Origin of the sequence: Breoghania sp. (assembly GCF_030066895.1) — a bacterium.
Taxonomy (GTDB): domain Bacteria; phylum Pseudomonadota; class Alphaproteobacteria; order Rhizobiales; family Stappiaceae; genus Breoghania.
The window spans coordinates 1-53,490 of sequence record NZ_JASJAV010000014.1 but is presented as its reverse complement, the minus strand read 5'-3'; the positions used below and the strand labels follow the sequence as shown (position 1 = coordinate 53,490).

Here is a 53,490-nt window from a genome sequence, read left to right as displayed (position 1 = left end):
CCCACTCCCCTCGCGATTTGTAACGCCTCGTCATTTAACCTAGAGAGTGATTCAATCATGGTCAAAAGATTATTAATTGTAACCGCTTACGTGGATTCCCTCAAATCTTACTCACGGCCGTTGAAGCGTTGATTCAACCGGGCGATTTCCTGGACGAAATCGTTGAACCGGCGGTTTGACAGCGCCAGCTCGCGCAAGGACCAGGCGAGCAGCGAACTCGCGCCCGAAGCCCACAGGAACAGGGCCGATGGGCGAGCTCCCCGCGCTCGATGACGGACCGGGTGATGTTTTCCACCTCACGCGCCTTGTCCCTAACCGTCCTGTCCGGGACCACCCTCGGGGGTGTAGCCGACCGCCTCGCGTTTCCTGACATGGGTCAGGAAGTCGGCCCGCTGGAGACGTCCCCACAGCGCTTCGCGTTCCACCGACAGGGCCTCCGCCGCATCCGTATCCCAACCGAGCCGCAAGCCCTCGCCGTAGTGGGGACCGAGCCAGCCGGCCAGCGCCCTCGCGGTGCGCGAGACGAGCAGCAGCACGGTCTGACGCTAGAAGGCGCGGTTGGCTTCCTGATAGTTGGAATAGGTGTTGTCGCCGGGAATGCCGAGCAGCATGGGCGGCACGCCGAAGGCGAGTGCGATCTCGCGCGCGGCCTGGTTCTTGGCGCCGATAAAATCCATTTCCTGCGGGGTCAGCCCCATCGGCTTCCAGTCGCGCCCACCTTCCAGGAGAAGCGGGTGGCCGGCATTCTTCGCACCCTGATAACCGTCCTCCAGCTCGTCCTTCAACCGCTCGAACTGCTCGTCGGTGAGATTACCGCCGTCGCGCGCGGCATAGACGAGCGCACTCGACGACCGGGCCACATTGTCGAGCAACGCCTTGTTCCAGGCCCCCGCCGCATTGTGCACGTCGAGCGAGACCTGCGTCGCCTCGATGGGAGCGAAGCCATAGTGATCGTTGAGCGGATGGAAGAGCTTCAGATGGAGCACCGGTGGCACCCCGCCCGTCCCTTCCGCCGCCAGCCGGATCGAACGCCCCGCGACCGTATATTCGAACGCCTCGGGCTAGCCGTCGGACCCGGCGATCACCTTCATCCGGTCTGGCCTCAGCGCATGGAGTTCGTGCACCGTCCCGTCGAGGGCAACCGCCTCCACATAGGCATTGCCCGCCACCAGAAGGGGCCTGTAGAGCGTTTCAAGGAAATCGCCGCCTTGCCTGACGCGGGTTCGACCGGGCCAGCAGATCGAGGAGCGGATGGGCGTCGCGCTCGGCGTCATCTTCGTAGAGCAGCCAGGGCACGGAGGCGGCGGCCTCTGAAATCATCCGCACGGCACGGTGGACGACCGGATTGTGCGCAAAGCCTTCGCGTGCCAGCGCCGCATAGTCGCGCGGCGTCCACATCGACCGCCCGGCCGTATGCATGGCGACGAGCGGCGCGGCCTGCGAGGCTTTGAAGCCCAAGACGTTTAACACGTCAGACGCGGCCTGCGTCCGACGAAAGAGATCGAGCAAGCTAATGGGATGATCCTGATTTTGAAGAAATGCAGGGTTTACGCGTGACCGACATTTGCGTGATTGGGGTCACAGCCCGCATGACGCAACGTCGCTAGTCTTCAATCATCGGCAGACGGGAAATCCCCGCTTCCCCAAGCCACAGAAAACAGGCCGAGAACCGACCGCCTTCAAGAGAACAGATGCCATGTTTCGCAAGACCGCCATCGCAGCCCTGACCGTCGCCGTCGTGGCGACTTCGGGCATTGCCACCACCACCTCCACGGCCGAAGCCAAGAACGGCAAAAAGGGAGCATTCGCCGCCGGAACCGTCATCGGACTGGCCACGGGCGCCATCGTCGCCGGGGCCGCTCGCGACCGCACCTACGACAGGGGCTACTACGAGCCGCGCCCGCGCCACTGCTGGGACAAGCCGGTCCACCGCTGGGATCCCTACTATCGCGAATATGTGATCGTCGGTTACAGGACGGTCTGCCGCTAAGGCGCACATCCTGACCTGCAAAAAGAAGCCCCGGTTCCCCGCCTGGGGTTTCTTTGCGTTTTGGGGGCCGCTCCAAAGGCCTGAACACACCGTTCAGCCGGCGTTCAGGGACCGGGACCGAAAGTATTTTCACTGATGACGGTCCGGGTGTGTGATTCCGGTCACGGCAATCGGGGCTCTGGCGCCCTATCTGATCGCCATCGCCAATTCGAACGTTACAGGCGGACAACTCCCCCGCCGCCCGCTCATCAGGCCGAGATCCGGCCACCAGCAGGAAGACCCGTCGTGTTTTACAAGATCACTCTTTCCGTCGTGACCTTTTTCATCGCCGCTATTTCAGGCGTCGCCGCCAGCCTTGCCTCCCTCCAATTGCGAGGCCATCGACAAGAGCCATACGAGCGCACGCGAATGGTACGAAATGCCCGCCTACAAGTGGGATCCGGAAACGCAATCGAACAAGTTCGTCGGATATCGCCGGATCTGCCGGTAAGAGACAACGGGCCCTACCCCAAGCTTTTCCCTCGGCCCCTGCTTCATTCCGCCCAAAAGCCGGAAGCTAAGGGACACTCTCCTTCATCATCCCCCGGGCTTCGTCCAGGGGATCCAGCGCTCTCCCCACACGCCGCTGCCTGCTGGATTGCCCGGACGAAGTCGGGCAATGACGATCGAGAGAGAGGAGCCGACGGCGGTCTAGCATTCCGCTGCCACCCTCACAGCACGTCTAAAACGGCCGCCCCTTCAGTTCGCCGCTCTCGTTCAGCATCAGCGCGGTCAGCACCCAGACGAGCGCGTCGAGGCGGTCGGGCAAGTGACCGGACGACAGGCCGTCCAGCCCAAAATCGCACATCTCATCTTCAAGCTTGGCAAAAGCGCCGACGTGGTGGACGCGGCCCTGCTCGTAAAGAGCGGCCACCGGCTCGGCGCGCAGCCACTTGCCGCGCATGGCCCGGACCGGTTTGACCAGCACACTTCCATCGATGCCAAAGAGCACGGCAGACACCATCTCGCCGCCCTGGTTCACCTCCGCGATCAGACAATCGGCGTCATGGCGATGGTAGAGCGCAATCGCCGCCCGGCCCCAGCCCGCCGGGCGCACCTCCTCCATGGTGCCATCTTCCAACACATAGGCATGACCGTCGGCGCCGAGCCCCGCCACGACGAGACCGCAGACATCCGCGCCCTTGCCGGATGAGGCAGGCGGATCGATCGCCACCACGATACGCCCCATGCGCGGGGCGACGCTGGCGCGCGCCTCCTGGATTACCTCACGCCGCCACAGGGCGTCGGGGCGATCCTCGATCAGTTCGCCGTCCAGTTCCTGTCGGCCGAACCGCGTTCCGGCATAGCGGCCGACAATCGCCTCCAGAAAGCCCGGGGCGAGGTTGGTGGCATTGTCGCGGGTGGTCGCCCGGCTGACCACCGTGCGCGGATCGCCGAGCAGGCGTTTCATCAACGCGATGGGGCGCGGCGTGGTGGTCGCCACCTGACGGGGACGCTCTCCCAGCCTCAATCCGAATTGCAGCATGTCCCAGGTCTCCTCGGCGCTCTTCCATTTGGCGAGTTCGTCACACCAGGCGGCAGCGAATTGCGGATCGCGCAGGCTCTCCGGATCCTCGGCGGAAAAGGTCTGCGCCACCGCGCCGTTCGCCCATTCCAGGCGGCGACGCGAGGGCTGCCATTGGGGGCGCTCGGCGCGTCGATGAATGGCGAGCAGATCGGGAGACGCCCTCCACCATCACCTCGCGTACATCGCCCTGATTTTCGCCGACAAGCGCGATGCGACCGACCGGCTCACGCGTATAGGGCGCAAGCCCCAGCGCCATGCCGCGCACCCATTCCGCGCCCGTGCACGTCTTGCCCGCTCCGTGTCCGCCCATCACGAGCCATGTGGTCCAGTCCCCGGCGGGCGGGGTCTGGTCGGGACGGGCGAACAGCGCGAAATCATGGGCGAGACGTTCGATCTCGGTGCCGTCAAGGCTCGCCAGCATCGCTTCGATCCGGGCCCTCGATGAGCGCCTCAAGGCGGTGCGCAAGGCTTCGGCGGAATTCGTCAAGGTTCTCATCTCCTTCGCCCTCGTCCCCGTGCGCCCCTCGCCCGGCTTCTCGCCGCCGCTCCACGCCGTATCAAGCGTGACGAGGCGGGCCAGCGTCTGGGCGAGCGTGGACAGGAGCTTGGCGTCGCAATCATCGAAGGCCGGATCGCCGGTCTCGCCGTCTTCCCCGGCGCGCGCCTTCAGCTGGGCTCTGAGAGATCCTCCAGCTCACCGACCTGACGCTCAAACGCGCGATAAAGCTGGGCGACCAGTTTCTCGCGCTTGTCGCGCGCCACGCCCTGCCGATAGACTAGCACTCCTTCCGCCCGGACCCAGCCTTCGCAGCGAGCGTGATAGGCAAGCGTGCCCGTCGACATGCCGAGTCGACGGCAGATCTCCGCCTGGCTGATTTCGGCCTGCGTCTCGAAAAGAACCCGCGCCTCGGCAAGCGTCTTCTCATCGACACGCGGACGTCCAGACAAGGCGACAGGGCGCTGTTGCGGCATGAAGGCCTCGTTCATGGTGATGAGTTGGTGCGGAGGGCACACAAAAAAGCGGACGGAGACAGGCAAGAACCCGGCTTGACCACCTCTCCCATGGGGGAGAGGTCGGCGCGAATGCGCCGGGTGAGGGGTGTCGAGCTTTCCGTATCCACGGGAGATCTCCTCCACTCACCCCAGCCCTCTCCCCATGGGAGAGGGAGTACGTTTAGGGCGTGCGGCAAGGATCGGAAAAACGACTGAAATCCGCTTACCAAATCGGGTTCGAATAGCCCCCCTCGTTAGCCCGTTACTCTCTATCGTCATCCCCGACGCAGTCCGGGGGATCCAGCACTCTCAACACATGCCGATGGTACTGGATTGCCCGGACGAAGCCAGGCAACGACGACGGATGGAATGGAAGGAGGAAACAGGGACGGCAGAAACAATACTTTGTAAGGGAAGCAACCCCGCCCCCTTCATCTCCACCCCCAACACAAAACGGAGACCGGATGGTCGAGGCGAACCGTTTGACCACGATAAGTCTTTACTCTTTATGGGAAAATCGGTCGGATCGACGCAGAAGCGACTGCCGTCAGACCACGTTGCGCAGCACCAGCACGCCGTCATCGTCCGCCGTGTTCTCGGCGGATTCCGCGGCTGCACACCCGATCGTTGCCCGGCGCGAGCGCATGGCGACGTCGAGAACTGGCGCGTGGCGCGTCGGCTTGGGGGCAAGGCCCGTCCATTCGGAGACGAGATAGCGCGCGACACGGATGTCGAAATGTCCGCGCATGGCGGCAAGCTCACGCACGCGATCGAGCGAGAAGGCGGCGGGGCTGACCTGCAGCATGAGCGAAACCGTGCGCGAGGTGGCCATGCCCGCAGCCATCGCCAGCGCGATCAGCGGTTCGCCGTGCGGATCCGCGATCATCCGCTCGATGACGTGAGCCGGCAGCTCGAACGTCAGCGACAGGAGGCGGCGCAGGGTTTCCATGTCCTTGGCCGCCGACGTGCGTTCCAGGCACTGGACGAGTTCGGTATCGATCTTGGAGCGCATGCGCACCCGCGAGGCGGCCGCCTGAGCAAGAACCTGCACCTGAGCGGAAACGATGACCTCGGCGCGACCTTCCGGCCCGGCGGACAGGAACCGCTCCAATGCGGGCCGACATTTCGGCAGCACGACGGGAGCGGAAGCCTCCGCAGCGGAATCAGGCCGGGAGAAACCGGGGGTCGGTGCGGTGCGCGTGTCACGCGGGGCGAGTGTTGCGCCCGGCTGGACGGCCCGCTCGCCGGGAGCGGTCACGAAATCGGGGCGCGGCTGCGCATCGATCCGGACCCGCGCGCCCGTGATCTCGAGCGTCGCGTTCCGGGGAGCGGCATTTTCAACGCGTTGTGACGGCGCGCGCTTTGCGCTCAGCGCCAGCAGAACCGCGGCGAGAGACCCGGGACGGGCCGGAGGCGACGTGCGGCGCAGATCGAATTCGGCGCGCGTCGGCAGCTCGTCCTCATCCTCTTGCCGGTCCTCGATTTCGACAACGCGGGGTTCGGAGGGCTTGCGGAGCGCGGCTTCAAGCGCCGAGATATGAATGGCCGATGAGATTTCGTCCGCGATCTTGTCCGAGACCGAGAGATCCTCGTGCGTCTCTTCCGGCTCAGCTTCGGGCTCGGGGACGGTTCGCGCCATGTCCTTGAGCGCCTGCAACACGGCATCGGCCTGACTTGCACGGTTCTGGATGTCATCGGGAACCGTTTCGGCGACCTGCACGGTCACATGTTCGGGCTCAGGCTCCGGCTCGGCTTCAGGCTCGATTTCCGGTTCTGCCTGGACGGTGCTCGTCAGTTCGGGCTGCGCGGAGGCTTCCGGGTTCGACCCATTCACGGCTTCTTCCAGAAGGGCGAGTTATTCGGCTCCGTCGGCCTGCTGGCGCAGTGCGGTGCGCACGGCGTCGGAAATTTCGTGGCGCAGGGAAATCGCGCGGCGGATGGCGCGCAGACCGCGGCCGATGTCGGCGATCAGGTCGCAGTCAGTCAGAACCTCGGAATAGGCCAGCACGCGATGGGCGACGGAGGCATCCTCGTCCTGCGACAACTCCAGCACGCAATCATGCGGAGCGTAGGGACAGTGGGAGAGGAGCGTCGCGATCTGACGGCGTTCGGCGACGGGCGTGACGTCAACATACTGGCGGAAAAGCTCCGCGTAGACGTGTCGCTCGATCTTGGTCGGAGCTTCTCCGGCGACGAACAACTCCGTCGCGGCGAGCAGCAGTTGGGTTTTGCGAGTCCGACCGTTCGCCTGCACGAGTGACCCGACGCCTTTCGGTGTGGTGTAGCCTGTCATGGAGTCGAATACGCAAAACTTTGAGAACGACCACGGGAATAATCCTTAGAATTGCGCCGAAAGCGTTAGCAATAGATTAACCACGCGTGCCCGCGCGCCATTATTTGTCTGTTTTTACGGGGCCCCCGGCCCGTGCGGCGTTTTGCGCGCGGCCGCGAATGCCGCATCGCCGAATGTTCGAAAAGCGCAGAATCTCGCTGCTTAGTAACGCGTTACGCGGCGCGGGTTAAGGATCCGTTAACCAAGCGCCTCGCCTAATATTAATACGACGTTACGGATGGAGCCGGAACGGGACGAACGCCGCGGTTCAGCCCCATGAAAACCTCACGCATGCGCAACGACGGGTGCGGCTCGCCTTCCAGCCTGTCGCAAGGTCCCGTTGCCGCAGTGATTGGTAACGGAGGATATGATGGGCACCTTGCTGGACTTTTCCGCTACCGCCCGGCCTCGTTGGACGGACCGGCCGCAACTGCCCGAGGAGGGCGCGACGATACTTGTCTTCCCGGGCGTACGCGTGGACCGGCAGACGGTTGATCTTGCCGCGCAAATCCGGAAAGTGACAAAGGAAACTGGCAGCAGCGCGCAGCCGGAGGTCTGAACCCGCATAGTCGCCCGCGGAAAAAGCGGTCCTGATGCGGGAGACGGCCCGGAGCGGTGCACGCGTCGCCGTTGAGGACTAGATGCAAGACATGCTGCGGCGTGGAATACGGCTCGCGCCGATCCCGTCCCTGGCGGTGGGACTGCTGGCGATCGCGATCACCGGCCTCGTCGCCGGCAGTGCGCGTCCCACGGGCGATTTCGCCGAGCGTCGTTCATGACGAGGTCCTGCCCGATGCCGGGCGCGTGCTGGCCGCCAAACGCGGAGAGCCCACCTCCACCTTCAATCTCACCGACACGGAAGAGGATCTGCGCAACCGCGCCTGGGCGCTGATCCGGCCCCCCTTCCATGAGCGACTGGGTCGGCGGCGCGGCGACAGAGGCCCAGCGCACGCGCCTCATCAAGTCGATCGACGACAAGCTCAACCCGCAGGTCTATTACCCTCTATCTGCGCTCCGACAAATTCCGCTCCTCCGAGACGCGCTACGAGCGGGTCATCTTCGACATCACTGGCGATGCGGAACTGGTGCGCCCCTTCTGCCGTCTTGCAACGGAGGTGGAGGACGCGGACACCGAGCATCTGAATGCCACCAACCGCCGCCCCGATCTGAAGCCGGAGGAATATGCCGCGGCCGTCGGGCGGGTGAACGAGAACCGGGAGATCGTCTCCTGGGTCAAGCGGGCGCTCGCCTTCCGGCTCGCCGCCTATCGCTATGCCATCGACCGACTGGAGATCGAGACGCCATCACGCGAGCGGGTGTGGGACGCCAACACCGCCTGGCGCCGTCTGGCGGGCGAAGTTGCCTTCGCCGACGGAGGATGCCGGGAGAAGAAGACATTCGATGCGGAACTTGAAGAAAAGGCCCGCAAGTCGCGCATCTACACCCATTGGGGCAATGAACGTCCGGCGCCGGTGAAATAGCGCGCGGGGATGACAATCGGGGCAAGGTCACGCCATCGAGGCAAATGCCGCCATCGCACGGTCAGGTATCCTTCCCCTCGTCCAGCGGCCAGTCCATCACGTGGTTCTCGTATTCCTCCAACTCCATGCCGTCTTCCGGCACGGTGCGGCCGCGGACGGATATGCCTGTCTCATGCACCGTCTCGGCGGAACCGGAGACGAGCGGATGCCACCAGTAGAGGTAGCACCCCTCCGCAACCAGGCGATAGCCGCAGGTGGGCGGCAGCCAGGTCAGCGTGCACACCTCGTCCGGGGTCAGCTGCACGCAATCGGGCACGGTCACGGCGCGGTTCTCGTAGTCGCGGCAGCGGCAGGTTTCGCCGTCGAGCAGCGTGCAGGCGACGTTGGTCCAGGCGATCTCGCCCGTTTCCCAATCTTCCAGCTTGTTGAGACAGCAACGCCCGCAGCCATCGCACAAGGCTTCCCATTCGCTAGCCGACAGCTCATCCAGGCTCTTTTCGTGCCAGAAGGGACGGCTTGCGGGTTCGCTCTGGTTCATGATCTTCATCTCTTTGACATCGCGCACAACGCCGCGTTCGCAACCCGGCATCTTCTTCCCATTGACGGGAGAGCCCAGTTGGGTTTCCCTCTCGCGGGACAATCGAGGGACGGGGCCGCTTCGATGCGTACTGGCGCAGTCGTCACGCCGTGTAAAACGGTCGGGACCATTCACGTTTTCGCGTGTTTCGCCGACCACCGGGCCCGTCCTATACTGTCTGACACCCGATTTGAAAACGCACCTTCAGCGAAAAAGGTCGCGAACAGCACGGCGGCGCATGGCGCCCGCATCGACGGAAACCGGAAACGTTGAGCGACCAGGAACTCGATAAACCGGCCGGACCAGACGAAACGTCCGGCGATATGCCTGAATCTTCCCAGGCATCCCAGTAGGTCGCCTCCCCGCAGGAGCCCAAGCGCAAGAAGCGCCGCCTGTCGGAACGGTTGCTGGCGGCCGACACCTGGATCGACAGTTCCGTCTGGCGCATCGGGCACGCTATGTTCCGCGCGGTCGAAGCTTATTCGATGTGGCTGCGGCGTTTCCGCGTCAATGGCTTTGCTCGCCTTGCCAACGAGTTGGCCTGCGATGGACTGATCTTCGGGCTCGCCGGCTTCATCCTGTTGCTGGCGCTGGCCATGCCCGCCTTTCAGGCCACCCGCAAGGCCGACTGGAAGACCACCAACGACTTCGCCGTCACCTTCCTCGATCGCTACGGCAACGAGATCAACCGACGCGGCATTCTGCTCAACAACTCCGTGCCGCTGGAGGAATTGCCGGATTACCTGATCAAGGCGACGCTGGCCACCGAAGATCGGCGCTTCTTCTCCCATTTCGGCATCGATGTACTGGGCACCTTCCGCGCGCTCGTTGCCAACCTGCGCGCCAACACGGTGGTGGAAGGCGGCTCGTCGATCACCCAACAGCTTGCCAAGACCCTGTTTTTGCTGAACGAACGGACGCTCGACCGCAAGATCAAGGAAGCCTTCCTGTCGCTGTGGCTTGAGGCGAACCTGACCAAGCGCGAGATCCTGAAGCTCTATCTCGACCGCGCCTATATGGGCGGCGGCACGTTCGGCGTGGGGGCTGCGGCGGAATTCTATTTCGGCAAGTCGGTGCGCGACGTGACATTGGCGGAAGCCGCCATGCCGTCCGACCTATACAAGGCGCCGACCAAATACGCGCCCCACATCGATCTCCCCGCCGCCCACCTTCGCGCCAACGAGGTGCTGACCAACATGGTTCAGGCGGGCTTCATGACCGAGGGCCAGGTGATCGGTGCGCGGCGCAATCCGGCGACCGCCGTCGACAAGTCCAAGGACGAGTCGCCCGACAACTTCCTCGACTGGGCGTTCGACGAGATCAAACGTCTAGCGCCGGGTAACGACCGCATCCTCACCGTGCGCACGACGCTCGACCCCGCGCTTCAGGCCCAGGCCGACCGGGCGATCACCTCGACGCTTCGCCAATACGGGCAGGAGCGCCACGTCGACCAGGGCGCGATGATCTCGGTGAGCACTGACGGCGCCGTGCGGGCGATGGTGGGTGGCCATGACTACGGCGCCAGCCAGTTCAACCGGGCCGTCGATACGCTGCGCCAGCCCGGTTCCTCCTTCAAGCCCTTCGTCTACATGACGGCCTTCCTGAACGGCTATTCGGAAAATTCCATCATTCCCGACGCGCCGATCACCATCGGTGGCTGGAGCCCGCGCAACTACGGGCGCCGCTATCACGGCTCTGTCACGCTGAAGCAGGCGCTGCCCCACTCCTACAACACCGTTCCGGTGCGCCTGACGCAGGCAGTGGGCAAGGACAAGGTCATCGCGACCGCTCACATGATGGGTATCCGCAGCGAACTGGAACGGTCGATTATCATCGCGCCGGGCGTGTCCGAAGTGACCGTGCTGGACATGGCGGGAGCCTATGCCTCCTTCGCCAACGGCGGCTACAAGGCGACGCCCTAAGGCATTCTGGAAATCAAAAATTCCGAAGGCAAGATCATCTGGCGGCACGACAAGGACGCGCCCAAGCCCAAACTCATCCTGCCGCGCGACAAGGTCGAGGAAATGAACGACGCGCTGCACAACGTGGTGGAGCACGGAACGGGCCGCCGCTCGCGCATCGACGGCGTCGTCTCCGCGGACAAGACCGGAACGACCCAGTCCTACCGCGATGCATGGTTTGCCGGATACACGGGCAACTATTGCACCGTCGTGTGGTTCGGCAATGACAACTACACGCCGACCGGCCGGGTGACCGGCGGCAGCCTGCCCGCGATGACCTGGCAGAACTACATGCGTTACGCACAGGCGGGCGTCGACCAAAAGCCGCTTCCCGGCATCAACGAAAACCCGGTCGACGCCAAGGTCGCCGATGCGAATGCCGACGGCGACAACCCAGACTTCAACGCAAGTTCCTGCCAACTGACCAAGGAAGGCACCGAAGTGCTGCGGCGCATCCGCGAGATGTTCAAGCAGGCAGCGCCCCTGCCACCGCCGGATCCGCAACGCCGCGCGTTTGCTCCGCCCTTGCGCAAGGTCGGCAAGGGCGAGATCACCGGATCGATCGGCATATCCCGGTCGCGTGAGGTGAACTAGGTCATGGCGCTCGTCGACACTTCCGTGAAACCGATCCGGCGGATCGCCGGAGTATTTGCGTCCGCACGCTGCCTGCGTCCCGGGGGGCGAAAGCGCGGCGATGCACGCGCGCCTTCGCCGCGCGACGACTGGCGTATCGATCAACTGCCGAAGAAATCGCCGTCGCAGTATTTCCTGCTGAACCTGTTCCTGGCCGTCGTCGTCGCGCTGGTCTTCGGCATCGGCTCGGCCTACCTCGCGGTCGATCGCGGACGCTTGTTCGGCGAAGTCCGGCTCGGTCAATGGACGACCTATCCGACTGCCGGTACGCCGGATGCAGATCCCTATTCCGCCGCCACGACCGCGCGCACGGGACAGATCCCGCTCGGCAAGGGTGAGGGCATGGCCTTTTTCGCCGACCGCGACAATGCGGGCAACCGTCTGGAGCCGAACTGCGACTATCGGCTTGTCGGGCAGACCCCGCCCGGCCATCTTTGGACGCTGACGGCGACCGATGCGCATGGACACCTGTTGCAAACGGATGCGGAACGCGACGTTCTCGACAGTCGCGACATCGTGCGCCGCGACAACGGTGACTTCGACATCACGGTGGCGAAAAACGCCCGGCCCGGCAACTGGCTTCCCATCGGCGGAAATCAGCCGCTGACGCTGGTACTCAAGCTTTACGACACGCCGCTGACCACCGGTTCCGGACTTGCGGAAATCGCCATGCCGGAGATCATCAAGGGGACGTGCCGATGATCCGCACCATCCTGTGGCTGATCGGCGGGTTGATGCTGGGCGGCATCATCCACATCATCGCCGTCATTCTGGTCCCCTATTTCACCACCGAGGATGCCTGGGCGCGGGTTGCGCGGTTTGGACCGGATGCGCAGTTCAACGTGTTGCCGGAGGTAAAGCCGGGCGCCGAACCGCTGCCGATGCTCGATCCGGCGATGGCGCATGCGGTGTGCCGTTTCTCGCTCGATGACGGGCCGATCCGGCTGAACGCGACGATTCCCTACACGTTCTGGTCGTTCTCGCTGTTCAACGAGCGCGGCGAGACGACCTATTCCTTCAACGACCGCACATCGGGTGAAGGCAAGCTCGCCATGCTCGCGCTGACGAGTTCCCAGCTTTCCATGCTGCGCGAAAATCCGCCGGACGACCTGGAAAGCCTGATCGTCATCGAGACGGAAGACAACCACGCCTTCGCCCTGCTGCGCGCCTTCATCCCTGACAAGCGTCGGGAGAAGGACATCGACGCGGCGCTCGCCAAGGCCAAGTGCACGCTGTTGAAGATCTGAGGGGCTGCCGGGCTTGAGGAAGAGCCGTGTTACCCATCCTTCGAGACGGCCGCTCGCGCGGCCTCCTCAGAATGACGTTGTGTGTGAGGCTGACTTTCTTATGAATATCAATACGATAACGTCATCCTGAGGAGATCCGCAGGACCGTCTCGAAGGATGGGCGACATACCGTGCCGCCGCCCTTTCCCTCTCCTCCTGTCATTCCCGCGCAGGCGGGAATCCAGTAACCACAGGATCGGGTCGGCGGACACGAACGAAAAGTCTCTGGAATGCTGGATCCCCGCCTGCGCGAGGATGACAGTCCCAGAAGGGACACACTATTTAGTGCCTGTCAGAAAAGCTCCTGCTATCAGACAAAGAACGTGACCTTCACCAAGGAATATAGGGCGAAGATCACGTTCGCGTTGCCCTGTAGCACGAATGAAATCAGCATTGCCACGCAATAGGCGACCCACGCGGGCCTCACCTGTCCCCACACCAATCCGCTGATCGCAATCACCAGATTCACGCCTGTAAGCAATTCACGCCTGTAAGCAGGTAACCTGAAAACGCGCTGCCAACGCTCGTCCCGAGAAAGAACGGCCGGAACTCAAGCTGAGCGACGCTCACGAAAAACACGAACACGACCATCCACGCCAAGAGACGATCCGGGTTCTCCGCCCATTTTCTCCTGACGGTATCGACAAAGCCCATTTTACCTCCCACCCTGCCTGAACAAGCAGCCTGTCGCGCGCGCTCCGCCCCTACTCCGCCAGATCGAGAAAGTGTCGTCCCTCGCGGTCCTCGATGTCGAGCACCCAGAAATCTGGGTCCATGCGCTCCTCGCGCTCGAACTTTTCCTGGACGTCGAGCGGGTTCAGCCCTTCGCCGATCGGCTCGAACAAGCGTTCGCCGGTCGCATCCTCGTCAAACATGCTCTGCGGGGCGGGACCGTAGAGATCGATCGTCCCGTCCAGCCGGTCGACTCGGACGAAGATGGCGCCGGCCTCCGGCGAGCCCTTGCGCACCACGGTGGCAAAGGCGCCCTCGCCGAAGCCCCGGCGGATATGGGCGGCAACCCAGAATTCGGAGGTAAGGCGGGCCACGCAGTGGACTGCGTCAGGCCGCGGCCAGCGCCGCATCCGCGTCGCGGCGGATACGTTCGACCATCGAGGTCAGGCCGTTGGAGCGCTGCGGGGTTAGGTGTTCGCGCAGGTCGATACGGCCGAACGTCGCCTCGATATCAAGGTCATGGATCTCCTTGACCGTCTTGCCGGAGATGAGCGTCAGCAGGATCGCGACGAGGCCGCGCACGATATGGGCGTCGCTGTCGCCGAGATAGGACAGCCGGGTGTTGCCGTCGGCGTCCTTTTCCACCTTGCTGACCAGCCAGACCTGGGAGACGCAGCCCTGCACCTTGTTGGCGTCGGTGCGCTCGAATTCCGGGAATTCCGGCAGCTCGCGGCCAAGCTCGATCACATAGCGGTAACGGTCTTCCCAGTCGTCCAGAAACTCGAAATTCTCAATGATGTCTTCGATATCCGTCATGCCGCAACCGCGCTTTTCTCAATTCTCCGCCGCTGGACCGTCATGATGGGCCGCGGCTCGTCCTATCCGACATATAGGCTTGCCGGCGGCGTGGCAAATAGCGCCTTTGGGGAGGGCTGCGTAAAAAGAAAAAACGCCGCAAGAGGAACGGGCAGAGACCCTTTGCGGCGTTGGCAGGAACACTCTGCCTCAGTTGATGTCCGTCCCGAAGCACGCGAACCGCTTCGCGGCAACGGCCACGTGAGGACATAGCTTTGTAGTGCGGTCGGGACGAAGCCCTTTTCGATCATGCCGGCTTGTCCTGGGGCAGCAGCGGCACCCAGGCAGGAGCGCGATCGCGGGCAGTCAGAGTGCCGGTATCGAGCGACACGGACTTGGCGGAACCTTCCGACTTCGCAGGAACCTTGGCCGGATATTCGCTATCAACCGGCGCATCCGCATTCGCGCCGTTGATACTCGCGGTCACCGTGGCGTCGGCTTCCGCCTTCGGGCTGTCGCCCTCCGGGTCAAGATACTGATAGATCATCCGCGCTCCCGTGCACGCCTTGGCGGAGAAGACATCCAGCGCGGCGCCGCCGGTCTCGCAGGCAACGGTGTTGCGCTCGCAGAACCGTATCATATCGACATAGGTCTGCTGCGCGGCGCCCAGTGCCTGAAGTGCGGAGAGATGAGTCTGATCCTGATCGCCAGTCATGTCGTCGGTGGGAATAAGCATGATGACGAGCGACAGCCAGAAAGCCGTCCGAAGAAGGAAAAACATGACGCAACCCTTTATTCAGTCTTACAGGCGTCCGCTCGTTCAAGCGGCGAACTTTCCCGGTACGACTGGGAGGCTAGCAAAGACACGCCAAGACGCCGTTTCGTCGGACGTCGAGATTTTCGACAAATGCGACGCGAATTCGAGACGAATTCAATTCAAATTTTAATCGAATGCGAAAAGTCCGCGGATTGCCTTTGGCGACGCGGGTGCGTACACGGTTGCAGGCGGTTTCGGAGCTGTGAAAATTGCGCCCATCAAGCCCTTGAAATCGTCTTTTTCGACCGCACCGCACCCTTGCCCACGCAAAAGTCGACACGTCCCTACCTTTTGCATAAGTACAAGAGCGCAATTGTCCGAGCGCGCTTTAGCGTTCCTTAAGTCGTTGCTGGCATGATCTGCTCAGACTCACGATGAGGGACGGTGCCCGCGTATCCGGTGCCGAATTCAAGGCTTTGCTTAGTATCGAGTTTATTGCCTCCGCAGGACGTTTTCTGGATGGACTGGTGCACCCGTGCGCCGCCGCCGATTCGTTGATGCGAAGCCAGCACAGGGCCTTCATCGCCGCCAATCTGACGGCGGGCGCCCTTGCGCTGTTCGTCCTTCCGTTGCATCTGGCCTTCACCGGCGGCATCTCGTTGCCGCAGGCTCTCGCCTTTGCCCGGCTCGCCGGGCAGATGCCGATCGCCATGTACCTTTCCTATTCGGGCAAGCTGGAGACGGCGCACGCGCTGTCGGCCGCGCTCTTTTCCTGCTTCATCGACTGGATGGCCTTCGTCACCGGCGGACTTGATTCGATTGCGCTGGTCTGGCTCGCGATCGTTCCGCTGGAAGCCGCACTGTCGCGCTCGCGCAAGGTGATCGAACTGGCGACCCTGTCGGCCGTCGCCATCGCCGCCGCGCTGCTGATCGCGCGCAATGCCGGAATCACGGCCGGAGCCTTTTCCGCCAACTGGGCGTCCGATCAGGTCAAGACCCTGGCAATCATGGGTGGCCTCTTCTATGCCCTGCTCGTCGCCTTCCGGGTGGAATGGTCGAGCACCAGCGCGGACGACGTTGCCAGCAAGCGCGAAGCCCGCTATTGGCTGGTGGCCGACAACGTTTCCGACGTGATCACGCTGCATTCGGAAGACGGCGACACGCTGTTCGCCACACTGTCCATCCGCACCCTGCTCGACCTTTCGGTCCAGGAAGCGACCGGCGACGGCCTTTTCCAGCGCGTCCATGTGGCCGACCGGCCCGCTTTCCTGACGACGCTCAACGACGTCGCTCGGCAGAAGGTCGCGAAATCCTTCCAGTTCCGCGCCCGGCGCGGACCTTCCAAGCCCGGCGAGAGCGATCAGTCGAGCTACGTCTGGCTGGAAATGCGCTGCCGCCCGATGGGCTATCAGGAGATCGTCGACGGCGAGGCGGCGGTGGTTGCGGTCACACGCGACATCACCCGCTACAAGACCCACGAGGAAGAGCCGGAAGACGCCCAGCACGAGGCGGAGGCGGCCAGCGCCGCCAAGATGAGGTTCCCGGCCAATGTCAGCCACGAGCTGCGCACCCCGCTCAACGCGATCATCTGCTTTTCCGATATCCTGCGCGAGTTCACGCCCGAGCAGCTCCCGCCCGAGCGCCAGCGCGAATATGTCGACCTGATCCACGATTCCGGTCAGCACCTGCTGCAGGTGGTCAACGACATTCTCGACATGTCGAAGATCGAGATCGGCAATTTCGAGCTCTGCGTTGAGCCGTTCCTGCCCGCGCGTTGCATCAGCGAATGCGTCGACATGATGCGCCAGCAGGCCGCCAACCGCGACGTGACGATCCATCTCGACGTGCCGGAAAGCCTGCCGGAACTGGCCGGTGACCGCCGCGCGTGCAAGCAAACCTTCATCAACCTGATTTCCAACGCCATCAAGTTCACCCGCTCGGGCGGCTCGGTGACGGTGAGCGCCAAGCGGCACGGCTCCTTCATCGACATACAGGTGCGCGACACCGGCGTCGGCATCGCGCCAGACGATCTGATCCGCCTCGGCACGCCGTTCCTGCAGATCGACAACGGCTACGACCGCAGGCACGAAGGCACGGGCCTCGGCCTGTCGGTGGTCAAGGGTCTGGTGGCGCTGCATCACGGCGAGGTTCACTTCGACAGCACGGTCGGCGTCGGCACCTGCGTCTCGGTGCGCTTGCCCGCGCATACGCCCGGCCCGGACGTCCGCGAACTTCCCACCACAAAGAATGCCGCCGATGCGCGGACGATGGTGGCGTAATGCGGCGGGAACCAACCTTCCACAGCGACCGCAATACAGCGCGCAACGATGCGCCTGCCCGGGCTCACCACAGCCACGGTGCGGGCGCCGCCGTTCTGAGAGCAACCGGCGTCGCCTTCGACAATCCGGTTGCGGCGGGCGGTACGCTGGTGATGCTGCTCACGGCGAGCCTGATCGTCGCCAACGCGCTTTCCTTCCAGCCGGGCAAGCACCCTGCTCCGCTTTTCGCGACCCGCGACACCGGCGTGGAGCAGTCCGTTCAGCCGGAACGTCCCAAACCGTCCGAACTGGTGACCGACCTGCAGAATTCTCTGACGCGCATGGGGTATTATGCCGGTCCGGTCGACGGGCTCGACGGTCCGCGCACGCAGGACGCAATCCGCGCCTATGAGCGGGCGTCGGGTCTTGCGGTAACGGGACGCCCGAGCCACGCGCTGCGCGCCCGGTTGATCCTGGAAGACGTCGCCCTGCCCCGCACGGCTCCCACGCCGCCGGCGTCCTCGTCTTCTTCGTCGGCCGACACCTCCGGCATTCCCTTGCCGCCCGCCGACATCCGCGATCAGAATCAGGCGACCGACTCCATCGGCACGCTGATCTCGCGCGATACGGTTAGCTCGGTGCAGCGGGTGCTGCTGCAGCTCGGCTACGGGCCCATCACCGTGGACGGTCTGATGGGCGGAGAAACGGCCAGCGCCGTTCGCCGGTTCGAACTCGACTGCGGCATGCCCATCGACGGCCAGCTCGACGAGCGCCTCTATGCGGCGCTAGAAAAGGCGTCGGGCGAAAAGATCCCGCGCTAAGACGCCACGCACCGTAACGTGTTGCGGCTTTTCTCGCATCGGTTAGCGCAGTCTGCTCCCATCATAATCGTTCTGGGAGAGGAACACGGTGACGCCTGAGAGTATCAGCCGCACCGTGTTCCGATTGCCCGACAGATCCTACCAGGTGAGCGTCCGGCTGTTGTACTCAAACAGGGCACCCCCGTGATCTCCGGTGCGCCGACCTTCAGACCGTCCAGCAGATCCTCCTTCTTCACCCCGAGTGGTTCATGCACATGGGGCAGACGATGATCGTGGCGCCGTCCGCCAGAAGACCGGCAATGGTCGCCTTCTGACCGGAAAACCGTTCGTTGTTGGCTTTCGAGGCAGCGAGAACCGCCCTGTCATTCAGGAAAACCGTCAATTTGTGGCGGAGCTTGTGCTGTTTGCCGCCAAAGCCGAGTGCCATGTTGATGCGGTGTCCATCGTCTGACGTCAGGTTGATGAACAACGGATCGGTGTCACCGGCGAAGGCCGAAGAGGCCACAGGAGCAAGAGCGGAGGTCATCAGCAGGCCGACCGCCAGGCCGGCAACGGCGAAAGTCGATTTTGAACGCGACATGATGTGGTTCTCCAAAATGGAAATTTCCGAGATATTTTAGCTTCTTTCGGTTGAGTATCCATTGCTGAAGGAGGGAGGAGCGTGGGCGAGGAAGGCGACGGCCTTGTGCTTGAAGCCGATGCGCTGCAACGCCGCGGTAAAGGGAACTTCGCGCCACGACCGCATCCCGAAGGAGATTTGCGTCACCTCGGCGACGGTCATTGCGAGACGATGGACAACGAAGAAGGGGCAATCGCTCTTCCCCTTGCCCGATGCCCCGTCCCCCGTGGGATCGGAGCCTGCCGGATCGCTGCCGTGACAGATGATGAAGCCCGGCAGCGGCCCCGCATGGTCAGGCCCTGCTGGCATGTAGCCCGCCGGAATGCTTGATCTCAGGAGAAGGGCGCAGAAGACGAGCAGGACAACGCCCGAGCGCTTTCGCTGAGGAAGCGAAGTCGTTCCGATACGCTTCAGGGCGCCTCTCCCGAGTTCCAAAACATGAAACTCTGTATTGTCTTATTTTATGATAAAACAACACCGAGAGAACGTTGCGTCAACTTCAATTCCGGCTGTGCCGTCACACCGTTCAGAGAGGCGCAGGAATGTCCAGCAGGTTTCGCAGTTCCGTCAGTTCCGGATTTTCAGGCAACGCATTGCCGGGCCAATCAATTTCGGATGACGTCCGCTCCGGTTTGAGCGGCGCGAAGTCGCGTTTCAGAGAAACGGCAGAGTGGGTACCTCGTCAGACAGCCGGTCGAGCGCCGTAGACGCGCATGAACACGTCGACGGCAGCAATCGCGCCCTCTTCCGGATCGATCACCGGCTCGCTGCCGAACAGGACCGGCTACAGAATGCCCGCCTCCAGCAACCCCTTGAGATGATAGGTAGTGCGCAGCGGCGGGGCGGAGATCAGGACGCCCGCCTCCATCAGACGTTCCATGTAGCCCGCGATTTCATCCCACGCGCGCTTGGGTTCCAGTTCGTAGAGTTCGACGCCGAGGGCATTGCCCACGCCCGAACTAGATGTGGTGCGGATGGTGGCCTGCAGTTCCGGCGTGCGGATGAAGGAGACGTAGCGCAGCGCAAAGGTCTTCAGCGTCGCGACAGGATCTTCGCTGCTGACCTCCAGCAACTGCAGCATCTGCTCGCCCTGCTCTTCCAACGCGGTCATCATCACGGCCGCAAACAACGCTTCCTTTGAGTTGAAATAGCCGTAGAGCGTCGCCTTTGAGCCGCCGAGACGGGCCGATATCGACGCCATGCTGGCACGCTGGTATCCCATTTCCTCGAATATCTCCGCTGCGGCGGTCAAGATCTCCTATCGCTTGGCATCTGTTCTGGTGCGCATGGGCGCCTCCATTCCTGTACATATCTGTACATTTTTGACTTGACACACGCAAGTTTTCTCTGAAAACAAAACCGTACTGTACGGTTATGTATCGATCACGGCACATGAAATACAAACGCCCGGTGCCCGGCCTGAAGGTCCGGGGTTCTTATTCGGCTTGACCCTGACGCTGGCGGGATGCGTGACCGCTGCGGACAGGCAAGACCTTCCAAAGCCTGATGCCCTGTCGTCCTATGCGGCCGCGCGCTCGGTTTCGGGACGCGACGTACCCTGGCCCTCGGATGACTGGTGGCGCGGCTACGGCGATGCCCAGCTCGGCACCCTCGTCGAGGAGGGGTTGAAGGGCGCCTCGCATATGCGGATCGCGGCTACGCGCGTCCAGCTCGCTCAGGCGGCCGTCGGCCCGGCACGCGGTGCGCTTGCCCCGACAGTGGGCGCAACCGCCAAGGTCGATCAGAAACGCCAGTCCTACAATTATCTGATCGGCTCGGATTTCGTGCCCAAGGGTCGGAATGACGGCGGCTTCGGCGCCATCAACTTCAACTGGGAAATCGATTTCTGGGGCAAGAATCGCGTTCTGGGGCAAGAATCGCGCCGCTCTGGCTGCCGCCACTCGTCTTTCAGTCTCCACCGACATTGCGGCGACCTATGCCCGGCTCGCCGCGCTCTATGCCGACCGGGATGCCGCGGTCGAGGCCATTCTGGTACGCAAGAAGACGGTCGATCTGATCGGAGACCGCTTCCACAAGGCACTTGAAAACGAAAGTGCGCTAGAACGGGTCCGCTCCGCGGAAACAGTCGCCGAGGCCGAACTTTCGGCAATCGACGAGAACATCGCCCTGACCCGCAATGCGCTGGCCGCCATGATCGGCGCGGGGCCGGATCGCAGCCTTGCCATCAAGCGCCCCAAGGCCATAGGCGGACGCTTCACCGTCGTGCCGAAAGCTCTGCCGGAAGAGCGGGCTTGCCACCTACCTCAAAGTTCTTTCCGCCGAAGACGTTCTCATCAGTGCGCGGCGTGCCACTGCCGCGCTGCGGGCGCGGACCTTTGCGCTCGACGTCGCCATGGTGCGTGCGCTGGGCGGCGGATATCACAATCCGGAGAAATGATCGTGAACAAGCTGTCCGAAATCAATGCCGAGGCCGAGGTTGATCTTGACGCTGCGCTTCACCGCAGGGCCCGCAAGAAGAAGCGCGGCCAGTTCTTCGGTGCGCTGGTCGGCGCGGTGATGATCTGCGGCGGCGGATATTACGCCTATGACGTGCTCTATGCCCCAGGCACGCGATCACCGACAATGCCCATGTGGGCGTAGATATCGCGCCGATCACGCCACTGATCGCAGCTCCCGTGGCGAGCGTCGAGGTCTCCGACACACAGCACGTCGCCAAGGGCGACGTGCTGGTGCGGCTCGACGATACCGATGCCAAGCTTCATCTGGCCGCCACCGAGGCCGCCTATCAGAGCGCAATCCGCCGGATGAAGGCCTATGAGGCCAACGACCGCAATCTGACGACCCAGGTCAAGGGCCGAGAAGCGGACCGGGCGCGCGCTCAGGCGGGGCTCGCCTCCGCGCAGGCTGCTTTCGACAAAGCGAAGGTCGACTATGACCGCCGCAAGGCGCTGGCGGGCAACGGGTCGATCTCCGGCGACGAGTTGACCGCAGCCGAAGCCGTCTTCCAGACGGCGAAGGCCAATCTCGATGCAGCCCATGCGGCACTCGATGCGGCAGCCGCCGCGCGCGAGGCTGCCGAAGGCGCACAAGCCGCCAATGCGGCGCTGATCGCCGACGTCTCGATCGATCAGAACCCGGAAGTCCTGGCAGCCAAGGCCGCTCGCGATCAGGCGCAGGTCGATCTGGACCGCACCGTGATCCGCGCGCCCGTTGACGGCATCGTGTCCCAGCGTCGCGTGCAGGTGGGCCAGCGCGTCCAGCCCGGCATGACGCTGATGACCGTGGTGCCGATCTCCACCACCTATGTCGACGCCAATTTCAAGGAAGTGCAGCTTGCCAACGTGCGTAAGGGCCAGAGCGTGACGCTCGTTTCCGATCTCTACGGTTCGGATGTCGAGTTCTCCGGTCACGTCGTCGGCTTTTCCGGCGGTACAGGGTCGGCCTTCTCCATGGTTCCCGCGCAGAACGCGACGGGTAACTGGATCAAGGTCGTCCAGCGTCTGCCGGTGCGCATCGCGCTCGATCCGGCACAGTTGAAGGCGCATCCGCTGGAAGTCGACCTGTCGATAACCTCCGACATTCATCTGAAAGATTGATCTCCCATAAGGCATCCCGCTCATGTCCACGAACTCCGTGGCCGACGCCGAACCACTCGTCGGCGCCAAGCTGATCATTGCCGCACTGGCGATCGGCACCGGTACCTTTCTGGTCATCCTCGACACGACGATCGCCACAACGTTTCGGTGCCGACGATCGCCGGCTCGCTCGGTGTGTCGTCGTCGCAGGGCACATGGGTGATCACGTCCTATGCGGTGGCCGAAGCGATCACGGTGCCGCTGACCGGCTGGCTCGCCCAGAAGTTCGGGGGCCTCAAGACCTCATCGCCTGCTATTTCGGCTTTGCCAATTCTCTGGAGACGCTGATCCTCGGCCACGTGCTGCTGGGTCTCACCGGCGGGCCGATCATACCGCTGTCGCAGATGCTGCTGGTGAAAATCTTCCCGAAGGAAAAGGCGACGGCCGCGGCCGTTCTATGGGCAATGACGACGCTGATCGGCCCGATTGCCGGGCCGATCCTGGGCGGGATCATCTGCGACAGCTACGGCTGGGAGTGGATCTTCTTCATCAAGGTGCCAGTCGCGATCATCGGCGGACTGGTCATCGTGGCGATGATGCGCGGCCAGCCGGATCCGACACGCAAGGCGCGCATCGACGCGGTCGGACTGGGTCTTCTGATCGTCTGGGTGGGATCGCTGGAGATCCTTCTCGAAGAGGGCCGCGACAAGGACAGGTTCTCCTCGCCGCTCATCTGCGCTCTGGCCGTCATCGCCGCCGTCGGCCTCATCGCCTTCCTGATCTGGGAGCTGACGGACGACAATCCGATCGTCGATCTCCGGATCTTCAGGCACCGGTGGTTCACCGCTGCGGCGGTGACGTTTGCCGGTGGCTTTGCAGCCTTCTTCGCCTCCATCGTGATCCTGCCGCTGTGGCTGCAGCAGAACATGGGCTACACAGCCACATGATGGGCGGGCTATGCGACGGGCCTGATGGGCATCCTTGCGCTCATATCGGCGCCCATCGTCGGCAAGACCAACGAGGTCATTGATCCGCGCATCATCCTGACCACGGGCATTCTCGGGCTCGGTGCGATGACGGCCTAGCGCATGGACTTCAACGGCCAGGTCACCTTCTGGCAGATGGCGTGACCGACGCTGCTCACGGGGCCGTTCATGGTGATGTTCTTCGTGCCGGTGACAGATCTGGCGCTCGCCACCGTGGAGCCGCATGAACAGGCCAATGCGGCCGATCTTTCCAACTTCATGCGAACACTGTCCGGCGCGTTTGCCACATCGCTGGTGCAGGCAAGCTGGCAGAACGCGGCGCGCGCCAACCAGAACGAACTGGTCAACTCCATGCCGAACGTCAACGGGATGATCTCGCAGATGGTCGAGGGAGGCATGTCACAAAGTTCGGCGGTGGCGAGCCTGACGCAGATGGTCTCCCATCAAAGCGTGTTGCTCGCCACCCTCAACATGTTCGGCGTGATCACCATCGTCTTCCTGTTCGCAGCCCTGCTGCCTTGGCTGGCACCAAAGCCGAAGAGCCACGGCGGTCACTAATGGCGCGAAAGCGGGCGGGCGCCTAGGGCGCCTCGCCATCTCCTGCAACACCGATGCGCGGGCGGTAATCCTGCCCACCCCAATGGCGCATGCGCCCGCACTCAGGCCCTGTGACGCCCTCTTCCAACCCGTAGTGGCGGGCGAGGCCCGACAGTGCCAGCTTGGCCGAGCGCGCAGGCCATGCGTGGCGCCGCTCCAGCGCCTCCAACCCCTGCAATTCGCAACAGACATCGACGAGGACGCCGCACAGTTCCGGCCCCACATCCGATAGCGCCCGGTGGACGCGGTCGCGCGCATCAAGCGCCGCATCGCTCAAATCCTCGATCCCGCCGCGACCGCCCGACCACTTGCCCGCCCGGTGAGGGTTATCGCTCCAGTCCGCCGTGACGCGGGCCATCAGCCAACCGCACGTGTCATCGCGCCGCAAACGCTCTCCGGCGGCAAGTTGGGTTGCGGAGATCCAGGAGCATCCGTCCGCCCGTCGCCGGCTTGCAAGCCACGCGAGCGGGCTTTCAGAGAGATCGATAGTCACCGCAGAAGCGGCCCCCTCCCCGTCACTCGCGGTGGTGCGTACGGTCTCGCGATGCTGTTCGGTGAAGGCGTCTCCGTGCGACAGGGCACGGCGCAACCAGCCGCGCCCCTCCGCACTCACGCTCACACGCCCGTCACGCGCCTTGCTCAGCAATCCATCGACCATCATGCGCCGGTAAAGGGCTAGGGGAACCTCAACGCTGCGGGAAAGCTCTCCGGACGCCCCGCAAAACGTCAGGCGCACCGTTTCCGCATCAATGCAGCGGAGCGCTGAGGAGCCGACCAGTGCCTTCAACAACCGGATGGTCATGCGGCCGGCCTCCCGCTCGCTCAATCCTCCCGTGAGCGGCCGTGCCCCCTTGGTGAGAGCGGCGCAGCCCGTATTTCCCGACCCTTGAGCGGGCTTCGCCGCCGGGGCCCGGTCACGTTGCGCGACACGGCTCAATTCAACGTCTCCCAGCGGCTGTCGGCGGCCTGACGGCAGGCGCAGACAACGTGCTCGATCGCGGTCACCATGCCGTCGAAGGCCGGATCGTCGCGCCGATCCTCCACCGTGCGGCAGACATAGCCCGCCGTCGTGCGATCGCGACCGAACAGGCGGCCAACCTCGGTCAGGGACAGTCCGAAACTGACATAGGCGACGTACATGGCAACCTGCCGGGCAAACGCCACGGGAGCGCGAGAACGCGTCGGCGCCTTGAGCATGTCCGATGCAATGCCAAAAACAGCCACAACCGTGACCTGAATCAGGTGACAGCTCATCGCGTTCTCCATCAACGCAGGCTGCACCGTTCCCCCGCAAATACCGGGCGCTGAAATTTCGAAATGCCCGCTCGTCATCGAGCCCCTCCTCTCGTTCAAAATACAATTGGCAATTGCAACTTAAATTTAGGAATTTATACCTATATTCTGTTAGAACGACTGATAGTACTGGGGATAAGTTTCCTGCTTTGGTTAACTCGGGATTGTCTTTGGCAGACACCGTATTCCCCCTCCCAAACAGCTTTATTCCCGCCCTTTCGCCCCATGCCATGCTGAAGAGAAACGTCAGCAGGAGGTCTATCGGGCGATGTCAGGCAAACGCCGAGACGGCACAGGGAATGGAACCGGCGCGGACATGTCGACGCGCAACGGGGACGAGGCGGGCCAGGCGGCGTTGCGGTTGCGCACTCTGGCGCGGCTGCTGCCCGACAGGCGGAACGCGAACAATCACAACGCAGATGGATCCGGTGAGAAGGAGACGGATAGCGAGGCGGCCCAGCGGGCAATCGTCGCTCGTCTCGCGTCTCGCCAAGGCGCTTCGCGGTGAGAGGCGGCACGGACGAGCGGGGCACTGGACCTACGATCTCAATCGCCACATCGCGCTGATGCAGGCCTACCGGGCCGAGCGCGCGCTTCTGAGCACCCACTGACCAGGTCTTGGGGCTCGCGACACCGGAGCCCCGGCGCAGCCGCGCTGAGCCGCGTAAACCAAGGGCCCCAAAACAAGAAAAGGCCGCAGCGATGATCGCTGCGGCCTTTTCTTCACGATAGCCAGACATCCGGCACTCGGGAGGTACGGCCGGACCCCCGTCTTGTGGCGTTGGCTTACTTGCCGCGGCGACGCTGCTGGCCCAGACCCATCTTCTTGGCAAGGTTGGAGCGCGCGGCCGCGTAGTTCGGCGCAACCATCGGATAGTCGGCCGGCAGGCCCCACTTCTCACGGTATTCTTCCGGAGTCATGTCGTAATGCGTACGCAGGTGGCGCTTGAGCGACTTAAACTGCTTACCGTCTTCAAGACAGATAATATAGTCGGGCGTGACCGACTTCTTGATGGGAACAGCAGGCTTCAGCGGCTCGGGCTCAGGCTCGGTCACGGCGCCGCTCGTCTTTTGTAGCGCGACATAGACTTCATTGATCAGCTGAGGAAGATCCGTCGCCGGAACGGTATTGTTGCTCACATAAGCGGAGACAATGTCGGCTGTCAGGTCGATTAGGTTGTCGTCAGTCGCATTTTCCGTCATCTTTCACCCGTTTGTTGTCTGACTTTTTGCTTTTTAAACATAGAGATTCTGGCGTCGACACTGACTGTCGTGGTCGCCTGGAAAAACCGACTTCGACGGATACTAGGCTGAAATTCGATTCCGAACTCTCGAAAACTCGACGCAAGTTTATATACATTGATACCGCTAATAACAACAAAAAATATTAAAATACTGGTCGCTAATTCAATTGATTTGCCGCATGTGCCTGTGTATCCCTGTTCACGCTATATCAGCGGTTACATTTGCCAAGAAACTGTACGGGTATCACCCACGGTAAGATACACGACCTCCGTGCCCGCGTGCGATGACGCACCGGTTTCCGGATGTTCCAGATAAGAGGCCGCCACAAATCGCGGCGGCCAAACAAAAGCAAGGAAAAACGGAGAAATTCTGATGACCAAAACCGCAGGTGGAAAAAAACGCACCAAAGGTTACTGTTTTTTGCCGTCCTGGGCTTTTGCGAATTCATCAAGCTCGGTGATATCGCAGGGCTTGTAGCCGACCACGTAGGCGGCGCGCGCCAGAAGGTGGGAGGAGATCGGCGCCGTCAACATGAAGAAGATGACGCCGGCAACCGCGCGCGTCACCACGTCCAGTTCGCCCGCGTGAACGGCGAGCGCCAGCAGCAGAACGCCGGAGCCCAGCGTTCCGGCCTTACTGGCCGCATGCATGCGCATGTAGACGTCCTTGAAGCGCATGAGGCCCAGCGAGGCGGTCAGGCAGAAGAGCGACCCCACGACCAGCGCGCAACCGACGATGATGGAAATCATGACCGCCCCTCCTTTGCCGAATCAGCCGTCGCGACGGAACCGTGCACGAGCTGGGTCGATTGCGGCTCGCGGTGCGTTTCCGCGGTGATTGCGGCATCACCGGCAAGCCCGCGGTTCAGCAGGAAACGCGCGAAGGCGACGGTCGCCAGAAAGCCGACCAGCCCGAGCGCAATCGCGATATCGAGATAGAGGTAGAAGTCCGTCTTCACGCCGATCACCGCGATGAAGCCGATCCCCACCGTCACCAGCATGTCCAACGCGACGAAGCGGTCGGGGAAGGTCGGCCCCGTGACGATCCGATAGACCGTGAACAGGAACGCAAGCGACATCACACCCAACGCGATGTGGATGCAGACTTCCAGAAAGGGTCCGCCGTCGATCATCGGAACGCCTCCAGGATCTTGCGCTCGAATCCTTCGTGGATCTCGTCGATCACACTTTGCGGGTCCGGCGCGTTCAGCGCGTGGACATAGAGGACCTTGCGGTCCTGCGACACGTCAACAGACAAGGTGCCCGGCGTCAGCGTGATGAGATTGGCCAGGAGCGTGATCTCGAAATCCCGGTCCACCGTCAGCGGATAGGCGAGGATACTGGGGCGCAGATACGAGATATCGGGCGTGAGCACGATCTTCGCCACGCGACAGGCCGACAGAACCAATTCGTAGAAGAAGAGTCCCGCCAAGCTGGCCACCCGACCGACACGGCGGAAATAGCCGCCCGTCCCGATCTGTTCGCGGATCGTGTAGAGCACGGCCGAGGAGAGAATGAAGCCGAAGGCCAGGTTGACGAAGGCAAAGGATCCGGTCATCACCCCCCAAGCCAACGCCATCAGGATGTTGATGAGGAAGATGGCAATCATAGCTGGCCTCCAGTGGAGCCGAATACGGATCCGATATAGCCGCTGGGATCGATCAGGCCGGCGACGCCAGTCTTGGCGATGGCAACCAGACCGTTCGGCGCAACACCGATGAACAGGGACAAACCGACCAGCAAGCCGAGCGCCAGCCACATGCCCGTATAGGCGGCGGACACGTCGGGGGTGGCGACCTCATGGCTTTGTGCGTAGGCGAAGGCCGTTCCATCGGGCGTGCCTTCCGGCCCGCCACGCCAGAAGGCATAGAGACCGATGCGCGTCAATGCGATCGTGGTCAGGAACCCGGTCACGAGAATGGACCCGGCCAGCCACGGCGAACCGGCCTTCAGCGCCGCATCCACAAGCACCACCTTGGCCCAGAAGCCGGAGGTGGGCGGCAGCCCGGAAAGCGACATGGCCAGAATGAAGAAGGCCAGAGCCAGCAGCGGGCTCTTGCCATAAAGCCCGCCGAGCTTTCTCAGCGCGAAGGTGTCGCTTATGCGCACCGCCATGCCGGTGACGAAATAGAGTCCCGTCATCACGATGATGGAGTGGATCGCATAGAGGATCGTACCGGTCAGCGCGAGCGTCGTGGAAACGGCGATACCGGCCAGCATCGAGCCGATACCGGAGATGACCAGATAGCCGAGCGCGCGGCGCAGATCCGACTGGGCCATGGCACCCAGGACGCCCGAAATCATCGTGGCGACGGCGACGACCGCCAGAACGCCCGACAGCATCGCGTGATGAACGGGCAGCAGCATCACCATGGTGCGCATCAGCGCGTAGATGCCGACCTTGGTGAGAAGACCCGCGAAGACACCCGCGACAGCGATGCGCGGCGTGTGGTAGGAGGCCGGCAGCCAGAAGTTCACCGGGAAGGCCGCCGCCTTCATGCCGAAGGCCAGCAAATAGAGCATCGCGACGGTGGTGATCGGCGCCTTGTCCGGCAGGGTCAGGACGGAGCGCGGAATATCGGCCATGTTGAGCGTGCCGATGAGCCCGTAGAGATAGCCCGTGGCGATCAGGAACAGCGTCGTGGCGATCAGGTTCAGGATGCCGTATTTCACCGCGCCGTCGAGCTGCGCCTTGTCGGAGCCCAGGATCAGGAGCCCGAAGGACGAGATCAGCAGCACCTCGAACCACACATAGAGATTGAAGATATCCCCGGTGAGGAAGGTGCCGGACACGCTGGTCATCAGCAGCATCAGGAACGGGTAGAACCCGTATCGTCGCGCGGTCGCGTCACTGTCGCCGACGCCGTAAAGCGCCGTGGCGAAGGCCACGATGGAGGCGATCAACGCCAGGATCGCGCCGGTGGCATCGACCGAGAAGGCGATGCCGTAGGGCGGCAGCCACTGGCCCATGACCATGGTGACGACGCCCTTGTCGAGCACGCGGGCCAGCAATCCGAAATTGGAGAGCATCAACAGAGCCAGCGTCGCGATGGCGATGCGCGGCTGGATTTTGGTGTGCTTGCGCAGCATCAGGCAGACGACGCCGCCAAGCACCGTGATGATGATCGGGGTGACGACCAGCCAATCGCCCGGCGGGACCGGGGTGCTGATCATCGCATGAGAAACATCTACCGTGTGATCTGTCACCGCCATTGCTCAGTACCCGATCGGCGGCTTGAAGTCGCCCTTGGGCTCGGCGACGCGCATCTCGTTGGCGTCATCGGTGCCCAGATCCTGATAGGTGCGGAAAGCCAGCACCAGCAGGAAGGCGAAGACGGAAAACGAAATCACGATCGCCGTCAGGATCAGCGCCTGCGGCAACGGATTGGCGGTCACGCCGACCGAAACCAACGAGCTGTTGGGAATGACCGGCGGCACCTCGCGCTCCAGGCGTCCCGCGGTGAAGATCAGAAGATTGACCGCGTTGGACAGGATCGAGATGCCGAGGAGGATGCGGATCAACTGGCGCGCCAGCATCAGGTAGATGCTCGCGGCGAAGATGAAGGCAATCAGAACGGCAAAACCGGCTTCCATCAGTCCGACTCCCTTTCTTCAAGGGCGAGGGCGATCGAGGTGATCGACCCGAACACGACGAAATAGACGCCGGTATCGAAGACTATCACGGTCGACAGGGCCAGATCGACGCCGAAGACCTCCGGATAAACCCAGTGAGCCGTGAGAAAGCCGACATGGGAGAAGAACGACGGCAATCCCGACAGGCAGGCCAGCAGGAGGCCGAAGGCCGACAGGCTCATGGGGTGGACGCGGAGCGCCCGGCGCACCGGCTGCACGCCGCAGGCGATGCCGTAGATGGCGAAGGCGGAGGCCGCAATCAGACCTCCGATGAAGCCGCCACCGGGCTCGTTGTGTCCACGCAGCAGAACGAAAATCGAGAACAGGACCATCAGCGCGGTAAGAAACGGGGCGACGGTTCGGAAGATGACCGTATTCACGGGGCTACCTCCGGCTTTGCATCGGAAACGGGGGCGAGCGATCCATCACCCGGCGGCGTCTCCTCTTTCTTGCCTCCGCGCTTGCGAACACGGATCAGCGCCAGGATGGCAAGTCCCGTGATCATCACGACCGAAATCTCGCCCATCGTATCAAATCCGCGGAAGTCCACGATGATCACGTTGACGATGTTGCGACCGTGCGCCACCACACGGGAATTGGCGGCGAAGAAATCGGACAAGCGGCTGTCGAAGGGCACCTGGGTGACGGCCAGCAGCAGCGCACCGAAGCCGATGCCGCCGGCGATCGCGATGACCGCGTGAGAGATCGTCTCGCGGAAGGGTCGGTTGTCGTGGGCGCTCAGGTTGAGCCGCGTCATGACGAGCGCGAGGATCACGACCGACAGGGTTTCGACCATGAACTGCGTGAACGACAGGTCCGGCGCGCCGAACAGCATGTAGAGAACGGCGACCGCGAAGCCCTGAATGCCCAGCGAGACAATGGCGATCAGGCGCGTGCGCGCGACGAGCACCGCGATGACGCCCATCACGATCAACGCCAGAACCAGCCACTCGTAGAAGTGGAAGTCCGGCATGGCCGGCATGGACGGCGCCTCGCCGTAAAGCCCCATGGGCACCAGTAAGGCAAGCGCCACGACGACGAAGACCGTGTTCATGTAGACCTGCATCTTGCCCGGCTGGACGATGGCCGTGAATACGCCCGCAAAGCGTACCACCAGACTGATGAACTGGTCGAAGCCGCGATCCGGGCCCCAGCCGATCGCCTTCAGCACCCGCGCCATGATCTGCCGCACGGCATCAAGCCGACAGAAGATGAAGAGGCCGAGCGCGATGGTGATCAGCGACAGGTAGAACGGCGCGCTGATATGCGCCGGGATCAGGTGATAATCGCCATGCACCGGAGCACCAGCCATCGGCGCGATCAGGCTTCCGCCCGTCCAGCCGATACCGACGGCCGCCGCCAGACCGCAGAAGGCCAGCGTCAAAGGACCGAGCCACATCAGGACGGGCCCTTCATGGGCGTGCTTGGGCGTCTTGGTCGGCGCACCGAGGAAGGGTTTGAAAGCGACCCCGAAGGCGGCCGCGAGCATCAGCCCGTTGCCGAGGACGGCCACGACGGTCAACAGAAGTGCATTGTCGGCCAGGTTCCAGGTGCCGTCATAGAGCATCTCCTTGCCGATGAAGCCGATGAAGGGCGGCAGACCACCCATCGACAGCGCGGCCAGCACGGCGGCGAGGAAGGTGATCGGCATTGCCTTGCGCAAACCGCCCAGCCGCATGAGATCGCGCGTGCCACACTCGTGATCGACGAGCCCGGCCACCATGAAGAGCGAGCCCTTGAACAGCGCGTGGGCGAAGAGATAGATTACCGCGCCTTCGATCGCGACCTCGCTGCCCGCCCCCGTCAGCATGACGAGAAGGCCGAGCGAGGCGACCGTCGTATAGGCCAGGATCAGTTTCAGATCGGTCTGGCGCACGGCGAGAAGCGTGCCCACCAGAAGCGTGAGGCCGCCGAAGAACGGCAGGATTGTAATCCAGGCCGCGGTATCGCCGAGCACCGGATTGAGCCGCATCAGCAGGTAGACGCCCGCCTTCACCATGGTGGCGGAATGCAGGAAGGCAGAGACCGGCGTCGGTGCCTCCATGGCGTTGGGCAGCCAGAAATGGAACGGGAACTGGGCCGACTTGGTGAAGGCACCGAGCAGCACCATGATCAGGATCGGTATGTAGAGCGAACTGTTGCGCAGCGCCTCGCCGGAGACGATGACGTTCGACATCTCCGTTTCGCCGGTCACATTCATGATCATCAGCAGGCCGGCCAGCAACGCCAGGCCGCCGCCGCCGGTGACCACCAGCGCCTGCATAGCGGCGCGCCGGGAGGCGGCGAGCAGGTGATCAAAGCCGATCAGCAGGAAGGAGGTGATCGAGGTCAGCTCCCAGAAGATGAACAGCGTCAAAAGATTGGAGCCAGTGACCACGCCGAGCATGGAGCCCATGAACAGGAACAGGAAGGACATGAACCGCCCTTGCTGGGGGTGTCCTTTCATGTAGCCGCCGGCGTAGAGAATGATCAGCGTGCCAATGCCGGAAACGATCAGCGCGAAGAGAACCGCGAGCCCGTCGAGGTAAAAGGTGAAATTGACACCGTATCCCCGAACCCAGGCAAAGCCTTCTTCGAAGGTCTGACCTTGAGAAACCGCTCCGACATAGCTGAAGAAGTGGAGGAAAACCAAAGCCGGGACAATTGCCAGAAGCCAGGCAGCATTGTGCCAGAACATACGCACCGCGGTCGGTGCGACAAGGGCCGCGGCAAACGGCGCCAATACCGCAATGACCGTTTCATCAACCCCGAATAGCGCCATACCCGTCCCTTGGTCCGTCGAGCAGACCCGTCACTTGAGTCCGTATCGTGAACCCCACACGTGGACCCGGTTCGCGGGTCCTCCAAAGTAGATCCGAAGTCCGGATCCCACACATGACTCTGCCGACGCAGGCTCATCATCACGTGGGTCCGCCGATCGACCCCTTCACTTAACACTCGCACTGCGAGTTTCTTCACGGGCCTGGCGTTAAAGACCACCCGTCGCCGATCAATCAACGCCCGGCGGCGCCTTTCCCCTCCGAATCGCGCACCATCGACAAGACTCTCGCGACTAAGTCACCGTTTCGATATACGTCGGATGAGAAAAGTGCAAGTTGCCGACCAGACATGCTATTTCATGTTTATCTGAACAAGCGGTTTGTGAACGCTGACCTTTCGTCAGCAGAGTTTAAAATGGCCCGTTTCGTGATTCGCGGGAGATCTTTCTGAAAGAAGATAATCCGAAGTCAATTCGCTAAGAAAGCCCACTCCGTCCCAAAGGAAGCTCGCAGCATACGACACAGGCGCGCATCCGCAACGGAACCTGCTGCCGCAAAACCACGATCGCGACTATTGCCGTATACGTCGCCAATTCTAAATATTGGGACGAAGACGCCGCCGACACAGGAGCGCCCGACATGAGCAGCGACACGAAGGACAAGGTGGTACTCAGTGATGCCGAATGGCGGGATCGGCTGAGCGCGGATCAATATGCGGTCACCCGCCAGCATAGAACCGAACGTGCAGGGACGGGCCCCTACCTCAACGAAAAGCGCGCGGGCATCTACAAGTGCGTGTGCTGCGGGGCGGACTTGTTCCCCTCCCAGACCAAATACGAATCCGGATCGGGCTGGCCGAGCTTCTATGACCCGCTCGACAAGGATGCCATCGCCGAATTCGACGACAATTCCCTGTTCATGCGGCGCACGGAAATCCGCTGCGCACGCTGCGATGCACATCTGGGGCACGTTTTCCCCGACGGGCCGCGCCCGACGGGACGCCGCTATTGCACGAACGGGCTGGCACTCGACTTCGCTCCCGACGACGAACAAGGGGACTAGACGTCAAGCATTGCGCCTGTTCGCACCTCAGTCGTCGACCACATAATACCGATGGGCGAGCGAGCGCAGACGGCTTAAGCGGAAATGCTTCAGCTTGGCGGGCGGTACATCGAAGTTGATGCCGGTTTCGTTGCCGCACCGCCACCGCACCGTGGTGGGCACGATCGTATCCTCCAGTTCATCGAAGAGCACGATGATGGCGGGAAGCGAGATCTTGGCCGACAGGACGAGGCGCGCACCGCCGGGCGAGAGATCGCGGATCACGCATTCGCTGACGAAGCGGTCATCGAGATCGGCGATCTTGCCCATGCGCAGGCGCGTCGGCTTGCGCGGATGACGGCGCGCATCGCGTCCAGGCTCGGGTTTCCTCCCCATACCGCCATTTCCCTCCCTGCGGACCACGCGCGTGGCGACCAGATCGATCACCTTGCCATTGGACGCCCCCTCCCCCGCATTGCGGGAGCCGCGCGGACGGGATGAGGCCGGGGGATGCGGCGGGGCGATTCTCGACTCGATCATACCCAACCGATAGCGCACGGGGCTTGCGCGGGGCTGATCTTGAGGAAGGGGCTGATCTTGAGGAAAAAGCTCAGGCGTCTTCCTTTTTGCCGTCGTCCCCGTCCCCCCGGATTCGGTAATGCGGCTGTGAAGCGGAGTAAGCGTGGAAAGGTCCAGCACGGCCGCCCTGTCGAGCGCCTCGCCGCTTCCCTCCACATCGCCGGAGACAAGCGTCAAGAGGTTGGCATCGTTACGAATTCGCGCGACCTCCGCTTGGATCTGCTCCAGGGAAGCGGGAAGATCCGCCAGGCTTTCGAGATTCTTCAGCGCGGCACCGGCCTTCTGCTCAAGCTCCTTCTCGTCGGCAATGGGAACCGGATCGGCAAAAGCGGGATAGGACGCCAGAGCGCGCCAGCTCTTCGGCCATTCGGTCATGATGACGATCCAGCGGGCGAGTTGCAACCAGCGCGGATTGTCGCTTTCCCAGTCGCGCTGCTGGATGGCAACGGCATTGTACATGGTGACCGCGTTGACGATCCGCTTAATCTGGCGCGGATTGGCGGGCAGATGATCGGCCAGCGGCAGCAGACGGTGGGAGGGCTCGGCTTCCGCCTCTTCCGAAGCCGCGGCCCGGATGGTCATCTCGTCCTTGAGCCAGCGCTCGAATTTCACGTTCGGCGCGGGAGCGTCCCCAGCTTCCCCCGATCCCGTGAAGTCGGCTTCGAAGACGAAGTCCGGGCTCGCCTGTTGCGCACTACCGACTTCCTTCCAGACCTCCTCTTTGATACCGACGAAATCCGTCGTGGTGACGGATTTGATTTCGGCAACCTTCTGAAAAGCCTGCCGCCAGACTTCCGCCTCCTGCGGAGTAACCGCATCCTCCGGCACAGGCGGGGTATCGTCGCGAACGCCCATGAGCAGGCGGCGAACATAGCCCTCCTGGTTCTTCGGGTTGAGCGCGGGCAGGATGAACGACATCTGGATCGCCTTTTAGACGAACCGTGAACCGAAGGTTTGTTGCGAGCCAACATTGATGTCCTTCATCTTGTCGTGGTGAACCTCGAAGACCCGCTCGATCCAGTCGCGGTCACCGAGAACGACGAAGACGACACGCGGCGAACGCAGTAGGGTCTGCATGCCGCGCACCAGATCTACGATGAATTCCGGCTTGCAGCGATCGAGATCGTCCACCACGACCAGAACGAGCCGACGGACTCGCTCCATGGTTTCGTAGAAATGCTTTCGGAAGCGCTCGAACGGATCGCCCGCGCCCAGCGACAAGCGTCCGGCCAACGTGTTGGTGCCGGGACGAATGGACTCGGTGAATAACGCGCCAATCGCCCAGAATACGCTGATGCCCGTCAGGCCGGAGAGAATTAGACCCAAGCCGGTTCCCAGATCGAACCCGCCACTGCCTGACGGCAAAGCAAATCCAAGCACGGATTTGCCGTCCTTTGGAAAAACCTGGACTATGCCAAAAAAATACAAGCACAAAAGCAAAGCGATGCTAATGCCCGCGGTGATCAGAAAGGATTTGACCTTCGGATTGGAAAGCCACCACCAGAGTTCCGGTCACCAGAGGCGAGCTCACAAGCGGACGCGATCGTTGCCGGAAGGTCTCCGGCGGCGATGTCTTGGTCTCCGGGGCAACAGGATCGAGACCTTCGTAGATTACCGAGTCGAATGCTTTGCGGCGGATGGTTTGATAGAACACCCACCAAGGCGGTGTGACATGTTCTGCCTGCCAGGCGTTGAACGGCACGACAATCCACGGTCTGCGCGCGTCTTCCGGCCAGTTGCGATGCTCCTCCTCGAGAAAGGCGCCAGAGATATCGGCATCCCCACAGCGCTCGCGCAGAAACGAGCCGGCGCCGCGGCTGTATCCGGTCGGGTTGAGGACGCGGGCGAGTAAATTGGCGAAGGTCATCTTGCCGCCGCCCCATGGCGCGTCGAGGTGCAGGACGAAGGCGGCACGGGTGTGATCGCGGTCGAAGAAACGGTTTTTGGTCTCCGTCCGTCCGGTCCAGGAGGCGGAATCGATGCCCTTTGAAGGAACGGAGCGTTCGGTTCGCATATCCCCCGGCTGCGCACCGTTCAGCCGACACCAGATAAGATGAAGCCTCCGGGCCAGCGCGATGGCCAGCACACCGCGGCCGAGATCGTCATGCTCGGTTTCCGCGTCATCCGGCGTGAACCAGGTTTCGGTCTGGAGGTTGTATGGTGGTGGGAGAGGCGCCTCGCCCATCAGCGGCCCTGTCCATGGCGGCGCAGGAGGTCGTCGGTGACCAGAGCCTCCTGTGGTTTCAGCTTGAGGATCGATCCCTGCTAGAAGCCTCGATCCGGCATTGCGTCACGCTGGACCTCATCGAGAGGCACGAGGATCTCATCGAAGAATTCAGTGACGCGGGTCCGGAACCAGCAGATGCCGTCTTCCTCCTTCACCTCGGAGGACGCAATGCGAGACCGATATCGGTGATGCCACCGCGATCGTCTCCCTCGATCGTGCGGCGATAGATGACCGATCGCCTTCGCAGATCTCGGACAGCACGCCCATCCGACCGGACTTCCACGACAACGGTCCTCCCGGCCGGACCTTCGCGAGCCAGTACTTCGTGCGCTCGTCCGGCTTGTACTGAAGCATCCAGACGTTGGGGCTTTCGGCGGGTTCAGGGGCGGAATCAGGGGGAGTTTTCGGGTTATCGTCGCCGTATTGGCGGCGTAGTTCGTCCATCCGGGCCTCGACGGCCTCAGGTCCCTTTCGCGCCAACTCGGTCAGGTTGAGGAGTTCGGCATTCACCGCCGCAGCACCCTGCTCCCAGAGAGGTTCCGGCAAGGTGACACGGGCAACTTCGAGGGCTTCGTCACTCGGCACGCCTTTCAGGCGGACTTCGTACCAGTCGGTCCAGACATGCCAGTTTGGGTCGTGGGAGAACAGAGTTTTCTTAAGATAGTCGAGGCTCCTAGATAGCGCGGAAGGCACGTTATCCGGCCAAAGCGACCTTTCTGTGAGAACGGCCACAGCTCCACCGTGAACAAGGAATGCTTGATCATCGGCAAAGGCGGCTCTAGCCGCGGCGTCGGCTACAGTGAGGACAGAGGCAAAGGCACGGGCGACGTCGGCGCCCCCTAGCATTATCATCGGTGATCGCAATACCAGAGGCAAAGTCCCTGGCAGTTGTTGAGGCCGCGAAGGCGGCTCTGACAATATTGGCAAAGACAGTATCGCCATGGAGGAGACCGCGTTACCAGCGGAGGTGAAGGCGGCGGAGGTAAGAATCTCTCTGGCGCGAGCAGGGTATTTGGCCGCACCCCATGGCAACGCCAAGACCCGAAATAGCGGCAATAAAATTCGGTCAATTACCAATGGGTTGGACGTAGTTCTATTATGCCACATGACATCGATGGAGCCTTGGCATCATCCGCAGGGCGGTGCACGCCGCGATGGCGAACAAGACCTCGACCTTCTGATTGCGCAGCCACGCCTCGAACTCGTCTTGGTCAAATTTCGGTGCTAGCTCTTCGGATGCCGACCCCGGTTCTGATGACGACTCCACCGTTCCTCCTCTCGCATTGCCAATATCTTATGTATTTCCACTCAGAGAAGGAACACGCCGCTTGTCATTCCCGTGCAGGCGGAAATCCAGCATTCTAGAGAGGGGAGAAATTGCGCGCGACGGTCGAGGCCGGTGGGTACGGGATCCCCGCCTTTGCGGTAATGACAGCCGGAGGAGATGGGATGTCTCGTGGATACCGAGAATCCAACACCTCTCACTCGGCGCCAAAGCGCCGACCTCTCACCATGGGAGAGGTAATGGGGCCGGGCTCTTGTCTGAAACACACTTCGAAACAAGCGGGGCCTGCTCGTCATCTTGTCCGCCGCAGCGCCGCCATCACTCGGACTATCGCCCCAAATGCAAAAAGGGCGGGCCTGTCGGCCCGTCCTCTCGCAAAACTCTTATTCGTCGAAACGGCTTATTTGGCCGCTTCGTACAGCTCCTCGACATATTCCCAATTGATGAGATTGTCGATGAAGGCTTCCAGGTATTTCGGGCGCGCGTTGCGGTAGTCGATGTAGTAGGAGTGCTCCCACACGTCGACGCCGAGGAGCGGCGTGCCGCCGTGGACCAGCGGGTTCTCGCCGTTCGGCGTCTTGGTGACTTCCAGCTTACCCTCAGCATTGAGAACCAGCCAGGCCCAGCCGGAGCCGAACTGCGTGGCACCTGCGTTGCAGAAGTCGACCTTGAACTTGTCGTAGCCGCCCAGATCGCTGTCGATCTTGACCGAGAGCGCACCCGGGATGGACTTGCCGCCGCCATTCGGCTTCATCCACTTCCAGAAATGGACGTGGTTGTAGTGCTGGGCGGCGTTGTTGAAGAGGCCCGGAATCTTGCCGAAGCTCTCCTTGATCACGTCCTCGAGCGACTTGCCCTCAAGACCCGAGTCCTTCAGCAGGTTGTTGCCGTTGGTGACATAGGCTTGGTGATGCTTGTCGTGGTGGTATTCCAGCGTCTCGGCAGACATGTAGGGTGCGAGCGCATCGTAGGCATAGTGCAGGTCGGGAAGTTCGAACGCCATCTGGGTCCTCCTTTCGATGGATGAAGACATGGGCCTCTCCCGGCGCACGGCCCCCTCGATTGAGGACCGGGCCCCGGTCAGGCCGGTTGAATGCTTCGAGCGTAGTCCGTCGTTCGGGATTGCGTCTCGATCAGAATTGCAGCGCGGGCGCCGAACCGCGTACCGCCGGTGACTGGCAACATAAGTAAATGTGCCGGTCGCGACAATGGCGCGCGCACCCGTCCGTTCATTTTGATAATGAAAGATTGCCGCCTGAGGTTCCATCCAGGATGCCGGAAAACACAGATTTTTTTCGTGCCTTAGGCGGGATGCTCCGGAAAACGCCTATTCCTCGCGGAAGGCGTTGCGGAAGATATCTGCGTCAAAATTTTCCGGCACCCGCCCCTCGTAGGCATAGACGTAGAGCGCCGCCTTCAGGATCGCGTTCAAGATGGAAACGATCAGCCCGGTGATGAAGAACCGGGCCCCGATGCAGGCGAAGACGAAAATCGACAGCGCGGGCGCGGTCTTGAAGTTGAAGACGGCCCAGAAAATGAAGGGAAAGGTCATCCAGCTCGCCACGGTGGAAAGCAAGCTCAGCCCCACATTGGCAAGCAGCGCCTCGCCCCAGGTCTTGCGGATCATGGAGACGGAACGGGCCAACGCCCTCCACCACAAGCACCGGCACGACGAAATAGACCGCGATCGACCACGCCGCCCCCAGAAGTCCGACGAACAGTCGCCCCAGCCCCTTGAAGCGGCTGGCAATGAAGTTCAGCAGCATACCGATGGAGGCGGAAAACAGCGCCCAGGCGAAAATCTGCGGCAGCATGCGGGAGGAAGCACGAATGCCGTCGGCGACCATCGGGTCGTCGCCCGATAGGCGGATCATGGCGCAGGCGAGCAGCCCGGCATTGAAGAAGGTGATGACGAAGTAGCTCAGGAAATAGAGCAGGAAGAGCAACACCACGAGCCGCGGGTTCTGGTAGATGTCCGGCTCGGCGGCAAGCGCCTGCTAGAATTGGGCGAGATCGCCGCCAGCAAACGCGGGAACGAAGATGCCCGCCATGACAAGCCCCAGCGCCACGAGTGACATGAGCGGAAAGAGCAGCATTTCCTTGTCGAGCATAAGCACCCGCCAGCATGCCCCGCTCAGCGTCACCGCCATGTTGAACTTGTCGATCGTCTCTTGCGCCTCTCGCACGCCCGCCTGCACGTCCGTCTGCTCAGGCAAGCGAAGCATGCGAGTCCCTAAGTTTGGGTGAAGACGTAGCGGAATGAGAGGCCTCGCCCGCCCCCGTCAAACAAGCGCTTGGCGCGGGCGCATGACATGACATGCTAACATGTCAGAATGTCGCAGGTCGCAGTCCCCTCCTCCGTATTGCCCGTCGCTTTCGGCGGACTTTTTTCGCTCGTCGCCGCCATGGGGATCGGGCGTTTCGTCTATACGCCGATCCTGTCGTTCATGGTTCAGGATGCGCGGATCACGCCGGCCGACAGCGGGCTGATCGCGTCTGCCAACGTCCTCGCCTACATGGTCGGCGCGCTGGCCGCGGCCTCCGGACGGCTGACAGCAATGTTGCCGGGCGACAGGCGCACGATCTTCCTGTCGGCGCTGGCTCTTTCGGCCGCCACCACGGCGGCGATGGGGCTGGTCGACAGCGTTCTCGCGTTCATGGTGATCCGGTTCTTGAGCGGCATTGCCAGCGCCTATGTGCTGGTCTTCGCCTCCGCACTGGTGCTGGACCAGATCACGACGGCGGGGCGGCCGGGGTTGGTGGGCCTGCATTTTGCCGGTGTCAGCGCTTGCCTCGTTCGGCGCAGATTGGCGCATGCTGTGGTATGCGAGCGGGCTCGTCTCCGCGCTCGCGCTTGTCGTCTGCGCGTGACTAGTGGAGAAGACCAAGGAGCCGCCCGCCTCCCGCAACCGGCACCGAGAGCCGGTGAATCGGCGGTTGATCGCGCTCTATGTCAGCTATGGCCTGTTCGGCTTCGGCTATGTCATCACCACCACCTTCATTTCCACGATGGCACGCATGTCGCCGACGCTCAGCCCCTACGAGACTGCGATCTGGGTCGCCGTCGGGCTTGCGGGCATGCCGTCGATCGCCTTCTGGACCGCAATCGCGCGGAGGATCGGCAATGCGCAGGTCTACGCGATCACCTGCCTGGTGGAGGCGCTGGGGGTGACGCTGTCGGTGGTTTCGAATTCCGGCGTCGTGGTCGTGCTCGCGGCGATGATGGTGGGCGGCACATTCATCTCCATCACCGCGGTCGGGTTGATGCAGGCGCGCATTCTCTCGCGCGGCAATGCCCATGCGGCGGTGGCGCTGATGATGGCGGCTTTCGGTCTTGGTCAGATGATCGACCCGAGCGTGGCGGGCTTCGCCTTCGATGCGACAGGCAGCTTCCTGCTGCCCTTGCTCGGGGCGGCGGTCACGCTCGTCGCCGCAGCAGCGCTTACGCTGGTTCCGGCGCGCTCGGGAGAGCTCTAGGGCGTTTCAGGACGGATGTGGGTCGCAACGTTGAGAGCGTCGGATGGCTCATCCTTCGAGACGGGCCTGTTGGCCCTCCTCACGATGACGTTGTGCGCGAGTCTTATTATCTTCGTAATATCAATGTGATAAAGTCATTCTGAGGAGGTGCGAAGCGCCGTCTCGAAGGATGGGCCGGACCACCGTAACAGGCGCCCCCTCTCCAACGTGGGGCAGAAATGATTTCGGCGCCCGTGCGCAAACGTGGACGCCGATATTCGTGTTCGGGCTCGCGGCCCGACCTCCGATAGTCGGGCTCAGGCGTGGGCGAAGTCCCAGTAGAGCTCGCGGGCGCGCTTGGCCACCGGGCCGGGATGCAATTCGCGGCTCTCGATGCGGCCGACCGGCATCACCTTGGAATAGTTGCCGGTGGAGAAGATTTCGTCGGCATCCAGGAAGTCGTCCATCACGAGGTTGCGCTCATAGACATCGACCCCGGCTCCGCGCAGCAGCTTGATGATGCGCTGGCGCGTGATGCCGTTCAGGAACGTGCCGTTGGCATAGGGCGTGTGAACCGATCCGTCCTTGACCATGAAGATGTTGGCGCTGGTCAGTTCCGCGATGTTGCCGAGCGTGTCACGCACGAGCGCATTGTCGAAGCCGCGGGCCGTGGCCTCGCGGATGGCGCGGGCGTTATTGGGATAGAGACATCCCGCCTTGGCGTTGACCGGCGCGATCTCCGCGGTCGGACGGCGATAGGGCGACAGCGTGACCGAGAACGTCGCATCCGCCGAAGCCATCGGCGCCGCGAACAGGTTCAGGCAGAAACGCGTCGTCTCCGCATCCGGCGAGATCAAGCCGATGCCGTTGCCTTCCGACCAGTACATCGGCTTGATGTAAACGGCCGTGCCCGACTCAAATTTCTTCACGCCTTCCCATGCGAGGTCGCAGATCTCGCCCACCAACATGGTCGGCTTCAGCCCCATGGTCAGCGCCGATGCGTTCACGCGCTCGGCATGCAGCTCCAGGTCGGGCATCACGCCTTCGAAATAGCGAGCACCGTCAAATACGCTCGAGCCCATCCACATGGCGTGCGTGTTGGGGCCGGCGATGAGGGGATTACCGTCCGCCCAAGTGCCATCGATCCAGCTCCACGTTTGCGACGGTTCCGTCATAAGTTTGTCCTTTTATGTCTCGGAAGCGCAGATCAAACGCCGATGCCGACCGAGGATCAAGGCTTGCGGCGATTTTCTTCAATATGAGAAATAATAATCCCCATTTGCATTTATGTTCTATTTATGTTCTAATCTACCGATCGATAATACGAAATTTCTGACCTTGCACAGGAGATCGGCAATGGGACAGCGTATTATCCTCATAACCCTGGGTGTAACCGACCCCCGACGGCAAGAACCTTCTTCGAGGAAGCACTTGGGTGGCACCGCGCAACCTTCGACAGCGATCAGGTCGCTTTCTACCAATGCGATTCGGTGGCATGGGCGCTTTTCGGCCGCGACGCGCTGGCGGAAGACGCCGGACTTGGGGGATGTTGCCAGACCCAATAACGGGCCTTTTGCTCCCGTCTCCATTGCCTGGAACGGGCACAGCGAGGCGGAGGTGGACGAGGTCTTCGTCGAGGCGCTGGCGCGGGGGCGGAGCCGATAAAGACGCCGCAACACGTCTTCTGGGGCAGCTATTCCTCCTATGTGCGCATCCCCGGCAGCGTGCATCTTCTGGAGATCGTCTACAATCCCGGCTTCCCGCTGGACGAGAACGGACGGATGATCCTGCCGTAGCGCGTGTGATGACCTTGACGCCTGCCGCGCCACGCGGTCTTCTCGAGGTGCGATCGTCAAGGAGTTCGACCCATGCCCCATTCGGCCTACGTCTTCGACGCTTACGGCACCCTGTTCGGCGTCCATGCGGCGGTGCGCAAGCACGCGGAGGCGGTCGGTCGGCCCCGATGCAACGCAGCTCTCGACGCTGTGGCGGGCCAAACAGCTCGAAATATTCGTGGGTGCGCTCGATGATGGGCCGCTACCAGGATTTCTGGAACCTGACCGAGCAGGCGCTCGGTTTCGCCTTCGAGGCGATCCCGACGACCGATCCTTCCATGCGTGCGCAGCTGCTGGAGGCCTATCACCAGCTCGATTGCTATCCGGAAGTGCCGCAGGTTCTCAAGCAGTTGAAGGATGTCGGGCGCCAAGCTCGCCATCCTGTCGAACGACTCGCCGCAGATGCTGGCGGGCGCGGTGACGGCTGCCGGGCTCGACGAGGTGTTCTCCGTCGATCTCTTGCGCGTCTACAAGACGGACGAGCGGGCCTACGAGATGGTGACGAACCACTTCCGCATCTACCCGGAGGCGGTTTAGTTCCAGTCATCGAACCGCTGGGATATCGCCGGCGCCACTGCCTTCGGCTTCCGCACGGTCTGGATCAACCGCGCCAACATGCCGGAGGAATATCACGACATGCCGCCCAACGCCGTGCTGCAGGACCTCAACGAACTGGCCGCGCTGGAATAGACGGAACCGGGTGCAGCTTGGGCACGGGGATGACAGTCAGAGGGGCCCCAGATTGTCTGCCATCATCCCCCGGGGAATCCAGCACTCTCCGCAGATGCCGCTGTCTGCTGGATTGCTCGGACGAAGCCGGGCAATGACGATGGAGAGTGAAAGGCACGAGAGAGTGTGTGTGGCGGGGCCTACCGGATCGCTACCGGCACCCAGTAGTCCACCCGGAATTGCCCCCCCTCGCTTCTATCCGACGACAGCCCCGGTACCGCCTATCGGCGTGTGCATTCGCCCGTCGTCATGTGGGTCAGGGCGGCGCTCATATGGGTCAACCAGTACTGGCACTGCATCTCGCTCTTGAAACACGCCTCGCGGGCGATGTTGCGGGTCTCGTGCGGCCCGAGGAAGATCCGTCCGCCCGCAAGGCCGCGCCAGTAGATGCCGGGCGCGCTCGACTTCTCGACTACGGAGCAATCGAGATCGGTGCCGGTGGCATCGAACACCTGGCCGGTGCGGTGGTCGTAATAGGTGGAGGTGCCGTAACACCCGGCAAGGCCCAGAGACAGGACACCGGCCGCCGCGAGCGACCATGTCCAACGCCGCATCCGCGTGCTCCGCGAATGTCCGCCGCGCTTCGTTTCGACCGTTTCTTCCTGCGCTTCGTGCCGCATGTCAGCTCCCGCTTTGTCCGGCAATGGCTGTGCCTGTCGCCCGACCAATACCATCTTTCGCCGGTCATGGCAGGCATGGGGTTGAAGAAGTTTTCGTTCCCCCCCGATGACAAACGGGTCCTTAAACCGTCCATATTACCCCTGGGGAAAATAACTAGAGTATTTCCACCATGCCTCATTCGCCGGGTCACGCTCCCTCCGTTCTGGTCATTGCAGAAAGCCGCAGTTTTTCTGCGCTGCTGGAGCAGATGTTGCACGGGATCGGGGTCGGGGCGACCACGACGATCGACGAGGCGGATGCGGCCCATCTCTGGCTGCGCAAGAACGCGGTCGATGCGGTACTGGTCGACAGCGATTTGCCGAAGGCTGCCGCGCTGAAGCTCCCCCACCAAATCCAATGCGATGCCACCCAGCACAGCCGATGCGTCCCGCTGATCCTGATGAGCACAAAGAGCGAGCCCGCGATGATGCGCCAGGCGATGAATGCGGGTTCCGACAGCGTAATGCCGAAGCTGGTGCACCGCGTTCATCTGCGCGGCGAACTGAAGCGCCTTCTGGAGCGCCCGCGCGTCTATATCCGTCTGCCATCGGGCTATTGCGGGCCGGATCGGCGGCGACGGGTGATGTCGGACTATGATGGTGAGGACCGCCGCGACGGCGACAATTTCCAGCTTTTCACCGAAGAGGGACCGGTTTCGCGGGAAGCGCTGGAAACGCTCCATCACACCTCCTCCCAGGACGCGGATATCGATGTCCTGTTGGTGCGCGGCGCACAAATCATTGCCGGCTATCGGCTCGACTCGCGGGCCGGGGTCCGCCACGCGCTCGCCTGATCTCCCTCTCCTTCTCCGAATTTCCGCCGTATTTTCAGTCCCCTCGGCACGAATTCGACCCTTGACGTTGCGCAAGGGGCTTTCGCTGCACCGCAGAAGATGTCAGGGTTAACGCAGCGGTAGAAACGTCCTGCGAGGACACCTCCGCACTCCGGCAGGAGAGATAACCACCATGACAGGCAGGATCATCACCATCACCCAGCAGAAGGGCGGTTCCAGCAAGACGACATTGACGACGCACCTGGCCGTCGCTCTGACAACACGGCGCGGTATCCGCGTGGCGCTGCTCGACGTGGATCCGCAAGGAAGCCTCGGCGAATGGCTGGAGGCGCGCGAAGAGACGCTGGGCGAAGACGGCACGGGGCTCATTTTCCGCACCGCAAGCAGCTGGGGCGCCAGGCGGGAAGCGCGTTCGCTGGCGCGCGACTATGACTACGTCATCATCGACACTCCGCCCAAATCCGACCGCGAGGCGCGCCCGGCGATCGAGGCGGCGGATCTGGTCGCCATTCCGGTTCAGCCCTCCCCCGTCGACGTGTGGGCAAGCGCCCAGACCCTCAACATGGCGACAGGCGAAAACGTGCCCGCGATGCTGGTGCTGAACCGCGTGCCGCCGCGCGCCGCGCTGACAGGAGAAATGATCGAGGCGCTGTCCAAATTCTCGCCGATGACCGCCAAGACGCGGCTCGTCAATCGCGTGGCGTTCGCCGCCTCCATGAGCGATGGGCTGACGGTGACGGAAAGTGCTCCGTCCAGCAAAGCGGCGGAAGAGATCGCCGCACTTGCCGACGAAGTGAAGAAGATGTTGCGTAGGAAGCAGGCGGCCTGACGGCTTAGGCTGACAGGTCGAGCAACGTCCCCGGCTGGATTGCCTGTCCCGACGTCGAGCTCGTATAGGCCAGCGCTTCGGTGAGAGTTTCCACGGACTCGCATCACCCGAAGACTCGTCGTCATCGGCGGAGAGACTTTCGGCAAGTTCATCCGACGGCGGCGGGCCCTGCAGCGGCTCCGGGGGAGCCCCGGTCGGCGGACCGGGAGGCGTCTCGAAATGAGGGTTCAGCGAGCGGACCGCTCTCACTGCCGTTTCGGGATCGATCAGGACGGTGGGACTTTCCTCTTCCGCCGCGGCCCCGGTCCGGGCTGCCTCGTTGGTTTGCGCGGTGGGGAAAATGGGTTCGACACGTACGCTGGAGCTGACCTGGCGCAGCCGCGTCTTAAGAGCTGAGATCTAGTATTCCTTGTCCCCTTCACAGGTCGCGCATTGCTGCTCGGCGCGCACGGACTGGATTTCCGCCTGAATGCGGGCCTGTTCCTTGCGGACCGCCTCTTCCGGATCCCCACCCTTGGACAGGGTGTTGGACAGGGAAACAGTCAGTGATGTGCTCAGGGGCGCGACCATGGTTGATCCTGACGACACACACGACATGTGTCGCTGCGTCAGGGGCAACATCCGCTCAGATCATTAAAGCAAGATTATCGACAACAAAAATGTGATCGAATCTCACGGAAATGAAATAAAAAGAGACCTGCAGGTAAGTAGAACTCCGCCTGCAGGCCTGTATTTATTGATTGTTTTGTGTATGAAAAACATCCTGATGCCGGATTTTTCCGGCATCAAAACATGAAACTCGTCAGACCGCCTGGGAGAGGCCGGGAATGGCGTCGATGATGTCCTCGACCACCTTATCCTTGGCATAAGCGACGACTTCCTTGGTCACCGTCTGCACTTCGCCCATGGAGAGCCCGGCCTGGGTCAGTTCGTTCAGCGCGCCCATGCCGGTCATGGCGGCGAGATCGCCGAGAAGGCCGCCCCTCCTGCCACCTTCGACGCCCTCGAGAAGCGCGCGGGCGTCGGGCATGGCGTCGATCACCTGATCCACCTTTTCCGTCGGCCCGTCCTTGTGCAGGAAGCGCAAGATGATGCCGACGGCCTCGCGGGCCGTATCTTTGCTGATGCCTGCCTTGGCACAGATGCGGTTGATCAGTTCTTCCATTGGCTCCTCCAAAACGCGCAAGTATGACGAGCGGCGAGACGCATTCCCCCGCACCTCGCCGCCATGTGACATGATCCTAACATCATGTGCAACTGACATAAGGTCACCTACGATGGAAAGGTGGCGCAGACAATCGTGTCACCCATGCGAAACCGACGAAAAAAGCGCAAAATTCCACCGACTGTCTGGCAAAACCCTTGCCGCTCCGTAACCATGGTAAACATGACGGGCAGGTGATTCTGCTGAGGCGGATCTGTCGACTTCCGACAGCTGGGCAGCGGGCAAGCGGAAGATGTTTCAAGGATGCACAAGGACGGCTCGATCTTCCTGAGCGCCTCACTCTCATCCGAGACGGATGCGCAGCCCCAGTTCATCGACCTCAAGCTCGCCAATCGCCACGGATTGATCGCGGGCGCGACCGGCACAGGCAAGACGGTAACGTTGCAGATCCTGGCGGAAGGGTTTTCCGATGCCGGGGTGCCGATCTTCTGCGCCGACATCAAGGGCGACCTGTCCGGCATCACCGCCGAGGGCACGACACGCGAGGCACTGGAGGCGCGCGCGGCGACGATCGGGTTCGCCGATTTCGGCTACCGCAACTTCCCGACCGTGTTCTGGGATCTCTTCGGCGAGCGCGAGCATTGCGTGCGCACCACCGTCACCGAGATGGGCCCGCTGATGCTCTCCCGGCTGATGGATCTCAATCCGACGCAGGAAGGCGTACTCAACATCGCCTTCGAGCTGGCCGACGACGAAGGCCTGCTGCTGCTCGATCTGAAGGACCTGCGCGCGATCCTGACGGAGGTCGGCAAGCGGGCAAAGGAATTTTCGCTCGTCTACGGCAACGTCTCCACCGCATCCGTGGGCGCGATCCAGCGCCGGTTGCTGGTGCTTGAGCGCGAAGGCGGCGAGGCGTTCTTCGGCGAACCCGCGCTCGATATCCGCGATCTTCTGCGCACTACAGGTGATGGGCGCGGCGTCGTCAACGTTCTGGCGGCGGAAAAGCTGATGGGCTCGCCCCGGCTTTATGCCGCGTTCCTGTTGTGGCTGCTGTCGAAGCTTTTCGAGGAACTTCCCGAGGTGGGTGATCCGGAAAAGTCGCGGCCCGTCGTCTTCTTCGACGAGGCGCATCTGCTTTTCGATGAAGCCCCGGACGCGCTTCTGGAGAAGGTGGAACAGATCGTCCGGCTGATCCGCTCCAAGGGCGTGGGCATCTACTTCGTGACGCAGAACCCGCTCGACATTCCCGAAAGCGTGCTTTCCCAGCTCGGCAACCGCATTCAGCACGCGCTGCGCGCCTATACGCCTCGCGAGCGCAAGGCGGTCACGACGGCGGCGGAAACCTTCCGTCCGAACCCGGCGCTCGACACCGCCACGGTCATTTGCGAACTGGGCATCGGCGAGGCGTTGATCTCCACCCTGTCCGGCAAAGGCGTGCCCTCCATGGTGGAACGCACGCTGATCCGCCCGCCCGCCTCTAGGCTCGGGCCGCTCACGCAAGCCGAACTGCGCACCACCATTCAGGCAAGTCTGCTCTTCGGCATCTACGACCGCATGCGCGACCGTGAAACGGCCTACGAAATCCTGCAGGGCCGGGCATTCGAGCAAACCGTGAACGAGGAGCACGCGCGCGAGAAGGAGGACAGGGCACAGGAGAAGGGACGCCGGATCAATCGGACTCGCACCGGCTTTACCGTCCTTGATTTCGGCCGCAACGACGGCCCGCAAACGCACCGCCAAACGGCACTCGCAATGCCAGGGCATTGCCGAGACGGCGATCAAGGCGGTGGTACGCTCACTCTCCTCCTCGCTCGGGCGCGCGCTGGCGCGCGGGCTCCTCGGCTCGCTGAAGCGCGGCGGCTGACCGGCCGCCGCCGCCTTTCGGAACCCGGCAAAACGCCGTTATCCAGACCTTTCCCGCATCCACACGACGCCCCGCCCCTTCCGACGTTTCCGTTACCCGAATTCCGGTGTAAAAGCCCTCCGCATGACACGTTGCAGCTCTCCCCCCCGCCTCGCCCTCTCCCTCGTCCTCCTCGCCGCTGCGCCGCTTCTCACCGGATGCGCCGTTCCGTCGAACATCGCATCCTTCGGCGATACGTCGCCGGAGCCCGAGACGAGCGATATTCCGGCGCTCCTCAAGATCACCGCGACGTATATCGGCCCGCTCGACGCATCGACGCGCTATTCGACCAAGATCATCGAGGCCGCCCTGCCCGGCTTCACCACCCAGCCCATCCAGATGGCCACCGAAGACTGCACCTTGTGGACGACCGGCGTCTTCCACGACGGATTCCAGGTGCTGCAGGTTCTGAAGGGCAAGGACGGCAAGATCGGCGTGGTTCACGGGGTCTCGCCGAATATCGAGGGCCCGAACGGCGAACGGCTGGGCATGCGGTTCGATCAGGAGGGCACGGCGGTAAGCCAGTGCCGCGTCGGCCGCAACCTGGCGATCTGCCCAGCGCGCGGGGCGCCGAATGTCGATCTCGTCTATGCGGTGACGCAGTAGGACGGCCCCTTCGACAAGCTGCCGCCACGCGAGCTGCTCGAAAAGGCCACGATCCAGCGCATCGTCTGGCACGCGCCGAACGAATAGGACGTTTCGGAGAGCGCCAGTTTCGGCCGTGGGACCCATCCTTCGAGATGGTCCCTCAGACCTCCTCCGTGTCCGGTCCCAAAACTGTATCGGGTTGCCCGCAATACTCTCCACTCGTCATCCCGGCCTCCGAGCCGGGATCCATGCCGTGATCTATCGGCATGGATTACCGGTCGGAGCCGGCAATGACGAGAGAATCGTAGCTGAAATAACCCGATACCATTTACGCTCCGAACCCTCAGGATGACGTTTTGGCGGAGAAGTCTTCCACGCCCTCAATGACGACGCCCCCCTCGCTCGAACTGCGAGAGGGGCCCCGTCCGGCGTTGCCTCGATCCCTGCGATCAGGCCGCAGGGACGGTCTCCGGCCCGGCAAACCGGCCCGAACGAAAAGACATCGGCTTCGGTTCAACAGCCTCTAGCGGATGGACGACCGCATTGCGCGGAAATCCGAGGGGCTGACCTTGCCGTCCTTGTCCGTATCCGCCTTTTCAACGCGGGCCTTGGCCGCATTGAGGAAATCGGCCTTGGAGACCTTGCCGTCGCCATCCTCGTCCATGACGGCGAAACGGTCGGCCTTGGCAGCCTGCCGGGCGTTCTGACGCGCCTGGTTCCAGCCCATCTGAGCCCCATGCGCACCGCCATGTATTCGCTCTTGGTGACGCTGCCGTCGCCGTCCGCATCCATCGTGGCGAAGACCTTTTCGGCGTTGGCGGCCGCCTCGTCGGCAACGATCACGCCATCGCCGTTTTCATCGATGACGGAGAACCGGCGCATCATGCTGGGATCGCGGCCGTAACCCGGCCCATAACCTTGGCCGAAGCCCTGCCCGTAGCCCGGACCATACCGGGACCGGGGCCGTTGCACGGACCCCAACCCGGACCATACCCCTGCCCATAGCCCCAGGGTTGCGCCTGCACCGCGAGAACCATGGCACCCGAAAGGAACATCCAGATATGCGCTTTCATGAGAGTGTCCTTTCCCGTTCGAACGCCCCCCTGAAAGCGTAACGTAGGGGTTGTCGGGACACGGGCATTGAAAATGCCGCAACCGGCCTGCCGCGTTTGTCACGCGATGACGTGACGCCATCTCGGCTTTGCGCTACGCAAGAACCATGACCGGCCAATCCGACGACGCACGCATCAAAGATCTTGCCGACGGCCTGATGGCCGGAAACCGGGCCAAGCTCGCCCGGGCGATCACGCTCGTGGAATCGAAGAAGCCCGCCCATCGCAAGCAGGCCGAAGCGCTGCTGCAGGCCATTTTGCCGGAAACGGGCAAGGCGCACCGCATAGGCATTACCGGAGTGCCGGGGGTGGGCAAGTCCACGACGATCGACACGCTCGGCTCCAACCTGACGGAGGTCGGGCGCAAGGTGGCGGTGCTTGCGGTCGATCCCTCCTCCTCCGTGACCGGCGGCTCGATCCTCAGTGACAAGACGCGCATGGCGCGACTGACCGTCGACCGCAACGCCTTCATCCGGCCCTCGCCGTCTTCCGGCACGCTCGGCGGCGTGGCGGCCAAGACGCGGGAGACGATGCTGCTGTGCGAGGCGGCAGGCTTCGACGTCATTCTGGTGGAGACGGTGGGCATCGGCCAATCGGAGACGACGGTCGCGCAGATGGTCGATTTCTTTCTCGTGCTGATGCTGCCGGGGGCCGGCGACGAGTTGCAGGGCATCAAGAAGGGTGTTCTGGAACTCGCCGACATGATCGCCGTCAACAAGGCCGACGGAGACGGCGCGGACCGGGCCAAGGCGGCGGCGAGCGAATATCGCGCCGCATTGCATATCCTGGCACCGCGCTCTTCCGTCTGGGCGCCGCCGGTCGTCACCATTTCCGGGCTCGCCAACGAGGGGCTTTCGGAGTTGTGGTCCGAGATCGAGCGACACCGCAGGCTGACGACGCAGAGCGACGAATTCGCCTCCACCCGCGCCCACCAGCAGGTCGCCTGGCTGTGGGCGATGCTGGAGACGCGGCTGATGGAGGCGATGAAGACCAATCCGAAGGTCGCCAACATCCTGCCCGACCTTGAGCGCGACGTGCGCGACGGCCATCTCGCCGCCTCCGCCGCCGTGGGCCGGATCGCCGAGGCAATGGGGATCTGAGCGATGACGCGCACCGTTCTGGTCACGGGGTTCGGATCGTTTCCCGGCGTGGAGAAAAATCCCAGCGCCGCGTTGATCCGAGCGGCTACGCGCAAGCCCTCCGTCATTGCCCGCCGACTGGACGAGCGCCTTTCACGTGCTTCCCGTCACATGGGAGATGCTTGAAGACGAGCTGCCGCGGCTTTACGGCCTGCATGGACCGGTCGCAACCCTGCGTCTCGGGGTCGCCCCGCGCCGACGGATGGTCTCGGTAGAAACGCGCGCGCTCAACCGTACGGCGACACATCTGGCGGATGCGGAAGGGTTCTGCTTCACACGCACAAGCCTGGAGCAGAATGGTCCGCGCAACCGGCCCGCAACGCTTCCCGCGGGCACCCTGATCGAGGCCATCCGCAGGACGGGCGTGCCTGTACGCACCTCGCGCGATGCCGGGGACTAACTGTGCAATGCAACGCTCTGGGCGAGCCTTGCGGCCGGGTACACCGCAAGTTTCCTGCACATTCCGCCGATCGACGAAAGCGAAGGCCCCGCGTTCGACGCCCTTGTGGACGCAGTACGTGCGGCGGTGGAAACAGTGTCGATACGGTTGGACGGACTAAACACTCAGCACGTGCACTAAGGCTCAATCTGGGACAAGCGACATCAGAAGCTGACAAGCGCCCGAAATTGCGAAGCAGAACGTGCCCGTCATCATGACGGTATCCCGAATCCGATCCTTTACTCACGGCTAGCAACGACGTAATACACCGGGCGATCCACATGATAAAATACATAAATTCAACTAATACAAGCCCAGACAAAATTAGAAATATTAGAATAAATGAAGAATGATACATAAGAAATATCGATCTAAATGCTCCATTTTGAAATATTTTCTTTCCGATTGAAGTATCAAAAATTTCTACAGTCGGAACACCATCACCCAGTCTGAGAATAATAAATCCAACTGCGCCTAAAATGAGAGCGTAGTATGTTAGCAGATCGAGCAAAAATCGCCCGATTGGATTCACGACACTCTTAAAATCTATATGTCTTGAATATCTCATAATTTATAACATCCAATATTCCATTAAATATTAATATATAAAAACTCTTAAGTTCATTTGTTTCTACCAAATAATCAGAGCCCATCATCAGTGCAATCGCTGATAGAAAAGGGCTAACAGAGCTTCCTATCGAAAAAATAAAATAATAAATTATATAATCAAAATCTTCTTCCTTTATTTTATTAATATATTTAATTATAATATAATAAAAACCTATTGAATTAAATAATATTCCCAACAGGGTATGAATTTGGATACCGATTGATGAGGTCGCTAGAATTAAGAACAAAAAAATTCCAGACGAATGGTAAACATAATAGATAAATTAATACAATTATAAATAAGAAAAACT

At 62.2% G+C, this 53,490-nt stretch carries 57 protein-coding genes and 7 pseudogenes; 29 read left to right on the top strand and 35 right to left on the bottom strand.

The window, feature by feature from the left end; translation table 11 throughout:
• Positions 1-311 precede the first annotated feature (311 nt).
• Positions 312-1,419, bottom strand: a pseudogene (locus tag QNJ43_RS14565) (phage portal protein).
• Positions 1,420-1,696: 277 nt separating this feature from the next.
• Here QNJ43_RS14565 and QNJ43_RS14560 point away from each other — a divergent pair.
• Positions 1,697-1,990, top strand: a complete 294-nt coding sequence (locus QNJ43_RS14560) for a tyrosyl-tRNA synthetase (protein ID WP_300471131.1) — start codon at positions 1,697-1,699, stop codon at positions 1,988-1,990.
• 355 nt (positions 1,991-2,345) lie between these two features.
• Positions 2,346-2,480: a hypothetical protein gene (locus QNJ43_RS14555; RefSeq protein WP_300471129.1), complete on the top strand. Its 135-nt coding sequence runs from the start codon at positions 2,346-2,348 to the stop codon at positions 2,478-2,480.
• A 231-nt stretch (positions 2,481-2,711) separates the two neighbouring features.
• Here QNJ43_RS14555 and QNJ43_RS14550 read toward each other — a convergent pair.
• From QNJ43_RS14550 to QNJ43_RS14535, 4 genes and pseudogenes are all read right to left on the bottom strand, one after another.
• A pseudogene (locus tag QNJ43_RS14550) lies at positions 2,712-3,978 on the bottom strand (terminase family protein).
• Between the two features lie 245 nt (positions 3,979-4,223).
• The gene (locus QNJ43_RS14545) at positions 4,224-4,529 is read right to left on the bottom strand and encodes a helix-turn-helix domain-containing protein (protein ID WP_300471127.1); all 306 of its coding nucleotides are present in this window, start codon (positions 4,527-4,529) and stop codon (positions 4,224-4,226) included.
• Positions 4,530-5,097: 568 nt separating this feature from the next.
• Positions 5,098-6,384 carry a hypothetical protein gene (locus tag QNJ43_RS14540; RefSeq protein WP_300471125.1) on the bottom strand — a complete coding sequence of 429 codons (1,287 nt, stop codon included), beginning with the start codon at positions 6,382-6,384 and terminating at the stop codon, positions 5,098-5,100.
• Between the two features lie 21 nt (positions 6,385-6,405).
• Positions 6,406-6,843 (bottom strand): hypothetical protein, encoded by a 438-nt coding sequence (locus QNJ43_RS14535; protein ID WP_300471123.1) that lies wholly within the window; start codon positions 6,841-6,843, stop codon positions 6,406-6,408.
• A gap of 406 nt (positions 6,844-7,249) precedes the next feature.
• Between QNJ43_RS14535 and QNJ43_RS14530 the strand changes: the two genes are divergently transcribed.
• The 3 genes from QNJ43_RS14530 to QNJ43_RS14520 all read left to right on the top strand — a co-directional run bounded on the left by QNJ43_RS14530 (position 7,250) and on the right by QNJ43_RS14520 (position 8,363).
• Positions 7,250-7,441, top strand: a complete 192-nt coding sequence (locus tag QNJ43_RS14530; protein WP_300471120.1) for a hypothetical protein — start codon at positions 7,250-7,252, stop codon at positions 7,439-7,441.
• 82 nt (positions 7,442-7,523) lie between these two features.
• The gene (locus tag QNJ43_RS14525; protein WP_300471117.1) at positions 7,524-7,661 is read left to right on the top strand and encodes a hypothetical protein; all 138 of its coding nucleotides are present in this window, start codon (positions 7,524-7,526) and stop codon (positions 7,659-7,661) included.
• Positions 7,662-7,967: 306 nt separating this feature from the next.
• On the top strand, positions 7,968-8,363 hold the full coding sequence (locus QNJ43_RS14520) for a hypothetical protein (RefSeq protein ID WP_300471115.1): 396 nt from the start codon (positions 7,968-7,970) through the stop codon (positions 8,361-8,363).
• 61 nt (positions 8,364-8,424) lie between these two features.
• Here the strand turns inward: QNJ43_RS14520 and QNJ43_RS14515 are convergent, their stop codons facing one another.
• Complete coding sequence (locus QNJ43_RS14515; protein WP_300471239.1) at positions 8,425-8,901, bottom strand: YcgN family cysteine cluster protein; 477 nt, start codon at positions 8,899-8,901, stop codon at positions 8,425-8,427.
• A gap of 497 nt (positions 8,902-9,398) precedes the next feature.
• Here QNJ43_RS14515 and QNJ43_RS14510 point away from each other — a divergent pair.
• The 3 genes and pseudogenes from QNJ43_RS14510 to QNJ43_RS14500 all read left to right on the top strand — a co-directional run bounded on the left by QNJ43_RS14510 (position 9,399) and on the right by QNJ43_RS14500 (position 12,781).
• Positions 9,399-11,495, top strand: a pseudogene (locus tag QNJ43_RS14510) (PBP1A family penicillin-binding protein).
• A gap of 3 nt (positions 11,496-11,498) precedes the next feature.
• A complete protein-coding gene (locus tag QNJ43_RS14505) occupies positions 11,499-12,236 on the top strand; it encodes a DUF1214 domain-containing protein (RefSeq protein ID WP_300471113.1) in 738 nt (245 codons plus the stop codon).
• The gene (locus QNJ43_RS14500; protein ID WP_300471111.1) at positions 12,233-12,781 is read left to right on the top strand and encodes a hypothetical protein; all 549 of its coding nucleotides are present in this window, start codon (positions 12,233-12,235) and stop codon (positions 12,779-12,781) included. Before QNJ43_RS14505 ends, QNJ43_RS14500 begins: the two co-directional genes overlap by 4 nt.
• 504 nt (positions 12,782-13,285) lie before the next feature.
• On the opposite strand, the gene QNJ43_RS14495 is transcribed toward QNJ43_RS14500, so the two are convergent.
• The 4 genes from QNJ43_RS14495 to QNJ43_RS14480 all read right to left on the bottom strand — a co-directional run bounded on the left by QNJ43_RS14495 (position 13,286) and on the right by QNJ43_RS14480 (position 15,068).
• A complete protein-coding gene (locus QNJ43_RS14495) occupies positions 13,286-13,474 on the bottom strand; it encodes a hypothetical protein (protein WP_300471108.1) in 189 nt (62 codons plus the stop codon).
• A 50-nt stretch (positions 13,475-13,524) separates the two neighbouring features.
• Positions 13,525-13,866: a DUF1491 family protein gene (locus QNJ43_RS14490; RefSeq protein WP_300471107.1), complete on the bottom strand. Its 342-nt coding sequence runs from the start codon at positions 13,864-13,866 to the stop codon at positions 13,525-13,527.
• A 13-nt stretch (positions 13,867-13,879) separates the two neighbouring features.
• A complete protein-coding gene (locus tag QNJ43_RS14485) occupies positions 13,880-14,308 on the bottom strand; it encodes a SufE family protein (protein ID WP_300471106.1) in 429 nt (142 codons plus the stop codon).
• Between the two features lie 286 nt (positions 14,309-14,594).
• Positions 14,595-15,068 (bottom strand): DUF5330 domain-containing protein, encoded by a 474-nt coding sequence (locus QNJ43_RS14480; RefSeq protein ID WP_300471104.1) that lies wholly within the window; start codon positions 15,066-15,068, stop codon positions 14,595-14,597.
• Positions 15,069-15,520: 452 nt separating this feature from the next.
• On the opposite strand from QNJ43_RS14480, the gene QNJ43_RS14475 reads away from it, so the two are divergent.
• Together QNJ43_RS14475 and QNJ43_RS14470 are read left to right on the top strand one after the other, a co-directional pair.
• Positions 15,521-17,323: a PAS domain-containing sensor histidine kinase gene (locus QNJ43_RS14475; protein WP_300471103.1), complete on the top strand. Its 1,803-nt coding sequence runs from the start codon at positions 15,521-15,523 to the stop codon at positions 17,321-17,323.
• Positions 17,323-18,123: a peptidoglycan-binding domain-containing protein gene (locus QNJ43_RS14470; protein WP_300471102.1), complete on the top strand. Its 801-nt coding sequence runs from the start codon at positions 17,323-17,325 to the stop codon at positions 18,121-18,123. The genes QNJ43_RS14475 and QNJ43_RS14470 overlap by 1 nt, the downstream gene beginning before the upstream one ends.
• 232 nt (positions 18,124-18,355) lie before the next feature.
• Here QNJ43_RS14470 and QNJ43_RS14465 read toward each other — a convergent pair whose 3' ends face one another.
• The 3 genes from QNJ43_RS14465 to QNJ43_RS14455 form a co-directional block, all read right to left on the bottom strand.
• Positions 18,356-18,703, bottom strand: a complete 348-nt coding sequence (locus QNJ43_RS14465) for a DsrE family protein (RefSeq protein WP_300471100.1) — start codon at positions 18,701-18,703, stop codon at positions 18,356-18,358.
• A gap of 36 nt (positions 18,704-18,739) precedes the next feature.
• Positions 18,740-19,051: a hypothetical protein gene (locus QNJ43_RS14460; RefSeq protein ID WP_300471098.1), complete on the bottom strand. Its 312-nt coding sequence runs from the start codon at positions 19,049-19,051 to the stop codon at positions 18,740-18,742.
• A 475-nt stretch (positions 19,052-19,526) separates the two neighbouring features.
• Positions 19,527-19,994 (bottom strand): TetR/AcrR family transcriptional regulator, encoded by a 468-nt coding sequence (locus tag QNJ43_RS14455; protein ID WP_300471097.1) that lies wholly within the window; start codon positions 19,992-19,994, stop codon positions 19,527-19,529.
• A gap of 548 nt (positions 19,995-20,542) precedes the next feature.
• Between QNJ43_RS14455 and QNJ43_RS14450 the strand changes: the two genes are divergently transcribed.
• The 5 genes from QNJ43_RS14450 (at position 20,543) to QNJ43_RS14430 (ending at position 23,822) form a co-directional block, all read left to right on the top strand.
• The gene (locus QNJ43_RS14450; protein ID WP_300471096.1) at positions 20,543-21,343 is read left to right on the top strand and encodes a hypothetical protein; all 801 of its coding nucleotides are present in this window, start codon (positions 20,543-20,545) and stop codon (positions 21,341-21,343) included.
• A complete protein-coding gene (locus QNJ43_RS14445; RefSeq protein ID WP_300471095.1) occupies positions 21,334-22,299 on the top strand; it encodes an HlyD family efflux transporter periplasmic adaptor subunit in 966 nt (321 codons plus the stop codon). Before QNJ43_RS14450 ends, QNJ43_RS14445 begins: the two co-directional genes overlap by 10 nt.
• A gap of 22 nt (positions 22,300-22,321) precedes the next feature.
• Complete coding sequence (locus QNJ43_RS14440; RefSeq protein ID WP_300471093.1) at positions 22,322-22,501, top strand: hypothetical protein; 180 nt, start codon at positions 22,322-22,324, stop codon at positions 22,499-22,501.
• The gene (locus QNJ43_RS14435) at positions 22,494-23,225 is read left to right on the top strand and encodes an MFS transporter (RefSeq protein WP_300471092.1); all 732 of its coding nucleotides are present in this window, start codon (positions 22,494-22,496) and stop codon (positions 23,223-23,225) included. Before QNJ43_RS14440 ends, QNJ43_RS14435 begins: the two co-directional genes overlap by 8 nt.
• 207 nt (positions 23,226-23,432) lie before the next feature.
• Complete coding sequence (locus tag QNJ43_RS14430; protein ID WP_300471090.1) at positions 23,433-23,822, top strand: hypothetical protein; 390 nt, start codon at positions 23,433-23,435, stop codon at positions 23,820-23,822.
• A gap of 22 nt (positions 23,823-23,844) precedes the next feature.
• On the opposite strand, the gene QNJ43_RS14425 is transcribed toward QNJ43_RS14430, so the two are convergent.
• Both QNJ43_RS14425 and QNJ43_RS14420 read right to left on the bottom strand, forming a co-directional pair.
• On the bottom strand, positions 23,845-24,798 hold the full coding sequence (locus tag QNJ43_RS14425) for a DUF6456 domain-containing protein (protein WP_300471088.1): 954 nt from the start codon (positions 24,796-24,798) through the stop codon (positions 23,845-23,847).
• Entirely contained in the window at positions 24,795-25,193 is a 399-nt protein-coding gene (locus QNJ43_RS14420) for a helix-turn-helix domain-containing protein (RefSeq protein ID WP_300471085.1), read from the bottom strand. Before QNJ43_RS14420 ends, QNJ43_RS14425 begins: the two co-directional genes overlap by 4 nt.
• Before the next feature lie 380 nt (positions 25,194-25,573).
• Between QNJ43_RS14420 and QNJ43_RS14415 the strand changes: the two genes are divergently transcribed.
• Positions 25,574-25,765: a hypothetical protein gene (locus tag QNJ43_RS14415; RefSeq protein WP_300471083.1), complete on the top strand. Its 192-nt coding sequence runs from the start codon at positions 25,574-25,576 to the stop codon at positions 25,763-25,765.
• A gap of 175 nt (positions 25,766-25,940) precedes the next feature.
• Here the strand turns inward: QNJ43_RS14415 and QNJ43_RS14410 are convergent, their stop codons facing one another.
• From QNJ43_RS14410 to QNJ43_RS14375, 8 genes are all read right to left on the bottom strand, one after another.
• Complete coding sequence (locus QNJ43_RS14410) at positions 25,941-26,357, bottom strand: MucR family transcriptional regulator (protein ID WP_300471082.1); 417 nt, start codon at positions 26,355-26,357, stop codon at positions 25,941-25,943.
• 452 nt (positions 26,358-26,809) lie between these two features.
• A complete protein-coding gene (mnhG, locus tag QNJ43_RS14405) occupies positions 26,810-27,148 on the bottom strand; it encodes a monovalent cation/H(+) antiporter subunit G (protein WP_300471081.1) in 339 nt (112 codons plus the stop codon).
• A complete protein-coding gene (locus QNJ43_RS14400; RefSeq protein WP_300471079.1) occupies positions 27,145-27,531 on the bottom strand; it encodes a cation:proton antiporter in 387 nt (128 codons plus the stop codon). The genes mnhG and QNJ43_RS14400 overlap by 4 nt, the downstream gene beginning before the upstream one ends.
• Entirely contained in the window at positions 27,528-28,007 is a 480-nt protein-coding gene (locus tag QNJ43_RS14395; RefSeq protein WP_300471077.1) for a Na+/H+ antiporter subunit E, read from the bottom strand. The genes QNJ43_RS14400 and QNJ43_RS14395 overlap by 4 nt, the downstream gene beginning before the upstream one ends.
• On the bottom strand, positions 28,004-29,611 hold the full coding sequence (locus QNJ43_RS14390; RefSeq protein ID WP_300471075.1) for a Na+/H+ antiporter subunit D: 1,608 nt from the start codon (positions 29,609-29,611) through the stop codon (positions 28,004-28,006). Before QNJ43_RS14390 ends, QNJ43_RS14395 begins: the two co-directional genes overlap by 4 nt.
• A gap of 3 nt (positions 29,612-29,614) precedes the next feature.
• Complete coding sequence (locus QNJ43_RS14385) at positions 29,615-29,992, bottom strand: Na+/H+ antiporter subunit C (protein ID WP_300471073.1); 378 nt, start codon at positions 29,990-29,992, stop codon at positions 29,615-29,617.
• The gene (locus QNJ43_RS14380) at positions 29,992-30,411 is read right to left on the bottom strand and encodes a Na+/H+ antiporter subunit B (RefSeq protein ID WP_300471072.1); all 420 of its coding nucleotides are present in this window, start codon (positions 30,409-30,411) and stop codon (positions 29,992-29,994) included. The genes QNJ43_RS14385 and QNJ43_RS14380 overlap by 1 nt, the downstream gene beginning before the upstream one ends.
• Positions 30,408-32,792, bottom strand: a complete 2,385-nt coding sequence (locus tag QNJ43_RS14375; RefSeq protein ID WP_300471069.1) for a putative monovalent cation/H+ antiporter subunit A — start codon at positions 32,790-32,792, stop codon at positions 30,408-30,410. The genes QNJ43_RS14380 and QNJ43_RS14375 overlap by 4 nt, the downstream gene beginning before the upstream one ends.
• A 637-nt stretch (positions 32,793-33,429) precedes the next feature.
• On the opposite strand from QNJ43_RS14375, the gene msrB reads away from it, so the two are divergent.
• Positions 33,430-33,852 (top strand): peptide-methionine (R)-S-oxide reductase MsrB, encoded by a 423-nt coding sequence (msrB, locus tag QNJ43_RS14370; protein ID WP_300471067.1) that lies wholly within the window; start codon positions 33,430-33,432, stop codon positions 33,850-33,852.
• A 27-nt stretch (positions 33,853-33,879) separates the two neighbouring features.
• Here the strand turns inward: msrB and QNJ43_RS14365 are convergent, their stop codons facing one another.
• The 7 genes and pseudogenes from QNJ43_RS14365 to QNJ43_RS14335 all read right to left on the bottom strand — a co-directional run bounded on the left by QNJ43_RS14365 (position 33,880) and on the right by QNJ43_RS14335 (position 40,147).
• Positions 33,880-35,328: a PilZ domain-containing protein gene (locus QNJ43_RS14365; RefSeq protein ID WP_300471065.1), complete on the bottom strand. Its 1,449-nt coding sequence runs from the start codon at positions 35,326-35,328 to the stop codon at positions 33,880-33,882.
• Positions 35,329-35,340: 12 nt separating this feature from the next.
• A complete protein-coding gene (locus tag QNJ43_RS14360; protein WP_300471063.1) occupies positions 35,341-35,790 on the bottom strand; it encodes a P-loop NTPase fold protein in 450 nt (149 codons plus the stop codon).
• Positions 35,791-35,857: 67 nt separating this feature from the next.
• Entirely contained in the window at positions 35,858-36,595 is a 738-nt protein-coding gene (locus QNJ43_RS14355) for a P-loop NTPase fold protein (RefSeq protein ID WP_300471061.1), read from the bottom strand.
• Positions 36,596-36,745: 150 nt separating this feature from the next.
• Positions 36,746-37,369: a hypothetical protein gene (locus QNJ43_RS14350; RefSeq protein WP_300471059.1), complete on the bottom strand. Its 624-nt coding sequence runs from the start codon at positions 37,367-37,369 to the stop codon at positions 36,746-36,748.
• A 953-nt stretch (positions 37,370-38,322) separates the two neighbouring features.
• The gene (locus QNJ43_RS14345) at positions 38,323-38,925 is read right to left on the bottom strand and encodes a superoxide dismutase (protein WP_300471057.1); all 603 of its coding nucleotides are present in this window, start codon (positions 38,923-38,925) and stop codon (positions 38,323-38,325) included.
• Between the two features lie 324 nt (positions 38,926-39,249).
• Positions 39,250-39,871: pseudogene (locus QNJ43_RS14340) on the bottom strand (DUF6159 family protein).
• Positions 39,872-39,919: 48 nt separating this feature from the next.
• Positions 39,920-40,147: a hypothetical protein gene (locus QNJ43_RS14335; RefSeq protein WP_300471054.1), complete on the bottom strand. Its 228-nt coding sequence runs from the start codon at positions 40,145-40,147 to the stop codon at positions 39,920-39,922.
• Positions 40,148-40,255: 108 nt separating this feature from the next.
• Between QNJ43_RS14335 and QNJ43_RS14330 the strand changes: the two are divergent.
• Positions 40,256-40,648, top strand: a pseudogene (locus tag QNJ43_RS14330) (YbfB/YjiJ family MFS transporter); the annotation flags it as partial.
• A 148-nt stretch (positions 40,649-40,796) separates the two neighbouring features.
• The gene (locus QNJ43_RS14325) at positions 40,797-41,399 is read left to right on the top strand and encodes a YbfB/YjiJ family MFS transporter (RefSeq protein ID WP_300471052.1); all 603 of its coding nucleotides are present in this window, start codon (positions 40,797-40,799) and stop codon (positions 41,397-41,399) included.
• 296 nt (positions 41,400-41,695) lie between these two features.
• Here QNJ43_RS14325 and QNJ43_RS14320 read toward each other — a convergent pair whose 3' ends face one another.
• The gene (locus tag QNJ43_RS14320; protein WP_300471049.1) at positions 41,696-42,553 is read right to left on the bottom strand and encodes a branched-chain amino acid aminotransferase; all 858 of its coding nucleotides are present in this window, start codon (positions 42,551-42,553) and stop codon (positions 41,696-41,698) included.
• 364 nt (positions 42,554-42,917) lie between these two features.
• On the opposite strand from QNJ43_RS14320, the gene QNJ43_RS14315 reads away from it, so the two are divergent.
• On the top strand, positions 42,918-43,043 hold the full coding sequence (locus QNJ43_RS14315) for a hypothetical protein (protein ID WP_300471047.1): 126 nt from the start codon (positions 42,918-42,920) through the stop codon (positions 43,041-43,043).
• Between the two features lie 203 nt (positions 43,044-43,246).
• Positions 43,247-43,903: pseudogene (locus tag QNJ43_RS14310) on the top strand (haloacid dehalogenase type II).
• A gap of 260 nt (positions 43,904-44,163) precedes the next feature.
• On the opposite strand, the gene QNJ43_RS14305 reads toward QNJ43_RS14310, so the two are convergent.
• Complete coding sequence (locus tag QNJ43_RS14305; RefSeq protein ID WP_300471045.1) at positions 44,164-44,562, bottom strand: hypothetical protein; 399 nt, start codon at positions 44,560-44,562, stop codon at positions 44,164-44,166.
• Positions 44,563-44,732: 170 nt separating this feature from the next.
• Between QNJ43_RS14305 and QNJ43_RS14300 the strand changes: the two genes are divergently transcribed.
• The gene (locus tag QNJ43_RS14300; RefSeq protein ID WP_300471042.1) at positions 44,733-45,395 is read left to right on the top strand and encodes a response regulator; all 663 of its coding nucleotides are present in this window, start codon (positions 44,733-44,735) and stop codon (positions 45,393-45,395) included.
• Between the two features lie 172 nt (positions 45,396-45,567).
• The gene (parA, locus tag QNJ43_RS14295) at positions 45,568-46,224 is read left to right on the top strand and encodes a ParA family partition ATPase (protein ID WP_300471040.1); all 657 of its coding nucleotides are present in this window, start codon (positions 45,568-45,570) and stop codon (positions 46,222-46,224) included.
• 399 nt (positions 46,225-46,623) lie between these two features.
• Here parA and QNJ43_RS14290 read toward each other — a convergent pair whose 3' ends face one another.
• Positions 46,624-46,794, bottom strand: a complete 171-nt coding sequence (locus QNJ43_RS14290) for a hypothetical protein (protein WP_300471037.1) — start codon at positions 46,792-46,794, stop codon at positions 46,624-46,626.
• A 232-nt stretch (positions 46,795-47,026) separates the two neighbouring features.
• Positions 47,027-47,389, bottom strand: coding sequence for a DUF2267 domain-containing protein (locus QNJ43_RS14285; RefSeq protein ID WP_300471035.1), 363 nt, complete (start codon positions 47,387-47,389; stop codon positions 47,027-47,029).
• A gap of 303 nt (positions 47,390-47,692) precedes the next feature.
• Here QNJ43_RS14285 and QNJ43_RS14280 point away from each other — a divergent pair.
• Both QNJ43_RS14280 and QNJ43_RS14275 read left to right on the top strand, forming a co-directional pair.
• Positions 47,693-49,253: pseudogene (locus tag QNJ43_RS14280) on the top strand (helicase HerA-like domain-containing protein).
• A 123-nt stretch (positions 49,254-49,376) separates the two neighbouring features.
• Entirely contained in the window at positions 49,377-49,898 is a 522-nt protein-coding gene (locus QNJ43_RS14275) for a DUF1131 domain-containing protein (protein ID WP_300471032.1), read from the top strand.
• Between the two features lie 505 nt (positions 49,899-50,403).
• On the opposite strand, the gene QNJ43_RS14270 is transcribed toward QNJ43_RS14275, so the two are convergent.
• Positions 50,404-50,607 (bottom strand): EF-hand domain-containing protein, encoded by a 204-nt coding sequence (locus QNJ43_RS14270; protein WP_300471030.1) that lies wholly within the window; start codon positions 50,605-50,607, stop codon positions 50,404-50,406.
• Positions 50,608-50,616: 9 nt separating this feature from the next.
• Between QNJ43_RS14270 and QNJ43_RS14265 the strand changes: the two genes are divergently transcribed.
• The 4 genes from QNJ43_RS14265 to QNJ43_RS14250 all read left to right on the top strand — a co-directional run bounded on the left by QNJ43_RS14265 (position 50,617) and on the right by QNJ43_RS14250 (position 52,531).
• Entirely contained in the window at positions 50,617-50,784 is a 168-nt protein-coding gene (locus QNJ43_RS14265) for a hypothetical protein (RefSeq protein WP_300471028.1), read from the top strand.
• Between the two features lie 315 nt (positions 50,785-51,099).
• Complete coding sequence (meaB, locus tag QNJ43_RS14260) at positions 51,100-52,092, top strand: methylmalonyl Co-A mutase-associated GTPase MeaB (protein WP_300471026.1); 993 nt, start codon at positions 51,100-51,102, stop codon at positions 52,090-52,092.
• Positions 52,093-52,095: 3 nt separating this feature from the next.
• Positions 52,096-52,257, top strand: a complete 162-nt coding sequence (locus QNJ43_RS14255; protein WP_300471023.1) for a hypothetical protein — start codon at positions 52,096-52,098, stop codon at positions 52,255-52,257.
• A complete protein-coding gene (locus QNJ43_RS14250) occupies positions 52,229-52,531 on the top strand; it encodes a hypothetical protein (RefSeq protein ID WP_300471021.1) in 303 nt (100 codons plus the stop codon). The genes QNJ43_RS14255 and QNJ43_RS14250 overlap by 29 nt, the downstream gene beginning before the upstream one ends.
• The last annotated feature ends 959 nt before the right edge of the window (positions 52,532-53,490 follow it).

What these genes read in the sequence shown, in the direction of transcription:
- QNJ43_RS14560 (WP_300471131.1), top strand. Translation starts at nt 1,697, where the DNA reads ATGTTTCGCAAGACCGCCATCGCAGCCCTGACCGTCGCCGTCGTGGCG.
- QNJ43_RS14545 (WP_300471127.1), bottom strand. Translation starts at nt 4,529, where the DNA reads ATGCCGCAACAGCGCCCTGTCGCCTTGTCTGGACGTCCGCGTGTCGAT.
- QNJ43_RS14535 (WP_300471123.1), bottom strand. Translation starts at nt 6,843, where the DNA reads ATGACAGGCTACACCACACCGAAAGGCGTCGGGTCACTCGTGCAGGCG.
- QNJ43_RS14530 (WP_300471120.1), top strand. Translation starts at nt 7,250, where the DNA reads ATGATGGGCACCTTGCTGGACTTTTCCGCTACCGCCCGGCCTCGTTGG.
- QNJ43_RS14525 (WP_300471117.1), top strand. Translation starts at nt 7,524, where the DNA reads ATGCAAGACATGCTGCGGCGTGGAATACGGCTCGCGCCGATCCCGTCC.
- QNJ43_RS14515 (WP_300471239.1), bottom strand. Translation starts at nt 8,901, where the DNA reads ATGAACCAGAGCGAACCCGCAAGCCGTCCCTTCTGGCACGAAAAGAGC.
- QNJ43_RS14505 (WP_300471113.1), top strand. Translation starts at nt 11,499, where the DNA reads ATGGCGCTCGTCGACACTTCCGTGAAACCGATCCGGCGGATCGCCGGA.
- QNJ43_RS14500 (WP_300471111.1), top strand. Translation starts at nt 12,233, where the DNA reads ATGATCCGCACCATCCTGTGGCTGATCGGCGGGTTGATGCTGGGCGGC.
- QNJ43_RS14495 (WP_300471108.1), bottom strand. Translation starts at nt 13,474, where the DNA reads ATGGGCTTTGTCGATACCGTCAGGAGAAAATGGGCGGAGAACCCGGAT.
- QNJ43_RS14485 (WP_300471106.1), bottom strand. Translation starts at nt 14,308, where the DNA reads ATGACGGATATCGAAGACATCATTGAGAATTTCGAGTTTCTGGACGAC.
- QNJ43_RS14480 (WP_300471104.1), bottom strand. Translation starts at nt 15,068, where the DNA reads ATGTTTTTCCTTCTTCGGACGGCTTTCTGGCTGTCGCTCGTCATCATG.
- QNJ43_RS14470 (WP_300471102.1), top strand. Translation starts at nt 17,323, where the DNA reads ATGCGGCGGGAACCAACCTTCCACAGCGACCGCAATACAGCGCGCAAC.
- QNJ43_RS14465 (WP_300471100.1), bottom strand. Translation starts at nt 18,703, where the DNA reads ATGTCGCGTTCAAAATCGACTTTCGCCGTTGCCGGCCTGGCGGTCGGC.
- QNJ43_RS14460 (WP_300471098.1), bottom strand. Translation starts at nt 19,051, where the DNA reads ATGCCAGCAGGGCCTGACCATGCGGGGCCGCTGCCGGGCTTCATCATC.
- QNJ43_RS14450 (WP_300471096.1), top strand. Translation starts at nt 20,543, where the DNA reads ATGACGGCGGCTTCGGCGCCATCAACTTCAACTGGGAAATCGATTTCT.
- QNJ43_RS14440 (WP_300471093.1), top strand. Translation starts at nt 22,322, where the DNA reads ATGTCCACGAACTCCGTGGCCGACGCCGAACCACTCGTCGGCGCCAAG.
- QNJ43_RS14435 (WP_300471092.1), top strand. Translation starts at nt 22,494, where the DNA reads ATGGGTGATCACGTCCTATGCGGTGGCCGAAGCGATCACGGTGCCGCT.
- QNJ43_RS14430 (WP_300471090.1), top strand. Translation starts at nt 23,433, where the DNA reads ATGGTGATGTTCTTCGTGCCGGTGACAGATCTGGCGCTCGCCACCGTG.
- QNJ43_RS14420 (WP_300471085.1), bottom strand. Translation starts at nt 25,193, where the DNA reads ATGACGAGCGGGCATTTCGAAATTTCAGCGCCCGGTATTTGCGGGGGA.
- QNJ43_RS14415 (WP_300471083.1), top strand. Translation starts at nt 25,574, where the DNA reads ATGGATCCGGTGAGAAGGAGACGGATAGCGAGGCGGCCCAGCGGGCAA.
- QNJ43_RS14410 (WP_300471082.1), bottom strand. Translation starts at nt 26,357, where the DNA reads ATGACGGAAAATGCGACTGACGACAACCTAATCGACCTGACAGCCGAC.
- mnhG (WP_300471081.1), bottom strand. Translation starts at nt 27,148, where the DNA reads ATGATTTCCATCATCGTCGGTTGCGCGCTGGTCGTGGGGTCGCTCTTC.
- QNJ43_RS14400 (WP_300471079.1), bottom strand. Translation starts at nt 27,531, where the DNA reads ATGATCGACGGCGGACCCTTTCTGGAAGTCTGCATCCACATCGCGTTG.
- QNJ43_RS14395 (WP_300471077.1), bottom strand. Translation starts at nt 28,007, where the DNA reads ATGATTGCCATCTTCCTCATCAACATCCTGATGGCGTTGGCTTGGGGG.
- QNJ43_RS14390 (WP_300471075.1), bottom strand. Translation starts at nt 29,611, where the DNA reads ATGGCGGTGACAGATCACACGGTAGATGTTTCTCATGCGATGATCAGC.
- QNJ43_RS14385 (WP_300471073.1), bottom strand. Translation starts at nt 29,992, where the DNA reads ATGGAAGCCGGTTTTGCCGTTCTGATTGCCTTCATCTTCGCCGCGAGC.
- QNJ43_RS14375 (WP_300471069.1), bottom strand. Translation starts at nt 32,792, where the DNA reads ATGGCGCTATTCGGGGTTGATGAAACGGTCATTGCGGTATTGGCGCCG.
- msrB (WP_300471067.1), top strand. Translation starts at nt 33,430, where the DNA reads ATGAGCAGCGACACGAAGGACAAGGTGGTACTCAGTGATGCCGAATGG.
- QNJ43_RS14365 (WP_300471065.1), bottom strand. Translation starts at nt 35,328, where the DNA reads ATGTCGTTCATCCTGCCCGCGCTCAACCCGAAGAACCAGGAGGGCTAT.
- QNJ43_RS14355 (WP_300471061.1), bottom strand. Translation starts at nt 36,595, where the DNA reads ATGGGCGAGGCGCCTCTCCCACCACCATACAACCTCCAGACCGAAACC.
- QNJ43_RS14345 (WP_300471057.1), bottom strand. Translation starts at nt 38,925, where the DNA reads ATGGCGTTCGAACTTCCCGACCTGCACTATGCCTACGATGCGCTCGCA.
- QNJ43_RS14335 (WP_300471054.1), bottom strand. Translation starts at nt 40,147, where the DNA reads ATGCTTCGCTTGCCTGAGCAGACGGACGTGCAGGCGGGCGTGCGAGAG.
- QNJ43_RS14320 (WP_300471049.1), bottom strand. Translation starts at nt 42,553, where the DNA reads ATGACGGAACCGTCGCAAACGTGGAGCTGGATCGATGGCACTTGGGCG.
- QNJ43_RS14305 (WP_300471045.1), bottom strand. Translation starts at nt 44,562, where the DNA reads ATGCGGCACGAAGCGCAGGAAGAAACGGTCGAAACGAAGCGCGGCGGA.
- QNJ43_RS14300 (WP_300471042.1), top strand. Translation starts at nt 44,733, where the DNA reads ATGCCTCATTCGCCGGGTCACGCTCCCTCCGTTCTGGTCATTGCAGAA.
- parA (WP_300471040.1), top strand. Translation starts at nt 45,568, where the DNA reads ATGACAGGCAGGATCATCACCATCACCCAGCAGAAGGGCGGTTCCAGC.
- QNJ43_RS14290 (WP_300471037.1), bottom strand. Translation starts at nt 46,794, where the DNA reads ATGGTCGCGCCCCTGAGCACATCACTGACTGTTTCCCTGTCCAACACC.
- QNJ43_RS14285 (WP_300471035.1), bottom strand. Translation starts at nt 47,389, where the DNA reads ATGGAAGAACTGATCAACCGCATCTGTGCCAAGGCAGGCATCAGCAAA.
- QNJ43_RS14275 (WP_300471032.1), top strand. Translation starts at nt 49,377, where the DNA reads ATGACACGTTGCAGCTCTCCCCCCCGCCTCGCCCTCTCCCTCGTCCTC.
- QNJ43_RS14270 (WP_300471030.1), bottom strand. Translation starts at nt 50,607, where the DNA reads ATGGGCTGGAACCAGGCGCGTCAGAACGCCCGGCAGGCTGCCAAGGCC.
- QNJ43_RS14265 (WP_300471028.1), top strand. Translation starts at nt 50,617, where the DNA reads ATGCGCACCGCCATGTATTCGCTCTTGGTGACGCTGCCGTCGCCGTCC.
- meaB (WP_300471026.1), top strand. Translation starts at nt 51,100, where the DNA reads ATGACCGGCCAATCCGACGACGCACGCATCAAAGATCTTGCCGACGGC.
- QNJ43_RS14255 (WP_300471023.1), top strand. Translation starts at nt 52,096, where the DNA reads ATGACGCGCACCGTTCTGGTCACGGGGTTCGGATCGTTTCCCGGCGTG.